At 66.0% G+C, this 48619-nt stretch carries 41 protein-coding genes (1 of these 41 cut by a window edge); 26 read left to right on the top strand and 15 right to left on the bottom strand.

Annotation, left to right across the window (positions count from 1 at the left end; translation table 11 throughout):
* The first annotated feature begins 120 nt into the window (after nt 1-120).
* Nucleotides 121-1314, top strand: coding sequence for a DNA polymerase IV (dinB, locus tag AAHS21_RS19065; protein WP_342929138.1), 1194 nt, complete (start codon nt 121-123; stop codon nt 1312-1314).
* 138 nt (nt 1315-1452) lie between these two features.
* On the top strand, nt 1453-2220 hold the full coding sequence (locus AAHS21_RS19060) for a YoaK family protein (protein WP_342929137.1): 768 nt from the start codon (nt 1453-1455) through the stop codon (nt 2218-2220).
* Between the two features lie 4 nt (nt 2221-2224).
* On the opposite strand, the gene AAHS21_RS19055 is transcribed toward AAHS21_RS19060, so the two are convergent.
* Both AAHS21_RS19055 and AAHS21_RS19050 read right to left on the bottom strand, forming a co-directional pair.
* The gene (locus AAHS21_RS19055; RefSeq protein WP_342929136.1) at nt 2225-3232 is read right to left on the bottom strand and encodes a PHP domain-containing protein; all 1008 of its coding nucleotides are present in this window, start codon (nt 3230-3232) and stop codon (nt 2225-2227) included.
* Nucleotides 3233-3242: 10 nt separating this feature from the next.
* On the bottom strand, nt 3243-3674 hold the full coding sequence (locus AAHS21_RS19050) for a hypothetical protein (RefSeq protein ID WP_342929135.1): 432 nt from the start codon (nt 3672-3674) through the stop codon (nt 3243-3245).
* Nucleotides 3675-3725: 51 nt separating this feature from the next.
* Here AAHS21_RS19050 and AAHS21_RS19045 point away from each other — a divergent pair, with 51 nt between their 5' ends.
* Entirely contained in the window at nt 3726-4580 is an 855-nt protein-coding gene (locus AAHS21_RS19045) for an LLM class F420-dependent oxidoreductase (protein ID WP_342929134.1), read from the top strand.
* A 341-nt stretch (nt 4581-4921) separates the two neighbouring features.
* Here the strand turns inward: AAHS21_RS19045 and AAHS21_RS19040 are convergent, their stop codons facing one another.
* The gene (locus tag AAHS21_RS19040) at nt 4922-6388 is read right to left on the bottom strand and encodes a glutamate synthase subunit beta (protein ID WP_342929133.1); all 1467 of its coding nucleotides are present in this window, start codon (nt 6386-6388) and stop codon (nt 4922-4924) included.
* Nucleotides 6381-10964 carry a glutamate synthase large subunit gene (gltB, locus tag AAHS21_RS19035; protein ID WP_342929132.1) on the bottom strand — a complete coding sequence of 1528 codons (4584 nt, stop codon included), beginning with the start codon at nt 10962-10964 and terminating at the stop codon, nt 6381-6383. The genes AAHS21_RS19040 and gltB overlap by 8 nt, the downstream gene beginning before the upstream one ends.
* A gap of 659 nt (nt 10965-11623) precedes the next feature.
* Between gltB and AAHS21_RS19030 the strand changes: the two genes are divergently transcribed.
* The gene (locus AAHS21_RS19030; RefSeq protein WP_342929131.1) at nt 11624-12853 is read left to right on the top strand and encodes a MinD/ParA family protein; all 1230 of its coding nucleotides are present in this window, start codon (nt 11624-11626) and stop codon (nt 12851-12853) included.
* Between the two features lie 11 nt (nt 12854-12864).
* On the opposite strand, the gene sigI is transcribed toward AAHS21_RS19030, so the two are convergent.
* Nucleotides 12865-13749 (bottom strand): RNA polymerase sigma factor SigI, encoded by an 885-nt coding sequence (gene sigI, locus AAHS21_RS19025; RefSeq protein ID WP_342929130.1) that lies wholly within the window; start codon nt 13747-13749, stop codon nt 12865-12867.
* Between the two features lie 105 nt (nt 13750-13854).
* Here sigI and AAHS21_RS19020 point away from each other — a divergent pair, with 105 nt between their 5' ends.
* On the top strand, nt 13855-14691 hold the full coding sequence (locus AAHS21_RS19020) for an NAD(P)H-binding protein (RefSeq protein ID WP_342929129.1): 837 nt from the start codon (nt 13855-13857) through the stop codon (nt 14689-14691).
* Between the two features lie 23 nt (nt 14692-14714).
* Nucleotides 14715-15164 carry a nitroreductase family deazaflavin-dependent oxidoreductase gene (locus AAHS21_RS19015; protein WP_342929128.1) on the top strand — a complete coding sequence of 150 codons (450 nt, stop codon included), beginning with the start codon at nt 14715-14717 and terminating at the stop codon, nt 15162-15164.
* A gap of 162 nt (nt 15165-15326) precedes the next feature.
* Here the strand turns inward: AAHS21_RS19015 and AAHS21_RS19010 are convergent, their stop codons facing one another.
* On the bottom strand, nt 15327-15608 hold the full coding sequence (locus tag AAHS21_RS19010; RefSeq protein ID WP_342929127.1) for a WhiB family transcriptional regulator: 282 nt from the start codon (nt 15606-15608) through the stop codon (nt 15327-15329).
* Between the two features lie 441 nt (nt 15609-16049).
* On the opposite strand from AAHS21_RS19010, the gene AAHS21_RS19005 reads away from it, so the two are divergent.
* The 15 genes from AAHS21_RS19005 to AAHS21_RS18935 all read left to right on the top strand — a co-directional run bounded on the left by AAHS21_RS19005 (nt 16050) and on the right by AAHS21_RS18935 (nt 34478).
* Nucleotides 16050-17171 carry an FHA domain-containing protein gene (locus AAHS21_RS19005; RefSeq protein ID WP_342929126.1) on the top strand — a complete coding sequence of 374 codons (1122 nt, stop codon included), beginning with the start codon at nt 16050-16052 and terminating at the stop codon, nt 17169-17171.
* A 340-nt stretch (nt 17172-17511) separates the two neighbouring features.
* Nucleotides 17512-18744 (top strand): EspA/EspE family type VII secretion system effector, encoded by a 1233-nt coding sequence (locus tag AAHS21_RS19000; protein WP_342929125.1) that lies wholly within the window; start codon nt 17512-17514, stop codon nt 18742-18744.
* A gap of 71 nt (nt 18745-18815) precedes the next feature.
* Nucleotides 18816-19130, top strand: coding sequence for an ESX-1 secretion-associated protein (locus AAHS21_RS18995; RefSeq protein WP_342929124.1), 315 nt, complete (start codon nt 18816-18818; stop codon nt 19128-19130).
* Nucleotides 19130-20008: an ESX secretion-associated protein EspG gene (locus tag AAHS21_RS18990; RefSeq protein WP_342929123.1), complete on the top strand. Its 879-nt coding sequence runs from the start codon at nt 19130-19132 to the stop codon at nt 20006-20008. Before AAHS21_RS18995 ends, AAHS21_RS18990 begins: the two co-directional genes overlap by 1 nt.
* 31 nt (nt 20009-20039) lie before the next feature.
* Entirely contained in the window at nt 20040-20648 is a 609-nt protein-coding gene (locus AAHS21_RS18985; RefSeq protein ID WP_342929122.1) for a hypothetical protein, read from the top strand.
* Entirely contained in the window at nt 20645-22366 is a 1722-nt protein-coding gene (gene eccA / locus AAHS21_RS18980) for a type VII secretion AAA-ATPase EccA (RefSeq protein WP_342929121.1), read from the top strand. The genes AAHS21_RS18985 and eccA overlap by 4 nt, the downstream gene beginning before the upstream one ends.
* Before the next feature lie 3 nt (nt 22367-22369).
* Entirely contained in the window at nt 22370-23812 is a 1443-nt protein-coding gene (gene eccB, locus AAHS21_RS18975) for a type VII secretion protein EccB (protein WP_342929120.1), read from the top strand.
* On the top strand, nt 23812-26097 hold the full coding sequence (gene eccCa, locus AAHS21_RS18970) for a type VII secretion protein EccCa (protein WP_342929119.1): 2286 nt from the start codon (nt 23812-23814) through the stop codon (nt 26095-26097). Before eccB ends, eccCa begins: the two co-directional genes overlap by 1 nt.
* Nucleotides 26094-27848: a type VII secretion protein EccCb gene (gene eccCb / locus AAHS21_RS18965; RefSeq protein ID WP_342929118.1), complete on the top strand. Its 1755-nt coding sequence runs from the start codon at nt 26094-26096 to the stop codon at nt 27846-27848. Before eccCa ends, eccCb begins: the two co-directional genes overlap by 4 nt.
* Nucleotides 27849-28126: 278 nt before the next feature.
* On the top strand, nt 28127-29371 hold the full coding sequence (locus AAHS21_RS18960; protein WP_342929117.1) for a PPE family protein: 1245 nt from the start codon (nt 28127-28129) through the stop codon (nt 29369-29371).
* Nucleotides 29372-29468: 97 nt separating this feature from the next.
* Nucleotides 29469-29771: a WXG100 family type VII secretion target gene (locus AAHS21_RS18955; protein WP_342929116.1), complete on the top strand. Its 303-nt coding sequence runs from the start codon at nt 29469-29471 to the stop codon at nt 29769-29771.
* 43 nt (nt 29772-29814) lie between these two features.
* A complete protein-coding gene (locus AAHS21_RS18950; protein ID WP_090597907.1) occupies nt 29815-30108 on the top strand; it encodes a WXG100 family type VII secretion target in 294 nt (97 codons plus the stop codon).
* A 106-nt stretch (nt 30109-30214) separates the two neighbouring features.
* Entirely contained in the window at nt 30215-32077 is a 1863-nt protein-coding gene (locus tag AAHS21_RS18945) for an AAA family ATPase (RefSeq protein WP_342929115.1), read from the top strand.
* Nucleotides 32074-33642, top strand: coding sequence for a type VII secretion integral membrane protein EccD (eccD, locus tag AAHS21_RS18940; protein WP_342929114.1), 1569 nt, complete (start codon nt 32074-32076; stop codon nt 33640-33642). The genes AAHS21_RS18945 and eccD overlap by 4 nt, the downstream gene beginning before the upstream one ends.
* A gap of 101 nt (nt 33643-33743) precedes the next feature.
* Nucleotides 33744-34478, top strand: coding sequence for a hypothetical protein (locus AAHS21_RS18935; RefSeq protein ID WP_342929113.1), 735 nt, complete (start codon nt 33744-33746; stop codon nt 34476-34478).
* Between the two features lie 74 nt (nt 34479-34552).
* Here the strand turns inward: AAHS21_RS18935 and AAHS21_RS18930 are convergent, their stop codons facing one another.
* The 3 genes from AAHS21_RS18930 to AAHS21_RS18920 all read right to left on the bottom strand — a co-directional run bounded on the left by AAHS21_RS18930 (nt 34553) and on the right by AAHS21_RS18920 (nt 39670).
* Nucleotides 34553-36805, bottom strand: coding sequence for a secretion protein EspK (locus AAHS21_RS18930; RefSeq protein WP_342929112.1), 2253 nt, complete (start codon nt 36803-36805; stop codon nt 34553-34555).
* 191 nt (nt 36806-36996) lie between these two features.
* Complete coding sequence (locus tag AAHS21_RS18925; protein ID WP_342929111.1) at nt 36997-38478, bottom strand: hypothetical protein; 1482 nt, start codon at nt 38476-38478, stop codon at nt 36997-36999.
* Nucleotides 38479-38956: 478 nt separating this feature from the next.
* Complete coding sequence (locus tag AAHS21_RS18920) at nt 38957-39670, bottom strand: FkbM family methyltransferase (RefSeq protein ID WP_342929110.1); 714 nt, start codon at nt 39668-39670, stop codon at nt 38957-38959.
* Nucleotides 39671-39839: 169 nt separating this feature from the next.
* Between AAHS21_RS18920 and AAHS21_RS18915 the strand changes: the two genes are divergently transcribed.
* Genes AAHS21_RS18915 through AAHS21_RS18895 form a run of 5 tightly spaced genes read left to right on the top strand, consistent with a single transcriptional unit; the run spans nt 39840 to nt 44099 of the window.
* Nucleotides 39840-40808 (top strand): TauD/TfdA family dioxygenase, encoded by a 969-nt coding sequence (locus tag AAHS21_RS18915; RefSeq protein ID WP_342929109.1) that lies wholly within the window; start codon nt 39840-39842, stop codon nt 40806-40808.
* A 13-nt stretch (nt 40809-40821) separates the two neighbouring features.
* On the top strand, nt 40822-41664 hold the full coding sequence (locus AAHS21_RS18910) for a DUF6065 family protein (RefSeq protein ID WP_342929108.1): 843 nt from the start codon (nt 40822-40824) through the stop codon (nt 41662-41664).
* Nucleotides 41665-41678: 14 nt separating this feature from the next.
* Nucleotides 41679-42665 carry a hypothetical protein gene (locus AAHS21_RS18905; protein ID WP_342929107.1) on the top strand — a complete coding sequence of 329 codons (987 nt, stop codon included), beginning with the start codon at nt 41679-41681 and terminating at the stop codon, nt 42663-42665.
* Between the two features lie 4 nt (nt 42666-42669).
* Complete coding sequence (locus tag AAHS21_RS18900) at nt 42670-43326, top strand: hypothetical protein (protein WP_342929106.1); 657 nt, start codon at nt 42670-42672, stop codon at nt 43324-43326.
* Nucleotides 43323-44099 (top strand): hypothetical protein, encoded by a 777-nt coding sequence (locus AAHS21_RS18895; protein ID WP_342929105.1) that lies wholly within the window; start codon nt 43323-43325, stop codon nt 44097-44099. Before AAHS21_RS18900 ends, AAHS21_RS18895 begins: the two co-directional genes overlap by 4 nt.
* Before the next feature lie 4 nt (nt 44100-44103).
* Here AAHS21_RS18895 and AAHS21_RS18890 read toward each other — a convergent pair whose 3' ends face one another.
* The 6 genes from AAHS21_RS18890 to eccE all read right to left on the bottom strand — a co-directional run.
* Entirely contained in the window at nt 44104-44694 is a 591-nt protein-coding gene (locus AAHS21_RS18890; protein ID WP_342929104.1) for a DUF4254 domain-containing protein, read from the bottom strand.
* Complete coding sequence (locus AAHS21_RS18885) at nt 44687-45730, bottom strand: glycosyltransferase family 9 protein (protein WP_342929103.1); 1044 nt, start codon at nt 45728-45730, stop codon at nt 44687-44689. The genes AAHS21_RS18890 and AAHS21_RS18885 overlap by 8 nt, the downstream gene beginning before the upstream one ends.
* 22 nt (nt 45731-45752) lie before the next feature.
* Complete coding sequence (locus tag AAHS21_RS18880) at nt 45753-46772, bottom strand: glycosyltransferase family 9 protein (RefSeq protein WP_342929102.1); 1020 nt, start codon at nt 46770-46772, stop codon at nt 45753-45755.
* 12 nt (nt 46773-46784) lie between these two features.
* Entirely contained in the window at nt 46785-47570 is a 786-nt protein-coding gene (locus AAHS21_RS18875; RefSeq protein ID WP_342929101.1) for a sulfotransferase, read from the bottom strand.
* 53 nt (nt 47571-47623) lie between these two features.
* Nucleotides 47624-47971: a YbaB/EbfC family nucleoid-associated protein gene (locus AAHS21_RS18870; RefSeq protein WP_342929100.1), complete on the bottom strand. Its 348-nt coding sequence runs from the start codon at nt 47969-47971 to the stop codon at nt 47624-47626.
* 148 nt (nt 47972-48119) lie between these two features.
* On the bottom strand, nt 48120-48619 hold the 3' portion of the coding sequence (eccE, locus tag AAHS21_RS18865) for a type VII secretion protein EccE (RefSeq protein WP_342929099.1). Its footprint extends 901 nt past the window's final position; only the last 500 of its 1401 coding nucleotides appear in the window; its start codon lies beyond the right edge, outside the window; it ends in the stop codon at nt 48120-48122.

Below are 48619 nucleotides of genomic sequence, written 5' to 3'. Positions count from 1 at the left end.
TGTTAACGACGCTCACCGGCCGGCGGCTCAGGAACAGCGTCCCTCCGATCAGAACTCGATTCCCGGAGGCTCGCGGTTCGAGACCCATTAGCTGTCACCGCCGCGTGCGAACATACGTTCGTGCGGTGTGATGCGTCCATCCTGCACGCCGACCTGGACTCGTTCTACGCGTCGGTGGAACAGCGTGACGACCCGACGCTGCGCGGTCGCCCGGTGATCGTAGGTGGCGGCGTCGTGCTGGCCGCCAGCTACGAGGCCAAGGCTTACGGCGTGCGCACCGCGATGGGCGGCCAGCAGGCCCGACGGCTGTGTCCCGACGCCGTCGTGGTGCCGCCGCGCATGTCGGCCTACTCGCGGGCCAGTGACGCCGTCTTCGAGGTGTTTCGCGATGCCACACCCATCGTCGAGCCGTTGTCGGTGGACGAGGCATTCCTCGACGTCGGCGGCCTACGCCGGGTCTCGGGCACGCCGGTCGAGATCGCCGAACGGCTGCGGTGCGACGTGCGGGAGCGGGTCGGCCTGCCGATCACCGTCGGTATCGCCCGCACCAAATTCCTGGCCAAGGTCGCCAGCCAGGAAGCCAAGCCCGATGGGCTGCTGCTGGTGCAGCCCGATCGTGAGCTGGCGTTCCTGCGGCCGTTGCCGGTGCGCCGATTGTGGGGCGTGGGCGCGGTGACCGCGGACAAGTTGCATGGTTACGGCATCACGACGGTCGCCGATGTCGCCGAGCTCAGCGAGTCGACGCTGGCCGCACTGCTGGGTGCGGGGATGGGCCGTCAGCTGTATGCGCTGTCGCGCAATATCGACCGGCGCCGGGTCAACACCAGGGTGCGACGGCGGTCCGTCGGTGCCCAGCGAGCGTTGGGCCGCGCCGGAAATCGCATGTCGCCCGACGAGATCGATGCGGTCGTGGTCAACCTGATCGACCGCATCACCGCCCGGATGCGCGCCGCCGGTCGCACGGGCCGCACCGTGGTGCTGCGCCTGCGGTTCGACGACTTCACGCGGGCGACCCGGTCCCACACGATGCCGTGGGCGACGGCGTCCACGCAGCCGATCCTGGCCGCCGCCCGGCGGCTGGTCGCCTCCGCCGCACCCGCGATCGCCCAGCGCGGCTTGACGCTAGTCGGTTTCGCGGTGTCGGGTATCGATCGCAGTGGGGCCCAGCAGCTGATGCTGCCGTTTCACGAAGACTCGCTCGCGGTCGACGCCGCGGTTGACCAGGTCCGTGCGCGCTTCGGCAGATCCGCTCTCACCCGCGGGGTGTTGATTGGACGAGATTCGGGTATAGAGATGCCGCTACTACCCGACTGACTGAGTTCCCCCCACTTCACCAATGTGGTTCCAGCCCAAGCTGTTTCGATGATAAGAACTTTGTTTGAGATGTCGCGCGCGCCGGGCGGGCCCCGACGGCTCGCTTGTACGCTGGCCGAAACCCAACCTGGAAAGTGAGTGCCTGAACACATGCCGCCGGACAACACCCGCGACAGTGGCCTGCCTCGCGAAGGTCTCCTGCTCGGCTACAGCGCGGTACTCGCGTTGTCGGCGGGCTTCGTCAACGCGGTAGCCCTGCTGATACTGGCGTTGCCGGTCGGCAACCTCACCGCGATCACCACCCAGCTGGGCATGAACACCGCCAATCCGTGGCTCTACGAGGGACATGTGCTGGCCGCGATCCTGTTCGGCTTCCTGGCGGGCGCGACGATGGCCGGCGCGGTTCTCGCACCCACCCAAGCGCTGGCGGGCCCGCGCCATGCCGTGGTGCTGTTCACCGAGGCGGCGCTGCTCGTCCTGGCCGCCGCGGGCGTGGAGGAAACCTTCGTCAAGGCGCAGATCGAATCGCTCGGCGTCGAGCTGACCGCGGTCCAGGCGATGTTCGCCGCCGCAGCGCTCGGCCTGCAGAACGGGATGACCTCGAGCTTCCGCGGGATGTCGATCCGCACCACCCACTTCACCGGGACCGTGACCGACCTCGGGCTGATGCTCGGGCGTGCCCGGCAAGACGGAATCAAGAAGTGGAAGGCCGCGATCCTGGTGACGACACTGTTGCTGTTTCTCGGCGGCGGCATCGCAGGGATCCTGTTCGGTGCTCGGCTCGGCGGATACTCGCTGCTGATACCGGCCGCCACGTGTGCCATCGTGGCCGGGGCCAACGTGCTGCACAGCCGCGGCAACAGTGGCGAATCCATTGCCGAGGCGGCCGAAGCGGTGCGGGCCTGACCGCTCAGCTCGATCCTGTCCACGCCAGCAGCTTGTCGGCCGGCCAGGTGTTCACGATCCGGTCGACCGGAACGCCGGAGTCCAGGGCACGTTGCGCGCCGTACCCCAGGAAGTCCAGCTGGCCGGGGGCGTGCGCATCGGTGTCGATGCTGAACACGCAGCCGATTTCCAGCGCCAGGTTGAGCAGCCGGGTCGGCGGGTCGCGGCGTTCGGGGCGAGAGTTGATCTCCACCGCGGTGCCGTGGTCGCGACAGGCGGTGAAGACCTTCTCGGCGTCGAACTTCGATTCCGGCCGGATGCCTCGGTTGCCGGAAACCAGCCGGCCCGTGCAATGGCCCAGCACATCGGCGTGGCCGTCGGAGACCGCGCGCACCATCCGGCGCGTCATGGCCGCCGCATCCATCGACAGCTTGGAGTGCACGCTGGCCACGACGACGTCGAGGCGTTCCAACAGCTCGGGCTCCTGATCCAGGCTACCGTCCTCGAGGATGTCGACCTCGATACCGGTGAGGATGCGCATCGGCGCGAAGGTGTCCCGCAGCCCGTCGATCACGTCGAGCTGTTTGCGCAACCGCTCCGGCGACAGGCCGTTGGCGATCGTCAGCCGCGGCGAGTGATCGGTCAATGCGCAGTATTCATGCCCCAGCGCCGCCGCGGTTGCCATCATCTCCTCGATCGGCGCCGAGCCGTCCGACCAGTTCGAGTGCAGGTGCAGATCCCCGCGCAGCGCGCTGCGCACCTCGCCGCCACCGAGATCTGTTGCCTCGGCTCGCAATTCGACAAGTGCGTCGGGCTCACGGCCGGCCCAGGCCTGGGCGATGACCTTCGCGGTCTTGGGTCCGATGCCCGGCAGCGTCTGCCAGCTGTTGGCCTGCCCGTGCCGCTCCCGCTCGGAGTCGTCCAAACCCTCGACGATGTCGGCGGCATTGCGGTAGGCCATCACGCGTTTGGGGTCCTGCCGGCTCCGGTCCTTGTAGTAGGCGATCTGACGCAGCGCGGCTACCGGGTCCATCGCTCCAGTGTTACAGCAGCTGCCCGTAGACGAACCCGGCCAGGATTACGCCGAAGCCACCGATCTCGCCGACGATCAGCATGGCCATCGCCACCCCGGTCCCCCGCACCGGCTTCTCGAATTGGTTGACCGTGTCTCGCCGCGCACCATGGACGACGTAGGCGGCGATCGCCGCGACGAAGAAGAACACGACCACCATCGCCGCGGTCAGGTTGACCCAGGCGGCCCAGGCGCTGAGTTCGACGAAGACCGCGAGCAGCAGCGTCGCGAAGGAGTAGAGCAACGCCGCGCGGTGAGCGATGTCGACGTAGACGTGCGCCTGGTGGTTCTCCGACGTCATGATCTGGCGGTACTTCCAGACGCCGAGAACGAGTGCGAGCAGAAAGATCAGGCCGGCGAACAGCAGGGTGATCTTGGCGTCGATCCCGAGGGCAGTACTCATGACCCGCATGAGTTTAGTTGCGCTTCATAAATATCGACTAGCGTCGACGTCATGCGATTCGCGTTCAAAACCTCACCGCAAAACACCACCTGGGCCGGCATGCTCGCGGTCTGGCAGGCCGCCGACGATATCGACGTCTTCGAGTCCGGGTGGACGTTCGACCACTTCTACCCGATCTTTTCCGACAGCACCGGCCCGTGCCTGGAGGGCTGGACCACGCTGACCGCGCTGGCGCAGGCGACCAAGCGGCTGCGGTTGGGCACCCTGGTCACCGGCATCCACTACCGTCACCCCGCGGTCCTGGCGAACATGGCGGCTGCCCTCGACGTCATCTCCGACGGACGGCTCGAACTCGGGATTGGGGCGGGCTGGAACGAGGAGGAGTCCGGCGCCTACGGCATCGAACTCGGCAGCATCAGGGAACGGTTCGACCGGTTCGAGGAAGCCTGTCAGGTGCTGATCAGTCTGCTCAGCGAGGAGACCACCAACTTCGACGGCAAGTACTACCAGCTCAAGGACGCGCGCAACGAACCCAAGGGTCCGCAGCGCCCGCATCCGCCGATCTGCATCGGCGGCAGCGGCGAGAAGCGCACGCTGCCGCTGACCGCGCGCTACGCCCAGCACTGGAATTTCGCCGGCGGGACGCCCGAGGAGTTCGCCCGCAAGCGCGACGTGCTGGCGGCGCGCTGCGCGGACATCGGGCGCGACCCCAAGGAGATCACCATGTCGGCCCATGTCCGCCTCGGTGAGGACCTCAACTACGCACAGGTCATCGAGACCGCCGCCGGGCTGGGGGCCGAGGGACTCGACCTGGGAATCGTCTACCTGCCCCCACCGCATGACCCGGCCGTCCTGGTGCCGTTGGCTGAGGCGATCCGGGATTCGGGGCTGCTGTCGACGAAATGACGATTCCGTGCCGTCGAGCAAACTGGCGATGAAATCGCGGGTAGATAGCTTGGGCTGTTATGTCCCGAACAGCAACAGCTCCTGGGCAGTTACCAGGCGCTCTTGCTTAGCGGGAAACTCGCGACTTTTCACCGGGTGACGAAACCATGACCAGGCCATTCGCCCCACCCGCGAACTAGGTACTGGGTTCACATGCACAGTGACCACTCCTGCGATCGATCTGTTTAGCCGTGCCCCCGTTGTGACGAAGCGCACAAGTCGTTATTAGACACCCGCGTGCTGGCAAACTACGGGAGACTCGCCGAACAAATACCGGCGTGTTTCTGGTGTGGCTGGTGTGACTACTGAAGCGGTGCAGCCGTCGGCTTGATCGGCGCGGGAAGGGCGGTTGACCCCATCAAATACCGGTCCACACCCGCTGCGGCTGCCCTGCCCTCGGCGATCGCCCAGACGATCAGCGACTGGCCCCGGCCCATGTCTCCGGCAACGTAGACGCCAGGCACCGAGGTCTCGTAATCGGCGCCTCGCGCGACGTTGCCGCGCTCGGTGAGCTTGACGTCGAGGTCGGTGAGCAGACCCGCCTTCTCCGGGCCGACGAACCCCATCGCCAGGAACACCACGTCCGCTTCGAGCTCGAAATCGGAACCCTCGACCTTGACGAACTTGCCGTCCTGCATCTGCACTTCGTGGACTTTGAGCGCGCTCACGTGCCCGTCCTTGCCGACGAACTCCTCGGTGTTGACCGAGAACACCCGCTCGCCACCCTCTTCGTGGGCCGACGAGACCCGGTACATCAGCGGGTAGGTCGGCCACGGCGTCGACTCGGCGCGCGCCTCCGGCGGCCGCGGCATGATCTCGAACTGGTGCACGCTGGCCGCACCCTGCCGGTGCGCGGTACCCAGGCAGTCGGCTCCGGTATCGCCGCCGCCGATGATGACCACCTTCTTACCTTTGGCGGTGATCGGCGGCTGCCCGTCGGGTCCCAGCACGTCGTCGCCCTCCTGCACGCGGTTACCCCACGGCAGGTATTCCATCGCCTGGTGGATGCCGTCCAGTTCCCGCCCCGGGATCGGCAGGTCACGCCAGGCGGTGGCACCGCCGGCCAGCACCACCGCGTCGAAGTCGGCGAGCAGCTGCTGTGCGGTGATGTCGACTCCCACATTGACGCCAGCCCGGAATTCGGTTCCCTCGGCGCGCATTTGGTCCAACCGACGGTCGAGGACGCGCTTCTCCATCTTGAATTCCGGAATGCCGTAGCGCAGTAATCCGCCGATGCGGTCGGCCCGCTCGAAGACGGTGACGCTGTGTCCCGCGCGGGTCAGCTGCTGGGCGGCGGCCAAACCGGCCGGGCCCGAACCGATGACGGCAACCGTTTTTCCGGTCAGCTTGGTCGGCGGCTTCGGCTCGACGAAGCCCTCGTCGAAGGCGTGGTCGATGATCTCCAGCTCGATCTGCTTGATCGTGACCGGGTCTTGGTTGATGCCCAGCACACACGCCGGCTCGCACGGCGCCGGACACAGCCGGCCGGTGAAGTCGGGGAAGTTGTTGGTGGCGTGCAGCCGCTCGATCGCCTCGCGCCACCGGCCCCGGCGCACCAGGTCATTCCACTCCGGGATCAGGTTGCCCAGCGGACATCCGTTGTGGCAGAAGGGAATACCGCAATCCATGCAACGAGTCGCCTGCTCGCGCAGGGTGTCGTCGTTGAATTCCTGGTAGACCTCGTTCCAATCCTTCAACCGCAGCGGGACCGGCCGACGTTGCGGCAGTTCTCGATGGGTGTACTTGAGAAAGCCAGTGGGATCAGCCATGCGCCGCCGCCATAATCGCCTTGTCGACATCGACGCCGTCGCGCTCCGCTTGGGCGATCGCCTGCAACACCTTCTTGTAGTCCCGGGGCATCACCTTGGCGAAATGCCGTTGCTGGGAGTGCCAGTCGGCCAAAACCCGCTGGCCGACAGCGGAATCCGTCGCATCGACATGTGCCTGGATGATGCCGTGCAGGAACTCGACGTCATCGGAGTCCAGACTCTCCAGATCCACCATCTCGGTGTTTAGGTTCTGCGGCAGTTCCTCGCCGGGGTCGTAGACGTAGGCCACACCGCCGGACATACCGGCCGCGAAGTTACGCCCGGTGCGGCCGAGAATCACTACCCGGCCACCGGTCATGTACTCGCAACCGTGATCGCCTACGCCCTCGACCACGGCGTGGGCGCCGGAGTTGCGGACCGCGAACCGCTCCCCGACCACGCCGCGCAGGAAGGCCTCGCCGCTGGTGGCCCCGAACAGGATCACGTTGCCGCCGATGATGTTCTCCTCGGCGACGTAGTCCGCCGGCGCTTTGTCGGACGGCCGCACCACGATCCGGCCGCCGGACAGACCCTTGCCCACGTAGTCGTTGGCGTCGCCGTACACCCGCAGGGTGATGCCCTTGGGCACAAAGGCGCCGAAGCTGTTGCCCGCGGAGCCGTCGAAGGTGATGTCGATCGTGCCATCCGGCAAGCCTTGACCGCCATAGGCTTTCGTCAGCTCGTGACCGAGCATGGTGCCCACCGTGCGGTTGACGTTGCTGATGGTGGTGGAGAACCGGACCGGTTTACCCGAATCCAGCGCCTCGCGGCTCATCACGATCAACTGCTGGTCCAGCGCCTTGTCCAGGCCGTGGTCCTGACGCGAGCTGCAGTACAGGTCCTGGTTCATGAACGCGGACTCCGGCTCATGCAGCACCGGGGCCAGATCCAGCTTGTGCGCCTTCCAGTGCGCCCGCGCCAGCGTGGTGTCCAGCGACCCCACTTGGCCGACGGCCTCGTTGAAGGTGCGGAAGCCCAACTGCGCCATGTACTCCCGGACTTCCTCGGCGATGAACATGAAGAAGTTCTCGACGAACTCCGGCTTGCCGGTGAAGCGATCCCGCAGCACCGGATTCTGGGTCGCCACACCGACCGGGCAGGTGTCGAGGTGGCAGACCCGCATCATGATGCAGCCCGCGACGACCAGCGGGGCGGTGGCGAAGCCGAACTCCTCGGCGCCCAGCAGCGCGCCGATCATCACGTCGCGGCCGGTCTTGAGCTGTCCGTCCACCTGGACGACGATCCGGTCACGTAACCCGTTGAGCAGCAAGGTCTGCTGCGTCTCGGCCAACCCCAGCTCCCACGGGGCACCCGCGTGCTTCTGCGAGGTGAGCGGCGTGGCACCGGTGCCGCCGTCGTGGCCGGAGATCAGCACCACGTCGGCGTGCGCCTTGGACACACCCGCGGCGACCGTGCCGACGCCGTTCTCGGAGACCAGCTTGACGTGAACGCGCGCCGCCGGGTTGGAGTTCTTCAGGTCGTGGATCAGCTGCGCAAGATCCTCGATCGAGTAGATGTCGTGGTGCGGCGGGGGTGAGATCAGGCCCACGCCGGGCGTGGAGTGCCGGACCTCTGCCACCCACGGGTACACCTTGTGCCCTGGAAGTTGGCCGCCCTCACCGGGTTTGGCGCCCTGGGCCATCTTGATCTGGATGTCGGTGCAGTTGGTCAGGTAGTGCGACGTGACGCCGAACCGCGCCGAGGCGACCTGCTTGATCGCGCTGCGGCGCCAGTCCCCGTTGGGATCGGGATCGAAACGATTGACGTCCTCGCCACCCTCACCGCTGTTGGATCGCCCACCCAGGCGGTTCATCGCGATGGCGAGCGTCTCGTGCGCCTCGGCGGAGATCGAGCCGTAACTCATTGCTCCGGTCGAGAACCGTTTAACGATCTCGCTGGCGGGCTCGACCTCGTCCAGCGGTACCGGGGGTCGCACGTCGCCGCGGAACTTCAGCAGTCCGCGCAACGACGCCATCCGCTCGCTCTGGTCGTCGACCAGGCGGGTGTAGTCCTTGAAGATCTTGTACTGGCCGGTGCGGGTGGCGTGCTGCAGCTTGAACACGGTCTCCGGGTTGAACAGGTGATACTCGCCCTCGCGGCGCCACTGGTAGTCCCCACCCACCTCGAGCTCGCGGTGCGCGCGCTCGTCGGGCCGGTCCAGATAGGCCAGGTCGTGGCGCACGGCGACGTCGGTGGCGATGTCGTCCAGCGTGATGCCGCCGGTCGGGCAGACCAGCCCGGTGAAGTACTCGTCGAGCACGTCCTCGGAGATCCCGATGGCCTGGAACAGCTGAGCGCCGGTGTAGGAGGCCAGCGTCGAAATGCCCATCTTGGACATGACTTTCAGCACGCCCTTGCCGGCGGCCTTCACGTAGTTGTTCAGCGCCTTGTCACGGTCGATCCCGTCGATCACGCCGCGGTCGAGCATGTCCTCGATCGATTCGAACGCGAGGTAGGGGTTGACCGCGGCCGCGCCGCAGCCGATCAGCATCGCCATGTGGTGCACCTCGCGGGCATCACCGGATTCGACGACCAGTCCCACATGGGTGCGGGTACGGTCGCGGACCAGGTGGTGGTGCACCCCCGCGACGGCGAGCAGCGACGGTATCGGGGCCATCTGCTCATTGGAATCGCGGTCGGACAGGATGATCACCCGGGCGCCATCGGCGATCGCGGCCGACGCCTGCGTACGCACCTCTTCGAGCGCGGCAGCCAGCCCGGCGCCACCATCGGCGACCGGGTACAGACAGCGAATCACCTTCGAGCGCATGCCATGTGGGCGCCCGTTGACCGGGTCATCGGGATTCAGGTTGATCAGCTTGGCCAGCTCGTGGTTACGCAGAATCGGCTGTCGCAGCATGATCTGGTGACACGAGTATTCGTCCGGGCTGAGCAGGTCGCGCTCCCCGCCGGTGGTGCCCTGCAAACTGGTCACCACCTCTTCGCGGATGGCGTCCAGCGGCGGGTTGGTCACCTGAGCGAACAGTTGGTGGAAATAGTCGTAGAGCATCCGGGGACGCTGCGAGAGCACCGCGACCGGGGTATCGGTGCCCATCGACCCGATCGGCTCGGCGCCGGTGCGCACCATTGGCGCCACCAGCAGGTTGAGCTCCTCATAGGTGTAACCAAAGGCCAACTGCCGCATGACAAGTCGATCGTGTGCCATCCGCACGTACTTGCCCTGCGGCAACGACTCGAGGGGCACCAGGTTCTTGTCGAGCCACTCCTGATACGGGTGTTCGGCGGCCAGCTCGGCCTTGATCTCCTCGTCGGAGACGATGCGGCCCTGGGTGGTGTCCACCAGGAACATCCGGCCCGGCTGCAGGCGCATCCGCTGCACCACCGTCGACGGGTCCAGGTCCAGGACACCCGCCTCGGAGGCCATCACCACCAAACCATCTTCGGTGACCCAAATACGGGACGGGCGAAGGCCATTGCGGTCCAGCACCGCGCCCACGATGGTGCCGTCGGTAAACGTCATCGACGCCGGGCCGTCCCACGGTTCCATCAGCGATGCGTGGTACTCGTAGAAGGCGCGGCGCGCCGGGTCCATCGTCTCGTTGCGCTCCCAGGCCTCCGGAATCATCATCAGCACCGCGTGCGGCAGGCTGCGCCCACCCAGGTGCAACAATTCCAGCGCCTCGTCGAAGCGTGCGGTGTCGGAAGCGCCCGGAGTGCAGATCGGGAACAACTTCTCCAGGTCGTCGACCGAACCGAAGATGTCGGTCTTGATCAGCGCCTCACGGGCGCGCATCCAGTTCTCGTTGCCGGTGACGGTGTTGATCTCACCGTTGTGGGCGATCCGCCGGAAGGGATGGGCCAGTGGCCAGGACGGGAAGGTGTTGGTCGAGAAACGGGAGTGCACGATGCCCAGCGCGCTGGTCATCCGATCGTCTTGCAGGTCAAGGTAAAACGCCTTGAGCTGCGGGGTGGTCAGCATGCCCTTGTAGACCATTGTCTGGCCGGAAAGGCTTGGGAAGTATACGGTTTCGCGGCCGGGCCCGTCTTGGCCCGGGCCCTTGGTACCGAGTTCGTGCTCGGCACGCTTGCGCACGACGTAGCAACGGCGTTCCAGCGTCATGTCGGAAGCGCCGGTCATGAACACCTGCCGGAAGGTGGGCATGGCATCGCGGGACAGCGCACCCAGCGACGAATCGTCGGTGGGCACGTTGCGCCAGCCCAGGACCGTCAGGCCCTCGGATTCGGCGATCTTCTCGACGGCGGCGCATGCTGCCGCGGCATCCTTGGACGATTGCGGCAGGAACGCGATACCGGTGGCATAACTGCCGGCGGCGGGGAGCTCGAAGTCCACGACTTCGCGCAGAAACGCGTCGGGGACCTGAATCAGGATGCCCGCGCCGTCACCGCTGCGCGGCTCGGCGCCCTGGGCGCCACGATGCTCGAGGTTGACCAGTGCGGTGATCGCCTTGTCGACGATGTCGCGGCTCCGTCGGCCGTGCATGTCGACGACCATGGCTACCCCGCACGAATCGTGCTCGAACGCGGGGTTATACAACCCAACGCGCGTGGGCGTCATATGCACCTGCCTCTTCACCAGAACCTGCTGCGCGACCGTTTTCAGTGGCTCCGACGGGGCTGCACCCGGAGGTTGCGAGCCGACCCCTTCGGTCTTGTCGATAGGCTGTCTCCCAGGCGGAAAATGATCCGATGGGGGAATCGTCCGTGCGGCGCTGAACGGTGGCGTGTACCCGGTCTCGACAAGTCGTAAAACGATATGACAAAAACCGCCTGACATGCCAACTTGGCCGAGTCTACCCGGCAGGTAGCGGCAACGTAAATTCGCTGCGGGCGGCGATCGATGACCCGGGGAAATACGCTTCGACCGCCGACAATCCGCGCGCGACAGCGCAGACCCGAAACGCGCAGCTGCCGGACCGATCGCCTCATCGGGTTTGCTGTGACGCCGGCCTCCGGACGGCATCACAGATGGCCATGGTCACAGTGCGCCCGCGCGTTCGCGCGACCGATCTCGATAAGACGTGGCAGCCGTGCCGCCGATACCACGCGCCGGGATGACGGTGGGCACCCCAGCCGTCACACCGGCACCGCATTAGGGCGGGTGCGAGTTTGCGCGATACAAATAAAGCCGCATGGGGCGATACTGGGCCGAACGGGCCCGGTCGCCCCTGCGTCCGGCCAGCGCGCCATGATCGATCGCCCGGCACCGAGGAGCCCATGAACGAGCGCGACGAATTCCTGCGGGACCGTCTGCAGCCCGCCCGGCCCAGCACCCCCTCCGGTCCCCCTCCGAACGCTCAGCGAGGCGCACCGTCCGCAGCAGTTCCCCCGCCGCCGCGACGACCCGCCCCGCCGCCGTCGTATCCGCCACCGCCACCGCCGTCGCGGCCACCCGCCCCGCCGCCACCTCCCCGTCAGCCGCCGGTGGTGCAGCCGCGCCAGCAGCTCGCTCCCCCGCCCCCGGCGCGTCCCGCCGCTCCACCCGCGCAGCAGGCTTCCCCTCCCACGCCGGTCATCCCGGCACCCGACGCCGCGCTGGTGCCGGCCGGCGGGCCCGAACTGCCTGTCACCGGCTGGCGACGCATCCTGCGGCTGCTCACCTTTGGCCTCGTCAAGCTGGGTCCGTCGCCAGCACAACTCGAAGAATTCCAATTCGAGGCCACCATTCGCACCGCCTTTCGCGGCAAGCACAAGGTCGGGGTCGTGGGTAAGGGCGGTGTCGGAAAGACTTCCGTCGCCGCCAGTGTCGGGTCGCTGTTCGCCGAACTTCGTCGCGGGCAAGACCACGTGGTGGCGATCGACGCCGATACCGCTTTCGGCCGGTTGAGCAGCCGGATCGATCCGCAGTCGACGAGTTCGTTCTGGGAATTGACCGCGGACAAGAACCTCGAGACCTTCGCCGATGTCGCCGGGCGAGTGGGCCGTAACGCGGTGGGCCTGCATGTGCTCGCCGGCGAACCGGCGTCCGGTCCCCGCCGGGTCCTCGATCCCGCGATCTACCGAGAGGCCGCGTCGCGGCTGGATCGCCATTTCACGATCTCGGTCATCGACTGCGGCTCGACGATGGATTCACCCGTCACCCAGGAAGTGCTGCGCGACCTGGATGCGCTGATCGTGGTGTCCTCGCCGTGGGCCGACGGGGCATCCGCGGCTGCCCGGACCATGGAATGGCTGTCGGATCAGGGCATGACGGAGTTGCTGCACAACACGATCGTGGTGCTCAACGACTCCGACGGGCACGCCGACAAACGCACCCGGGCCCTGCTGGCACGGGAGTTCGTCGACCACGGACAGCCGGTGGTCGAGGTCCCCTACGACCCTCACCTGCGCCCCGGCGGCGTCATCGACGTGATGCACGAGATGGGCCGCCCCACCCGGCGCAAGTTGCTACAAGCCACCGCGCTGATCGCCGGGTTCTTCGGGACGAGCCCCGACCGTGCGAGCTGACCCGTCACGCCTCAGCCGGCCGCGACACGCGCCGACGGGTCGGCAATCGCCTCGATCTTGCTGACGAGCGGGCCGCGAATGGTCAGCACGACGGCGGCGAAAAGCCGGCGCTCGGCGAACGCGAGCACCACCGGTTGCCCGGCGGGACCACTGACCAGGGTGACGCCCGGACCCAGATAGCGCATCAGGTTGGTGGCCACGGCATGCGGGCCATGGTTGATCTGCGGCGGCGGCGCCGGGTCGGCCAGGACGGTGCCCACACCCCAGACCGTTGGGTCCAGCACAGCGGTCAGCGCGGCGATGTCGCCGTTGGCGCAGGCGGTGATGAATTTCTCGGTGACCAGCTGGTGCTCGGCGGGTGCTACCTCACTCGACTTAGGCTGTGCCGCAGTGAATTTCGAGCGTGCACGCCGCGCCAGTTGACGGCAGGTGCCGACCGGGCGTCCCACTGTTTCGGCGATCGTCTCGAACGGGACACCGAACACGTCGTGCAGCACGAACGCGACCCGTTCACCCGGGCTGAGCCGTTGCAGGACCTCCATCAACGCGGTACGGACCTCGTCGTCGAGGGTGACCCGATCCGCCGGATCCAGGCTCCGCGACTCGACGACCTCGGCGCCGGGGTCGCCATGGCCGGGATCGCTCAACCGCTCGTAGCGCGTGCGCGCCGAGCGGACCTGGTCGAGGCAGAGCCGGCTCGTGACGACGGTGAGCCAGCCGCGGACGTCGTCGACCTCCTCGGGCCCGGTCCGCGACAACCGCAGAAAGGCTTCTTGCGCAACATCTTCGGCGTCTCCGACGTCACCGAGTATTTGATACCCCAGATTGACCAAATAGGGGCGGTGACGACGCCAAGCATCGGCAAGCTGGTCCGTTGGCGGTTGCGACTGGTTCATGAAACATCGACGATCTGGTACCGGAAAAAGTTACGTGTACCGACTGTAACTTTCCCGCCTCCGCGCCCGTCGTTGATGAAGATCTTCGACTTCAGGAGGAACACCATGACCATCGTCGTAACCGGAGCGACCGGCAATGTCGGACGACCCCTCGTTGCCGAGCTCGTCGCCGCGGGCGCACGGGTGCGCGCCATCACCCGCACCCCGAATCGCGCCGCGTTTCCCGCCCCCGTCGAGGTGCTCGACTCGGTGGGCGACGCGCTGCCGGGAGCATCGGCGGTTTTCTTGAACTCGCGCGCACTCGGCGAAAGTCTCGCCGGCGTCGTGGCCCAATGCCGTCGCGCCGGAGTCACCAAACTGGTTGCGCTGTCGGCGATCAACGCCGATGACGACTTCTCGCGGCAGCCATCGCGCTTTCGCGGCGACCGCAACCTCGAGGTCGAGCAGCTGGCCGTCGACTCGGGCCTGGCATGGGTGAGCCTGCGGCCCACGGTCTTCGCGACGAACTTCGCCGGGATGTGGGCCGCACAGATTCGCGCCGGCGATGTGGTGGCCGGTCCGTATGCCGCGGCCTCGACCGCTCCGATCGTCGAGAGCGACATCGCGGCGGTCGCGGCGCGGGCACTCCTGGGCGAAGAGCTGGTCGGTCAACGGGTTCCGTTGACCGGTCCTCACGCGCTGACCAACGTGGAGCTGGTGGGGATCATCGGCACGGTGCTGGGGCGCCAGCTGCAGTACCGCGAAATTCCGGTGGAGGCGGTGCGGCAACGCTTCATCGATTTGGGTTTCGGAGCCGAGTTCGGCGACGCGTATACGGCCATGTTGGCCGAAACGCTGGACCGTCCGGCACTCGTCACGCACGACGCGGAGAAGATCCTCGGCCGGGCACCACAGTCCTTCGCGCAGTGGGTGTCCGAGCACCAAGACCTGTACACGAGCTAGCTCCCAAACAAGGAGATTCCGACATGTCCGAACCACAGCCGCCGCGCTACCTCAAGCCGATGAACAAGGTGATGATGGCGGTGCAGAAACTGGGGATACCGACCGGCCCGGCCATGGTGCTGACCGTGCCGGGCCGCAAGTCCGGCCAACCGCGCAGTACCCCGATGACACCGTTTGAATTCCAGGGCGGCCTCTACGTTGTCGCGGGCTACCCGGGCGCGGACTGGGCGGCGAACGCCCGCGCCGCGGGCACCGGCACCCTGTCCCGGGGCCGACGATCGCGGCAGGTCCGGATCGTCGAACTGACGGCCGAACAGGCGCGTCCGGTGCTCCGCGAGTTTCCGAAGAGGGTGCCGGTCGGGGTGTCGTTCGCCAAACGTTCGGGAATGGTGCGCGACGGGACGTCCGACGAATTCGAAGCGTTGGCGGGGCGGCTCTGCGTCTTTCGCTTCGACCCGGCCGTTTCGCCGTAGCGTCCCGAAACGCAAGACAGCGCGAGAACCGTGGCTGGTTCTCGCGCTGTCTGTTCGCCGGCCCGGACTATCCGAGTGGGGCGCTCCAAAGATGGAGCCGCTCAAGTGTTTCCACTTCGGTCCCGGACGTTGTTCAACTGCGGACGCCTCAGGAAGCCGGAGTTAGGCCGATTTGGCCGTCTCGCGCACCGGGTATCCGTTGCGCTCGGCCAGCGACCGCAATTGGTTCAGGGCAAAGGCGCGCGGGCGGCCCGACTCGGGAATCACGACACCGGCCCACAGGCCCTCGGCGCCCGATGACTCGACAGCATCGCGGGCACACAGCCACCGGCGGGGGCAAGCCCGGCACAGGGCCTTGGCCTCGGCATCGGGAGCGGTCGTCCAGCGGTCCGGGTCCTGAGTGCAGGCGCCCAACGGGATGTTGTACAGAGTTGTTGCGGTCATCGCTACGTTCCTCCAGAAAGCGTTGCAGTTCTGCGTCCTATGACTCGAAAGGGTATAGCACTAACCGTCGCGATGCAACAGTTTGGCGCTGTGGTTTCGTTTCGGGCCGGTGTGCAGGCGCTACGGCCATATCTCACGCGCCGCATGCTGCGCCTCGCTGAACTGGTGGGAAACGACGGCAAAACGGTGCCCCAATGGTGGAGCCGAGCAGGTCATACGCTAAAAAGCTGCGCCATCGCGGGCGTCGTCGGGCGGGCCCGGCCCCGAACTGTAGCGGTGATGCGGTTACCCGTGGTTACCCCGCGGCGCCGTATGCACGCCTGTTTCGTAACAACTTGACGCTGAACTGTAGCGGCGCGATAGAATTTGACGGGTGCAGCAGTTAGACTCCTGTGGCGGACACCCGCCGCCAGGCAAATAGTGAGCGAGGAATCACCGACGATGTCCAGCGCCGCCTCAACCACCCAACCAGCTCTGCTGGTGGTGCACAGCGGCGACACATCGCACGCGATCGAGCCCGACCGCGGTGTGGTGACCATCGGCCGCGAACCTCAGGCCGGCGTACAGATCGATGATCCACAGATCTCCCAGGAACACCTGCGGGCCGAAGCCGCCAATGGCGAGTGGCGCATCGTCGACAGCAGCCCGAGCGGCATGTTCGTCGACGGACTGCGACAGACCTCCGTGACGATCACCGACAAGACGATCGTCCGGTTCGGGGACCCCACCGCGGGGAAAGTCCTGACGTTTGAAGTCGTCAGGCCGCCGAGATCCGTTGACCAACAAGGGGTTAACGATTCCGATGAGCAGGGGGACAACATCGCGCCAATCGATCTGGATCCGGGCGTGGTTCGCGCCGGAGCCGCCGCTGCCGCCCGCCGTCGCGAACTCGACATCAGCCAGCGCAGCCTCGCGTCGGACGGGATCATCAACGCCGGCGCGCTGATTGCTTTCGAAAAGGGCCGCAGTTGGCCGCGCGAACGGACCCGAGCGAAGCTCGAGGAAGTCCTGCAGTGGCCTGCCGGAACCATCGATCGGATCCGCCATGGAGAACCGGTCGCGGCGGATGACACCGCCTCGCAAGCCACGCCGGCCGACGGTCCGGCGACGGTCGACCAGCCCGAGGCTCACGGCGCGGCGTCGCTGATCGCTCAGGCGGTCGTCGCCGCCGTGGACGGGTGCAGTCTGGCCATCTCGGCGCTGCCACCGGCCGAGGACCCCGAGTTCACCGAGCGCTCGGCGCCCATCCTCGCCGATCTGCGGCAGCTCGAGGCGATCGCCGTGCGAGCCACCAGGATCAGCCAAATAACCCCGGAATTGATAAAGGCGCTGAGTGCGGTTCGCCGGCACCGCGACGAATTGATGACGCTCGGAGCGAACGCTCCGGATGCCCCGCTGGCGCAGCGCTTGTACGCGGCCCGGCGCCGGGCTAACCTCTCGACGCTGGAAATTGCGCAAGCCGCCGGCGTCGACGAAGAAATGATTGTGCGCGCCGAGGACGAGGAGCCTTTGCCCGCGCATGTAACGGCCGCGATCGAGACTTTGATCGGCCACATCGACTGATTTCCGTGGGTCGCCGGCGGCGCCAATTCTAATTGTTCGCTTTTCGGCAACCTTGCCGCAATGTTTACCGTGGCGGCCGATCGCCGGGTGGTGGAAGCTGTTGCCTAGCCGAAAAATTCGTGCACTGGACCCGCTCTGAGCGCTGTTAGGCTCGTTCTACCGTGCACAGGATCGGTGCACAGGATCTGCGAGCTTGAAGGGAAACACCGACGTGGCTTGGCTTAACGGTGCAACGGATTTAGCGACGTGTGTGAAAAGTTTTGGATCTGGCGTTACCGCTGCCTCGGCTGGGGACTGGGCCAACCTTGGTGCGAGCGCCGCCACGATCCTCGGTAAAGGGATGATCTACGCCGGCAAGCAGAATGCGGTTCTGGCAAAGGCATTGAAAGAAAGCGGAACAAAAGTCCTGCCGACACCGACGGCCATTGTCGATGCCGCTGCGCTGGCCGTGACAATCGTGGACTTGCTCAACGGATTCGGATCCCCCAACTCGGGTTCGGCCGTATCGACTGCCGCGGACAAACTCAACCTGTTCCTCAAAGACTTGGACCCCGGCGCCATTCCGGATCCGCGGGACTGGAGTGGCGCCGCGGCGACGGCCTACATCAACCAGGTCAACACGCTCAAGGGTTTCGTCGACACGTTCAAGACGTACGACCAGACGCTGAAGGGCTACCTGAGCAAGCAGGCCGGCGAGGTCAAGCAGGCCCACCTGTGCTGCACGGTGAACGTAGCCGTGCTGACCGCCGCCGCCGGTATCGCCCTGGCCCTCTACCTGATCCCGGTCGCGGGGCCGGGTATATCGCAGGCGTGGCAGATCGTCGCCGCCTTCGCGTGCTGTGCGGCAGTCTTCGTCGTCGAGATGCTGACCCTGTCCAGCTCGATGAGCATCTCCAACCAGTGCGCGAGCTTGGGTCAGCAATACGTGCAGCTCGGCAAGGATGTGGGCACGCAGCTGGCGGGCACCTTCGACAAGATCGACGGCAAGGTTGCGGCGGTCAGCTCGTCGCAGTTGTCCGGCTTCCGCGCCGTCTCCGACGGCCTGACGGACTACACCTTCGCGTCCGCCGGGAAGTCGGTCAACAAGCTGGCCGCCGAAGCGGGCGACAAGGTGGCGCCGGAGCAGAAGGCGCTGCTGCAGTCCTCGAGCGACAAGGCCGCCGCCGCGAAGACGTCGGACACCAAGACGGACACCCCGGCCAAGGGCGACAAGACGACTCCGGCACCCGCGGCGTTCACGCCGCCCAGCCTGGCGCAGATCGGGCAGGCGTCGCAGGGGCTCAGCACGGTCGGCCAGACGTTCGGCCAGGGCATGCAACAAATCCAGTCGCTGGCCCAGTCCGCGAAGGGCGCCGCTCCGGCGGCAGCCGCCGCCCCGGCCGCGGCTCAGGACGTCAGCGACGTCAAGGACGACGAGGACAAGAAGAAGGAAGACGACGCCAAGCGGGACGCAGAAGCCGGTGCCGCCGCCGGTAAAGACGGTGGCACCGAGCGTGCACCCGTCGATGCCGCGGCACCTGCTGCGGCACCGGCCGCCGCACCGGCAGCAGCCGGCCGCGAACGCGTCCTTTGATAGCACTCGCGCGTCAAAAGCGCAGCGGGCCAACGCCATAGCGCGAAATCGAACGTTAAGGAGACCAACCAATGGCAAATCTACTCGTCTCACCAGCGATCCTCGAGACGCTGGCGACCAAACAGGAAGCCGCGCAGAAGGATGCCCAGGCGGGGGCGGATGCCCTGAACGGCACCGGAAGCAACTGCTGGCTTAACCACGGCGTGATCAGCGGGTGCTCCAACGGTGCCTTCGACACCATCGAGGGCATTCGCAGGACCGCGGGCAAGGCCCTGGGAGACGCCAGCCTCTTGATGGCCGCGAAGCTGCGCACGGCCAAGTCAGCGTATGAGGGTGTCGACAGCGAGCTGGCCGGCAACCTCAACAAGCAACTGCTCGACAAATAATGACATCCGGTCCCCTCGCCGCCGGCCGCGCCGGTCTGGTTGACGACGTAGTCGGCGTCGAGGTGACTATCGACGGCATGCTGGTGCTCGCCGACCGGTTACACCTGATCGAATTCCCTGCGGCCCTGGGGATCCGGCAGAACATCCCGCAAGACGACCTACGCAAGCTTGTCTGGGACCAGGTGGAGAAGGACCTGACCCAGCAAGGGGTGCTGAACGAATTGGGCCAGCCCCACCCGACCGTGGCGGCCATCATCGACACGCTCAGCAGGCCCGACCGGACCCTGGAAGGCCGGTGGTGGCGCCGCGATATCGGCGACGGCGTGATGGTGCGTTTTGCGGTGTGCCGCAAGGGCGATCGTCATGTCATCGCCGCTCGGCACGGCGAGCTGATCGCTCTGCAACTGGTGGCGGCGCAGGTGGGTCTGGCGGGCATGGTGACCGCCGTGCTGGGCCCGGCAACGCCGGCCAACGTCGAACCGCTGACCGGTGTAGCAAGCGAACTGGCCGAATGCACTACGGCGGCACACCTGGCCAACCTCGGTATCGCGCCGGCCACCGCCCGCGTCTACGCCGAGATCGTCGGCAACCCGGATAGCTGGGTGGAGATCATCGCCAGCGAGCGTCACTCCGGCGGCACCTGCACCCACACCGACGTCGCTGCGGGCGTCCTCGACTCACCGCTGGGCCGACTGGTGTCGCTGCCCCGCCGCGTGCACGGCGAGCTGTACGGAAGTTTTCTGCCTGGTTCCCAAGAAAATCTGCAACGGACACTAGACGGACTGCTGGAATTCCTCCCCGCGCGCACCTGGCTCGATCACACTTCAGATGACGAGTCCGCGCACACCGACCACACTCATGCCTCGTACCGAGGCTGATCTCTGCCGCTACCAATGAAAGATGGATCCCATGTCCCAGCATGATGAGCACGACGATCTCTCCGCCTTGGACTTCTCCTCGTATCAGTCCGGATCCGACGACGGCCACGATGACGGGGATGCCCTGGACTTCTCCGCCGCCCACGACAGCAGCGAGGAGGCGGGCGCCGACGCCTTGGACGCGTACGCGCCGACCGAGCCCGAAGAGGCCGACACCGAGCTGGAGGCCATCGCCGCGACGACCGAGCCCTCCGACGACGACGAGGACGAAGAGGACGGCGTCCAGCAGTTCACCGTGACCAACCCTCCCGAGACGGTGTCGGTGTCGGCACTCATCGACGGCCGCACCCAGCGGGTCACGCTGTCGCCGAACGCGACGAACCTGACCGAGGACGAGCTCGCCGACGAGATCGTCGTGCTGGCCGAGTTGGCCCGGCAAAAGGGGCTGGCCGGGCAGCGCACCTACGTCATGGACAGTGCCGCCGACAACGCAGGGCTGCAACAACTCGCCGACATGGGCTTGGACAGCACCCAGTTGCTGCGTGACTTCGTGGATACCGGCATGCGGTTGCCGACGGAGGAACAGGCTGAGACGGCACAGGCCGAAGTCTTCGCCGTGCGCTACACCGCCGATAAATGAGCGAGCACCTGGCCGGCCTGTTCGAAAGCGCGGTCGGCATGCTGCCGGTCTCGGAGTCGCGGGCGCTTGACCTGTTCACCGAGATCACGAACTACGACGAGACCGCATGCGACGCATGGGTCGGCCGTATCCGGTGCGGCGACAACGACCGGGTGACATTGTTCCGGGCCTGGTACTCGCGCAAGAACTTCGGGCAGCTGTCGGGGTCTGCCCAGGTCTCGATGAACGCCCTGGGTGCCCGGGTTCCGATCGGCGGCCTGTACGGCGACATCACGTATCCGGTCAATTCGCCGCTGGCGATCACGATCGGTTTCGCGGTGAACGAAGCATCGGCGGGTAACTACGCGGATGCGCTCGAAGCGGTCGAAGCCAGCCCGACCTCCGGTGCCGAGCACCTGTTGTCGTGGACCAAGGCGGTGGTCTACGGGGAAGGGCAGCGCTGGACCGAGGTCATCGACGAAGTCCGAGCCGCCGGCAAGTGGCCCGACGCGTTTCTGGCTGCTGCCGCCGGCGTCGCACATGGGGTCGCGGCCGCCAATCTCGGTTTGTTCACCGAAGCCGAGCGCCGCCTGACCGAGGCGAACTCGTCCCCCGCGGGCGAGGCCTGCGCGCAGGCCATTGCCTGGTATCTGGCGATGACCCGCCGCGGCCAGGGCAACGAAGAGGCCGCGGTGGCTCTGCTGGAATGGCTGCAGACGACCCACCCGAGCCCCAAAGTTACTGCGGCACTGAAAGATCCGTCTTACCGCCTGGCGACCACCAGCGCCGAGCAGATCGCGGCCCGAACAGATCCCTGGGATGCGGGAAGTGTCGTGGCCGACACCTCGGGGCGGGAAAAGCTACTCGCTGAGGCGGAGACGGAGCTACGCCGGCAGATCGGGCTGACTCGCGTCAAGGATCAGGTCGAGCGCTACCGCGCCGCGACCCAGATGGCCAAAGTTCGTGCCGCGCGCGGCATGAAGGTCGCGCAGGCGAGCAAGCACATGATCTTCACCGGGCCCCCCGGTACCGGTAAGACGACCATCGCTCGCGTGGTGGCCAACATCCTGGCGGGTTTGGGCGTCATCCAGGAGCCCAAACTCATCGAGACGGCACGCAAGGATTTCGTCGCCGAATACGAAGGACAGTCCGCAGTCAAGTCCGCGAAGACGATCGACCGCGCCCTGGGCGGTGTGCTGTTCATCGACGAGGCCTACACGCTCGTTCAGGAACGCGAGGGTCGGTCGGACCCCTTCGGTCAAGAGGCGCTGGACACGCTGCTGGCCCGGATGGAAAACGACCGGGACCGTCTTGTGGTGATTATTGCCGGTTACAGCAACGACATCGATAGACTTCTGGAGACCAACGAAGGACTGCGGTCACGGTTCGCCACCCGTATCGAATTCGACTCCTACTCCCCCGAGGAGATTCTCGAAATCGCGAAAGTCATTGCGAAGAACAACGACTCGGAGCTCAGCGTGGAGGCGGCCGAGAACCTGCTGGAAGCGGCGAAGCTACTGAGCCAGCGGACGGTACGCGGCAAAGCCGCCCTCGACATCGCCGGCAACGGACGCTATGCGCGCCAGATGGTGGAGGCCGCGGAGCAATACCGTGACATGCGCCTGACTCAAGCGGTCGACTTCGAGGAACTCGACGCGGACTTCCTGCGTGAGATCAACGGCGAAGACATGGCCGAAGCGGTGGCGTCGGTGCACGCCCGGCTGGCCATCACCGAGTAGCGCATGGCGGGGTTTCGGCTCACCACCAAGGTCCAGGTCAGTGGCTGGCGCTTCCTGCTGCGGCGGTTGGAGCATGCCATTGTTCGCCGGGACACCCGGATGTTCGACGACCCGCTGTCCTTCTACGGGCGGGCGGCGGCGCTGGGCATTGTCATCTCGGTGCTGATCCTGGTGGGCGCCCTGGCGATGGCGTACTTCAAGCCGCAGGGCAAGCTCGGCGGCGGCAACTTGTTCGTCGACCGCTCCACCAACCAGCTGTACCTGATGGTGTCCGGGCAGTTGCACCCCGTCTACAACCTGACATCGGCACGCCTGGTACTGGGCAATCCCGCCGAGCCCACCGTCGTGAAAGCCACTGAGCTGGGCAAGTTCCCCAGGGGTCAGACGGTCGGCATCCCCGGCGCTCCTTACGCCACGCCGGTGTCGTCGGACTCGGCCTCGGTGTGGGCACTGTGCGACACCGTCACCAAGGCCGAGACCATCAATCCGACCGTCCAGACGTCGGTGATCGCGATGCCGCTGTCGCTGGACTCTTCGGTGGATGCCCTGCAGCCCAACGAGGCGCTGCTGGCCTACTACCAGGGCAAGGACTGGATCATCACCTCGACCGGCCGGCACGCCACCGACCTGGCGGACCGCACTCTCACCTCGGCGGTGGGCATACCCGTGAACGCCAAACCCAGCCCACTGTCCACCGCCGTGTTCAATGCGCTGCCCGACGGTGGATCCTGGCAGCTGACCCCGATCCCGGACGACGGCGCGCCCAATACCCTTGGGCTGCCTGACTTTCTGGTGATCGGTTCGGTGTTCCAGATCCATGCGCAGTCGGGGCCGCAATATTTCGTGGTGTTGCCCGACGGCGTCGCGCCCATCAACGCCAACACCGCGGTGGCGCTGCGCGCCGCCCAGTCGCACGGGCTGGTCGAGCCCCCGTCGGTGGTTTCGAGCCTGGTGGTCAGAATCCCCGAACGTGTGTACAACTCACCGCTGCCCGACCAGTCGATCAAGATCGTCAACCGGCCGAACGAACCGGTGCTGTGCTGGACGTGGGAACGCAAGCCCGGCGAGCAGAATCCCCGGACGGCGGTGGTGACCGGTCGGCATCTGCCGGTGCCGACATCGGTGATGGGCCAGGGCATCAAGCAGATCCAGGGCCCGGCAACGGTTTACATCGACGGCGGCAAGTATTTGCAGCTGCAGTCCCCGGATCCCCGGTACGGCGAATCGTTGTATTACGTCGACCCGCAGGGCGTGCGGTACGGGATATCCGACCCGAAGGCGGCCGCCTCGCTGGGCCTGCAGTCGCCAAAGCCCGCGCCATGGGAGATCATTCGTTTACTGGTCGACGGTCCGGTGCTGTCCAAAGAAGCTGCGCTGCTGGAGCACGACACGCTGCCCGCCGACCCGAGCCCGCGAAAGTTACCTGCAGCGCCCGGAGCTGGTTGATGTCGACACGGAAGTTCACCCCATCGGTAACCCGCGGCCCCCGCTTGACGCCGGGCGAGATCGCCGTCGTCCCGCCTGAGGACCTCGGTGTCGACGTCCCGCCCAGCTTTGTCCAGCGGGTCATGCCCTATGTGATGGGTGTGTGCATGCTCGGCATGATCAGCATCATGGTGTTCACCGGCACCAAGGCGCTGTCTCCGTACATGATGATGACGCCGCTGATGATGATCATGATGTCGTTGAGCATGGTGGGCGCCGGCGGAGGCGGCGGTGGCAAGAAGGTGCCCGAGATCAACGCCGACCGTAAGGAGTACCTGCGGTATCTGGCGGGACTTCGCCCCCGGGTGACGTCGTCTGCCACCGCGCAGGTCGCCTTCTTCAGCTATCACGCACCCCACCCCGACGATCTGCTGTCGATCATCGGCACACCCCGGCAGTGGTCGCGCCCGGCCAGCGCCGACTTCTACGCGGCCACCCGCATCGGAATCGGTGACCAGCCGGCGGTCGACCGGCTGATGAAACCCTCGGTCGGCGGCGAGCTGGCGGGCCCGACCGCGGCACCGCAGCCATACCTGGAGCCGGTCGCCAACATGTGGGCGGTCAAGTTCTTGCGCACCCACGGCCTGATCCATGATTGCCCAAAACTGCTGCAGCTCAGGACATTTCCGACCATCGCCATCGGTGGCGACCCGGCCGGTGCGGCCGGATTGCTCACCGCCATGATTTGTCACCTGGCGGTGTTCCATCCGCCGGACCTGCTGGCCATCCGGGTGCTCACCGAAACGCCGGACGATCCGGAATGGTCCTGGCTGAAATGGCTTCCGCACGTGCAGCATCCGACCGACACCGATGCGGCCGGACCGGTCCGGATGATCTCCGCCCACCCGGAAAGCCTCTCCGATCTCGCGGCCCGCGGCCCACACTCACCGGACTCGACGCCGGGCGGACCTTACGTCGTCGTCGTGGATCTCACCGGCGGCAAGGCGGGAGTCCCGCCGGACGGCAGGGCCGGCGTCACGGTCTTCACGCTGGGCAACCATCGCGGCTCGAATTATCGGATCAGGGTGGCCGCGGACGGGACTGCCGACGACCGCCTGCCCGGCCAGCAGTTCCGCCAGGTGACGGCCAGCACCGACCATATGTCGGCGCCGCAGGCGTCGCGCATCGCCAGAAAGCTGGCCGGGTGGTCGATCACCGGGACCATCATCGACAAGAAGGCCAGCACCGGGGGCACCAAGAAGAAGGTGGCGACCGAGTTCTACCAGCTGGTGGGCGCGAAGAGCGTCGAGGACATCACACCGGCGCGTTGGAAGATGTTCGCGGACAAGGATCTTGATCGCCTCAAGATCCCATTCGGTCACCAGCTCAAGACCGGCGAAATCATGACGCTGGACATCAAGGAGGGTGCCGAATTCGGGGGCGGGCCGCACGGCATGCTGATCGGAACCACCGGGTCGGGAAAGTCCGAGTTCCTGCGCACCCTCATCCTGTCGCTGGTATCGATAACTCACCCCGACCAGGTGAACCTGTTGCTCACCGACTTCAAGGGTGGCTCGACATTCCTGGGCATGGAAAACCTTCCGCATACGGCGGCGGTGATCACCAACATGGCCGAGGAAGCCGAGCTCGTCGGCCGGATGGGTGAGGTGTTGACCGGCGAGCTGGACCGGCGCCAGAATTTGCTGCGCCAGGCCGGGATCCAGGTCGGTGCGACCGGGGCGCTGTCCGGTGTGGCCGAATACGAGAAGTACCGGGAGCGCGGCGCCGACCTGAAGCCGCTGCCAACGCTTTTCGTCGTCGTTGACGAGTTCGCCGAGTTGCTGCAAAGTCACCCGGACTTTGTCGGGCTGTTCGACCGGATCTGCCGAGTGGGCCGTTCACTGCGGGTGCATCTGCTGCTCGCCACCCAGTCGCTACAGACCGGTGGGGCGCGCATCGACAAATTGGAGCCCAACCTCACCTACCGGATCGCGCTGCGCACAACCAGCTCTCATGAATCCAAGTCGGTGATCGGCACGCCCGAGGCGCAGTACATCACCAACAAGGAAAGCGGCGTCGGGTTCTTGCGGGTCGGCATGGAAGACCCGGTCAAGTTCAGCACGCTGTACACCGGTGCCACCTACGTTCCGCCGGTGCACACCGAGACCAACGGCGAGGCCGAAAAAGTCGACGGCGCCCGACCCGGGCCCCGGGGTATGCAAATTCGGCAATTCACCGCGGCTCCGATTCTCGAAGACCTCGAAGATGCGAAACCACCGGCCGCTCACGAGGGAGTGCCGGCATGAGCACTGAGGCGAAAGGGAAACCGCTGAGCGAGGTGATCCTGGACCAACTCAGCACCGTCGAGTCGCGGGCATACAAGATGTGGTTGCCGCCGTTGACCCATCCCACCGCTGTCGATGAACTCGTCAAGCGCGCCGAGCTACGGCCGTTGTACTTCCCGCTGGGAATCATGGACGAGCCGCGTCGGCACCTCCAAGAGCCTTGGGGCGTCGACGTTTCCGGCGGTGGCGGCAACATCGGCATCGGCGGTGCGCCGCAGACCGGGAAGTCCACGCTGTTGCTGACCCTGATTCTGTCGGCCGCCGTCACCCATACACCGCGACAGGTCCAGTTTTACTGCATCGACCTCGGTGGTGGCGGGTTGATGTATCTGGACAATCTGCCGCATGTCGGTGGGGTGGCCACTCGGTCGGAACCCGATCGCGTGATGCGCGTGATCGCCGAGGTGCAAGCTGTTCTGCGGCAACGAGAAGCCACCTTCAAGGAGCACCGGGTGGGCTCGATCGCGAGCTACCGCGAATTGCGCGCGGATCCCAGCCAACCCGTGGCCGCCGATCCGTTCGGCGATGTGTTTCTGGTCATCGACGGATGGCCGGCGTTCGTCGCTGAATTCCCCGACCTCGAGGCGAACGTCCAGACCCTGGCCGCGCAGGGCCTGTCGTTCGGCATCCACACCATCATCACCACGCCGCGGTGGACGGAATTGAAGTCACGGGTGCGCGACTACCTCGGCACCAAGATCGAGTTCCGGCTCGGTGATGTCAACGACACCCAGCTGGACCGCGCCACCCGGGATATTCCGGCGAACCGCCCTGGCCGGGGCATGTCGGTCGAGAAGCATCACCTGATGATGGGTGCGCCCCGACTCGACGGCGTCAACAGCACTGACGGCCTGGTCGAGGCACTCACGGTCGCGGTAAACCACATCGCGTCCCACACCACCGAGGAAGCACCCCGGGTCAGGGTGCTGCCCGAGCGCATCCATCTTTACGAACTGGATCCGGAACCACCCGGGCCGGAGTCCGACTACCGCACTCGCTGGACGATTCCGGTCGGCATCCGTGAGACGGACCTGACGCCGGCCTACGCGCACCTATACGCGGCGAACCACATCTTGATCTTCGGTGCGGCCAAGTCGGGCAAGACAACCATTGCTCACGCCATTGCCCGTGCCATCTGTGCCCGCAACAGTCCAGACCAAGTGCGCTTCATGTTGGCCGACTACCGGTCCGGACTACTGGACGCGGTGCCCGAAAGCCACCTACTCGCCGCGGGCGCCATCAACCGCAACGCTCAGTCGCTGGACGAGTCGATCAAAGCGCTCGCGATTAACCTACAAAAGCGGTTACCGCCGGCCGACCTGACCGCATCGCAGTTGCGGTCACGGTCGTGGTGGACAGGATTCGATCTTGTGCTTTTGGTCGACGATTGGCACATGATCGTCGGCGCTTCCGGAGGGATGCCTCCAATGATGCCGTTGGCTCCATTGTTACCGGCCGCTTCGGATATCGGATTGCACATCATCGTTACCTGCCAAATGAGCCATGCGTATAAGTCGACCATGGACAAGTTCGTTGGCGCCGCCTATGGTGCGGGGTCTCCGACGCTGCTGCTGTCCGGCGACAAGGCAGACTTCCCCTCAAGGGAGTTTCAGGTCAAGCGCCGGCCCCCTGGCCAGGGAATTCTCGTGACGCCCGACGGCAAGGACGTCATCCAGGCCGCCTACATCGACCCTCCAGAAGAAGTGCACTGACCACCTGGAGCAGGCGGTTAGGATTATCCCAACGCTCATTACAGGAGCCGGAACCGAAACGCGATAAACCGCGCCGGGGACTGCATTGTGCGATTAAGATTTTCACTGCGACAGAATGGTTTGCGTTTACTCGGAATTTGATATTCGTTCACGTGAAATTCGAGGAGGGCCGACCAAAATGCGCCCGACCCCGCATTGTTCGAACGAGCGAAACTTTCGCGTAACGGCAGACCCCGAGAACTAACGCACCACATACCTCGTACCAAGGGAGACCGAGCATGCTGTGGCACGCTATGCCACCGGAGCTGAACACCGCACGGCTGATGGCCGGCGCGGGTCCTTCGCCGATGCTCCAGGCCGCCGCGGGTTGGGAGGCGCTGGCCTCCAGCCTGGAGGCCGAGGCCGCCGAATTGGCCGCGAGCATGACCGCTCTGTCGGGAGCGTGGACCGGAACCGGCAGCGAGCGCGCGACGGCCGCGGCCGCGCGGATGGTCACGTGGTTGCAGACCGCCGCGGCGGCCGCGCAGAAGCGCGGCATGCAGGCCGCGGCACAGGCCGCCGCCTACGTGAAGGCGTTGGGAATAACGCCGTCGCTGCCGGAGATCGCGACGAACCACATCACCCACACCGTCCTGACCGCGACCAACTTTTTCGGCATCAACACGATGCCGATTGGATTCAACGAGGCGGACTATTTCGTCCGGATGTGGAACCAGGCCGGCGGCGCGATGGATGTCTATGCCGCCGAAACCGCCGCCAACACCGTCTTCGAGCCGCTTCCCGAGATGTCACCGATCCTCGCACCGGGCATGGACGCGGCTGCCGAAGCTGAGGCCCAGGCCGGGGCAGCGGGGCTGCTGAGCACGCTGTCCGACGAAGCCTCCGACCCCGGTAGCTTGGGTTCCTCGACCCTGCTCCAGGCGGCCAAGGACGCCGCCGGCGACGACGACCTGACCCCCACACCCTCTGGGGTGAACCAGGTTTCGCAGTTGATGAATGGGCTGGGGCAGCTGAGCGGACCGATGCAGCAGCTCATGCAACCGCTGCAGCAACTGACATCGATGGCCGGTCAATCCGGCGGCATGGGCAGTTCAACCTTGGGCGACCTGACCATGGGTGGCGGCAAAGTAGGCGGCGAGCTCGGTAAGGGTGGCGCGCAGATGGGTCTGATCGGGGCACCGCCGTTGTCGTCGCATCCGCTGCTGGGCGGCTCGGGCCCGAGCGTCGGCATGGGGCTGATGCACGCGGAGCAGCTTCCGGGCTCCGGCCTGAGCGGTCCCCGCACGTCAATGATGAGCCAGTTGCTGGACAAGCCCGGTGCAGTCGTCGCGCCTGCCGGCGCGGGCACCGGCTCGTCGGCGGGTACCGGCGCCGCGCCGCTCGGTGCGGGTGCCGGCGCGCAATCCGGCGCTGGTTCCAAGGCCGGAATGGCGGCCCCGGTGGCGCTTGCGCGCGAAGAGGAAGAAGGCACCAACCTCCACTACGACGAGCTGCATGGCATCGACGACGGAGACGACTGGTGAGCATCCAACACAACAGACTTCCCGGCCGCCCGGGCCGGAAGACTTGCCATCACTTGGCGAGGACAGAGCACACAGAAAGTAGTTCAACATGGCAGAAATGAAAACTGATGCCAGTACCCTCAGCGCCGAGGCCGGGAACTTCGACCGGATCGGTGGCGAGCTTCAGGGTGTCATCAAGGGCGTAGAGCACACCGGCAGCGAACTCGCCGGCCACTGGACCGGCCAGGCCGGCTCGGCGGCCCAGGCCGCGCTGCAGCGCTTCCAGGAAGCCGGCAACGCGCAGATCAAGGCGCTCACCGACATTCACGAGAAGATCAGCCAGGCCGGCGTCCACTACCAGCGCGCCAACGAAGAGCAGGCCTCCAACCTGCACTCGACCGCCGGCAACATGGGCTTCTGAGCCCACCTAACCCCTCAGCTTTAGAAAGAAACGGAGACAAATCATGTCGGAAGCTCAGTCATGGAATTTCAGCGGCATCGAGGCCGGTGCCAGCTCCATCGCGTCGTCGGTGCAGACCGTTCAGGGTCTTCTCGACGAAGGAAAGCAGTCCCTCGCCAAGCTTGCCGAGGCCTGGGGCGGTTCCGGTTCGGAGGCCTACCAGGCCGTGCAGAACGACTGGCAGACTAAGTCTGACGAACTCAACAACTCGCTGCAGTCGCTGTCGCACACCATCACCGAAGCCAGTGCGGCAATGGCCAGCACTGAGCACGGCGTCAGCGGCATGTTCGGCGGTTAGAACAGCAAACGACGTCGAAACACGGGATCGGGCGAGTTCAACCGCGTGGGAGAACTCGCCTCTTCTCGTGTTTTCGGCGTCTGAATTGAATTTTTGAGGGGTTCTCATGGGGGCCGACTACGACCGGCTCTTTCAGCCGCCCGCGGGGGGCGAAATCCCGGATGACGCGGCGGATTCGGGTTTCGATATCGACGCCGGTTTCGACGTCGATTCCCCTGCTGCTGCGGCGCCTAAACCGGCGGGTGCCAAGCCCGACGCCCCGGCTCCGCCGCCGATGCCGGTCGATTGGGACCAGCCGGCACCGTCGGCCCGGCCCGAACCGCAGCGCCCGCCCATGCCGGTGGACTTCAACGAGCACCCGGCAGCAGCCGAGCCCGAAACCCGCCGCCCGCCCATGCCGGTCGACGAGGTCCAGCCACCCCCACCGGCGCGACACCGCCCCCAGCAACCCCCGATGCCGGTCAGCTACGACGACCTCTTCGCCCACCCCGAGGGAACTGAAATCGCGGAGTCGGGAACCGACTTCGATCTGAATTCAGGCTTCGACGTGAGCGCTGCGCCCAAGCCGGCCGGTCCACCACCGCCCAATGGCCACGCGCCGCCGCCGATGCCCGTCGACTGGGAGGACCAACCAGCACCCGCGCGGCCCGAAAGCCCGCGTCCCCCCGCCGACTGGGAGGACCGGCCACCGCCGGCGCGGCCCGAAACCCCCCGCCCCCCAACGCCGGTCGACCGCAGCGACCAGCGCCCGCCGGCCAGGCCCAAGCCGCCACCGACCCATTCGCCGGTGGGGCCTCCCCCACCGCCACGCCGCGCACGCCACGCTCCTCGCGATCCCGCCGAGACCCAACGCGGCCCCACCACCGGCCCTGCCCACCGCCCAGCGCCGGATGCCGGGCAGCGCCGCGGAAAGTCTGGTACGCCGCCACGCCCGCGCCCCAACCCGGGCCCGCATCGCGCCCCGCCGCAGATGCCGCCGACGCAACGCGTTGCGGTGCAACCAGATTCGGCCTCAGCGCACCCGGTCACCGAACAGCCGGGAGCGACTTCGAAGATCGGCGTCAAGCCCGCGAAGAAGTCGAAGACCCGGATGGTTTCGCGGCGAGGCTGGCGTCGGTGGGTCCACAAGCTGACGCGCATCAACGTGGGCCTGTCACGCGACGAGAAGTACGACCTGGACCTACGGAATCGTGTTCGCCGCAGTCCCCGGGGTTCGTATCAGATCGCGGTATTGGGCTTGAAGGGCGGGGTCGGCAAGACGACCGTGACGGTCGCCCTCGGTTCGGTTTACGCCCAGGTCCGCCGTGATCGCATTCTGGCTTTCGATGCCGATGCCAGTTGCGGAAACCTCGCCGACCGGGCCGGGCGTCAGTCCGACGCCACCATCGCAGACTTGTTGGCCGACAAAGACTTAACTCACTACAACGATATCCGCGCGCATACCAGTGCCAATGCGGTGAATCTGGAAGTACTGCCGGGCGAGGACTACAGCACGGCACGGCGCGCATTCAGCGAGGCGGACTGGCACTACGCGGCTGAGGCGGTGTCGCGGTTCTACAACCTGGTGCTCGCCGACTGCGGGGCCGGCTTATTCGACCCGGTCACCCGTGGTGTGCTCTCGACGGCGTCGGCCGCGGTGATCGTGACCAGCGCGTCGATCGACGCCGCCCGGCAAGCCGCGGTCGCGATCGACTGGTTGCGAAATCACGGCCACCAGGATCTGTTGGCCCGCGCGTGTGTGGTGATCAACCATGTGTCACCGGGAGATACCAACATCGCGGTCACCGAGCTGGCGCGCCAATTCGAGCAGTACGTCCAGCCGGGCCGGGTCATCGTGTTGCCGTGGGACAAGCACATCGCGGCCGGCACCGAGATTCAGTTCGGCCTTCTCGACCCTGTGTACAAGCGTAGGATCCTGGAACTAGCCGCCGCACTGTCCGATGATTTCGACAGGAGTGAACGTCGTTGAGCGCGCCCACCGCTACTGATTCTGCTGCCGGTGCGGGAGCCGCAGCCGCCCCGGCTACCGCGGGCGCGGCCCCGGCCAAGCCCACGACAACACGGGTCACGATCCTGACGGGCCGACGGCTGACGGATGTGGTGCTGCCCTCTTCGGCGGCGATAGAGACCTATATCGACGACACCGTCGCGGTGTTGGCGGAAATCCTGGGCGAGACGCCCGCGGATGTACTCGCCGGTTTCGACTTCGCCGCGCAGGGCGCGTGGACGTTCGCGCGCCCGGGCGCCCCGCCGCTGCCGGCCGATCAATCGCTGGATGATGCCGTCGTCGTCGACGGGTCGTTGCTGACGCTGGTGGCTGTCAGTCGGACCGAGCGGTACCGCCCCCTCGTCGAGGATGTCATCGATGCCATCGCGGTACTCGACGAGTCGCCGGAGTTCGATCGCAAGGCATTGAATCGCTTTGTCGGGGTGGCAATTCCGATCGTGACGATGGCGATGACCGGAATCGGCGCCGTGGCGTGGGTGGCCAACGGACACCATTTATGGTGGCCGGTCGGGATGGGCATTGCGGGGTTGCTTGTGCTGCTGGGCAGCTGGGCGGCCAACAGGTTCTACAAGAATCCGAACCTGTCGGAGAGCCTGCTCGCGACGGCGTTCCCGCTGGTCGTGGTGGCCGTAGCGATGGCCATCCCGCGGCCGCGCGGGATGACCAGTTCGTTCGGGCCGCCACAGCTCGCCGCCGGTGCCGCGGCGGTGCTGTTCTTGACGCTGATCACCCGCGGCGGGCCCCGTCACCGTACCGAGCTGGCGTCGTTCGCCGCGGTCACCTCGATCACGCTGACCGCGGCCGCCTTCGCCTACGGGTACGGCTGGCAGCAATGGGTTCCGGCCCTGGCGATCGTGTTCGGTTTGTTCACCGTAACGAATGCGGCCAAATTGACCGTCGTCTTCGCACGGATCGCGCTGCCGCCCATCCCGGCACCCGGCGAGACCGTGGAACACGAGGAATTGCTCGATCCCATTGCGGGCGAAGAGGTACCCGACGACAAAGAAACCCGGACCTGGCAGGCCATCATCGCGTCCGTACCCCATTCGGCCGCCCGGCTGACCGAACGCAGCCAGGTGGCCAAGCAGCTGCTGACCGGTTTCATCACGGCCGGCACCCTGGTTCTCGTTGCCGGTGTCATCGGGGTTCTGGTGCGGGGACACTTCTTCGTGCACAGCTTGGTGGTGGCCGGCCTGGTCACGATCATGTGCGCATTCAGGTCTCGCCTCTACGCCCAGCCCTGGTGCGCATGGTCGTTGCTGGCAGCCACGGTCGCGATTCCCATCGGAGTGACCATTCGGTTGAGCATCTGGTATCCGACGAGCGCCCGCTGGTTCGTCCTCATCCTGTTGGTCACGGCCCTGGTCGCGTTGACGGTAGTCGGCGCGGCAACCGGGATTCGCCGTATTACCCCGGTGATGAAGCGGACGCTGGAATTGTTCGATGGGGCCGTAGTCGCGGCGATCCTTCCGTTGCTGCTGTGGATAACCGGCGTCTACGACACCGTCCGCAATATCCAGTTCTGAGAAGGATGCGGCTGCCGTGTGCCGGGAAATATTGCTGCACTTGGCCGGCGGCTGCTTCGGTAAAATTTGTCTGATAACCGGCACGTAAAGGGAGCCGAACGATGACTGAACCACTGGTGGTTGATCCCGCTCGTCTCAAGGCCGCGGGCGTTGCCGTTCGCGACCAGCAGCTGCCCGCGGCCCCGCCCCCGATGACCGCACCCGGGACCGATTCCGTGTCGGCCGCGATCAACGAGACGTTGCCGATCATCGAATCGCCCGTGGTGAAGGGGCTGCCGGAAGCCCAAGCGGCCCTTACCAATACGGGTTCGAAGATTGTCACGGCAGCCGACATGTACGCCCAGACCGACCAGCGGCTTGGCGAGAACGTCAGCAAGCTGCAGTTTTTGGCTGCTTCTGAACCCGGTGGGACGGACCAATCGGCAAGTGCGTCGAAACTGCTGGGCGCCCAGACAAACGACAAGAAGGCCGACGACAAAGACGGCAAGAAAGACGACAAGAAGCCGCGCCCGGCAACGCCGACCGACCTCAGTCAATTCGCTGCGATGGGTCAGGCGGTACAACCGCTTTCCCAGGGCCTGCAGACCGTCATGTCGACCACCCAGCAGGCAGGCAGCGGCATGGGAAGCGCGGCGCCGGCGAAGCTGGCCGACGACACCAAAAAAGACGACACCGCCAAGCCCGACGACGTGCCGGCCGGCGAATCGCGATTGGTCGACGCGACAACAAAGGACACCGACGGCGCCGCGTCGGGCACGACGGGATCCGGTAGCGCTCCCGTCGAGGCACCAGCCGCCGGTCGCCCGGGGACGACGCAATCCGAGATCGGGATCTAAAGCGACTGCCGGCCTTAAGCTTTCGGGCCCGAGCCCTTTGGTTCGGGCCCGCTTGGTTTTCGTAGCTGGTCCGGCTACGCCGGCGCCAGCACAGGCGCCTCCGCCAAGGCGGCATTGACCAGCTCGCCGATGTACTTCCAGTACATCCAGTCGGCGACCGCGGTGCGTTGTTCGTCCGGGTCGATCGTGGTGTGGGCTTCCTTCAGGAGAACCTCTTCGGCGTGTGCGGCGTAGGCCTGGAACGCCTGCAGGTGCGCGGCCCGGCGGCCGCTCGCATCGCTGGCCATCGGCTTCATCACCTCGAACCACAGCATGAAACGATCGTCCGACGGTGCACTGGGCGCTGGTGCACCGGCGTCGGCCGACGGCAGCGGCATCTGGGCGAGCAAGTCGCCCATCCGCACCCGCCCCGGACCCGGGGAGACGAGCACCTCCGCGGCCTCAGGCTCGACCACTTCAGCGGATTCCGGTTCCGGTTGCGGCTCGGGCGCCGGCTCCGCCGCCGGCTCGGCCGCCTCCGGGGGCGGCGGCATCAGGTCGGCCAAACGAGTGTCGGGCGTCGCGGCCAGCCGTTCTGCCGCTTCGGAATCCACGACCGCCAGCCGCGGCCGGCCGATCATGTCGCCGGTGTCCGGGATGTCGTCGGGTTGCAGAACAATCGTCGCCACGCCGGCATCGGAGTTGGCCAACTGCTCTGCGGTGCCGATGACCGCCCGCAACTCCATCTCGTGGTGGGCCGCCCAGCCCTGCACGGCCATCACCGGATAGGTTGCCCAGCGCGCCCGCTCGCCGGCGGGGATGGTCTCGTCGGCGCTGGCTAGGTACACCTTCTCCGGCAACTCCACCCCGTCGGGGATGTACGCCAGCCCGTAGCTGTTGGCGACCACAATCGCGCCTTCGGCGGTCACCCCGGTCACCCAGAAGAACCCGAGGTCGGTACCGCCCATGTCTGGCGCGTTGAGCGCGGCGGCAATACGGCGGGCCAACTGCAGCGGATCGGGCCCGGCCCGGCGGGCCGCGTCGGCAGTCGCGGCCGCGGCGAGTGCGTCGCGTTCGATGCGTGCCGCCGAAACCGGAATGGCCGCGGCCGTCGTCACGATGGCCTCGCCGACCTCGGCGCGGTCGGGATGCATCGGTTGCGCTCGAGGCTTGCTCTTGCCCGAACCCCGGGCGGTAGCCGCCGGTCGCGAACTGGCCGATTTGTCGGCGGCCGCCTTCTGCGCAGCTGGGGCGCCCGGCCTGCCGCCGGACCCACCGCTGCCACCGGATCCGCCCGCTCCACCGGCACCGCCGGCGCCCATCGGGCCGGCCGGCACACCACCCGCGCCGGCATGCGCGCCGGCCACTTCCTCGCCAGGCGTCACCGATGCCGGCATCACGCCGGCCCCCGATGCCGCCGCGGGCGTCACGCCCTTGGGTCCGCCGGCCGCCGGGCCCGCACCCGGCTGTGGCAATCCGGCCGCCGGACTCAACGGCACCGCGGGAGCGGCCGGCCCGAGCGGGGCCGCCGGGGCGACGGGCCCGGCTGGACCGGGCGGGGCAGGCGTCGGTCCCGGTCCGACCGGAGACGGCCCCGGGGTGGGCTGCAGACCGCCGCCATCCAGCGGGGGCGTCAGCGGTCCGAGCCCGCCGCCCCCCGGAGTCCCAGGTGTAGGTCCGCCACCACCCGGGGTGGCCGGATTGAGCCCACCACCCCCCGGGGTGACAGGGGCCGGCGGTGGCATAGGCCGCGGGGACGGGAACGGCGACGGGGTGGGACCATCCGGGATGTTGACCGGCGGTGGTGTTTTCTGGTCGAGCAGATCCTGCAGCGCGTTGGCCGGCGGCTTCCACGACTTGCTCACCATGATCTGCGCGGCGGTGCCGTCGACGATGCTGACATTGGCTGCGAGCGTGGTGGTGACCACCGTGTTGATCTGCTGGGTGCGCTCGGCTTCGTCCAGGCTGGAATCCTTCTCCAGGCTCTCGATCGTCCGATGCGCCTCGACCACGTTGTCGATGACGTCCGACTTTGCCTGCACGACCGTCTGGGCAACGTATTTGTGCCAGGTGATCACGGTCGCAAGACCGTTTTGCAGCGTCACCAATCCATCGATCAGCGTGCCGAGTTGACTGTTGGCGGCAGCGGCTGCGCTACCCGACCAGGACTCGGCGTCGAAGAGCGCGGTCCGCTGCGACTGGCAGGCCTCCAACACGTCGGTGACCTGCCGCAGCACCTGGAGGTACTCCTGGGCGCGGTCGTAGTAGGCCTGCTCATCGACGTCGGGCCACCCGCCCGGGACGAGCATCTGCTCGGCATATCCCCCCGTTGGCTTCGCGAGGCCCATCAGCTACTCCTCCGCAAGGCGGGGCGCGCTGCATCGATGCCGCCCATCGCGTGGGTGATAGCGGCTAGCAGGTTGCCGGACATCATGAGTAATAAGCGTAATCGAGGTGGGGACAGGCTAACTGCGCCAAAATTCCGGCTCGCCGACGACGAAAAAGGGAGCGCCGCACGTGGTCGGACCGTCGCTTCGAGTCATTGTTTTTCGGACGGGCCCTTGCGCGGACGATTACCGATCACGCCCTCGGTCCACGACCGCTCCTCGGTGTAGAGGGCGTCCTCGTCGGCTCCGGGTATGCGCTTGCCTTTGCCGCCACCCTTATCGCCTTGCCCGCCCATCGGCATGCCGCCCATTCCGCCGCCCGCACCGCCTGCGCCCGGGAGTCCCTTACCCAGGCCCGCGGTGGCCGGACCTGGGGCCGCCGCCGCGGCCGGGCGCGACGACGCTTCTCCGGCGCCCGCGGCATCTTGCAGCGGCATCTTCGGCATACCGCCCATCCCGCCGACGGACGCCGGTTTGATGCCTCCCGCACCGCCCTTCGGGGCGCCTTGCTTCTGCATCGCCTTGTCCACCAGCGCCTGGGCGTCCGGGGTTGGCGGTGTTTGCGGCGTGCCGCCGCCCAGCCCCGACGGCAACGTCGGCATGGCCGGCATCATCGGCATGTTGGCCGACGGGTCGGTGGGAACGTTGACGTCAGGGACATCCGGAACGTCTGGAAGGTCGGCAGGATCGGGTATCACAAACGCGCCGAATGGTGCGGTGGGGTTCGCCGGAGCCAGCGGAATTCCGCCGGTCGACATGTAGGTTTGTAACGCGGTCTCGGACCTTTTCTGCAAGTTCTTGTACCAGTCAATAGCCATGTACATGTATGGGCTTTTGTTCTGGACGTAGTACCGATACCAATAGTCACACTGCGACACTTCGTATGACGAAGGATGCTCGCCCTCCAGGCCGTAGGGTTCCCTCCCACCCCATTCGCTGCCACCTGAAGCCCTGACCCTTTTGTGCGCGTCAGCGACCATTTGAGCTTGCTTGGCAAGCGTCGTGAACTGCGTCACCATGCCGAATATCCACTGCTTCTGCTGCGTGAAATTCGACTCGACGGACGCCCTCGCGTCACCCTCCCAGTTGACGAATGGCCGGAAGCGGTAGGCGAGCTGCTGGAATTTCAGCTGGTAGCTGTTCCAATCCGTGGCGAACGCCCGGAATGCCGTCCCCTGGTCGGGCGACTCGATGTCCGTCGCTGCCTGTCTCACCTCGTAATAGGGGTATTGGAACGGCGGTGGTGGCGGCGGCGGGGGCGGCGGCGGCGGGATGTAGTCCGGGTCGCACATCAGCGACACCTTGTCGTTCGCCGCCACCTTCGACGACGAGCCGCCGGATGTCCCGTCCATGTTGATCGCGTTGAGGTCGTCGGCCGCTCCCTCGTCAGCCTCCTCGTACGCCTTGGCCGCGTTGCGCAAGGACTTCGCCAGCGAACTCCATTCCCGCTGGCAAGCTTGGACGTACAACCGCAACGAGTCCGCGTTGATCGCGATTTGCACAGCAGCATCGCGGACAAAGGAGAGAGCGCATGGCGCCTGCGGGTTGCCCACGGGCATCTTCGGCAGCGCCGCCTCGATTTCGTCAGCCCTCGCCATGAGTTCTTGGTATTCGACGTTTACCGTCTGCGTCATATCGACTCATTCTCCTCGTGCCCAAGCCACTGTGCTCGGTAGCTCACTTCCCTGGCAGCACCGGCTCGATCGGCGAGGTGCGAGACCAAAGGATGCCAATTCTGTTGTGCCACTATCTTGTTCGTTCGACGCACCTGGCGCGGCGAGGCTGCCGTCTGAAGCGGGCGACCCGCATTGCCGTCTCGCCTGGCAGCAAGATGCGGTGCAATCACCGGCCACCTCTTTCGTCTTGCGAGGGCATGCGGCGGCGCGGCGGCGCTCCGACCACGACCGAATGCAATCGTAATGCACCAAACAGGGCCCACGTGCACCGATTTCGCACCCGAACATTGCGGCTCTTGCGGTTTCGCAGGGCTATTTTTCGAGACGGCAACCGTTGCTGGCTCGACGGCGTTCGGATTCAGGTCGCCGACATCGCCCGTTAAGCTCGAGTCCCCTGTCATTCACCCGCAGTCCATTTCTGTCGGCCGGCCGGCGGTCAATCATCGCCGCGGAAAAACACACCATCGGCTTGCAGCACTTGGCCCGTGCGGATGTCGATGAAACCGGGCACCAATCCCTTCAGCATGAAACCCAGCGAATCCATGAGTTCGAACGCCTGTTGCGTCAGCATTCCCCCGTCATACAAGGGTTCGAACGACAGCTCTAATTCGATGCCGACACAACGGTCGTTGACGGTGGCGATGCCGCCATCGATCACCTGTTTCTCAAACCCCTGGACATCGATTTTGAGGAACACCACCTCGTTTGGCTCCAGGACTTCCGATGCGATCGAGTCCAGCCTGCGCACGGTCACGTCCTCGGTGCCGATGTAATTTGCCCTGGGAAACACGTCACGATGTCGTTGCAGCATCGGCAGGATGGAGCTGCTTTCGCCCGCGTTGCCCGCGACATTCATCGAAATCGCTCCGTCGAAATCGCCCAGCGCACAGTGCCGGCAATCCCACCGCAGGGCCTTCGAGGCGCTGCGGTGCAAGCGGGTAAACGGCCCGCAGAGAGGTTCGAACGAAACGATGCGGCCGCCGAAACCCGCCTCACGCAGGCGGCCGGCATACTGGCCCGAATTGGCACCGACATCAAGGACTACGTCGACACCTCGGATTTTGAGTTCGTCCCCGAATCTGCGCCGCCACTCGAATTCGGAATGGTAATTGATCACCTCCTTCTCGGCCCGATTCGCGATCCAGTACAAACCCATTGCGTAACACTAACATTGGTCTATTCAGGTGACTGTGTGCCCGCGACGAGCGGTACCCGCGGTCGGTTTCGTTGGCCCCGAATCGCGATATGCCCCCGCAGCGGCCATTGATGGGTATATTTCGCATCGCCACGCCCATCCGCAATCAGGAGGAACCACCGCGATGGTAAGGCCGGCGGAAATCGCGCTCACCGTCACCAAATTGGGCACCCACATTGGCGCGCGCATCGATGGGGTGCGGCTCGGCGGTGATCTCGATCCGGGTGTGGTGGATCAACTGCACGCGGCGCTGCTACGGCACAAGGTGATCTTCTTCCGGGATCAGCACCACCTCGACGACGAGCTGCATTTCGCCTTCGCCAAGCGGTTAGGCGCGCCCATCCGGGTGTTCGGCGCCAATGCGATTCCCGATGGCCCACCCGGGGTATCTGTGGTCGACTCGCAACGGGGCAAGGCAACGCGCTGGCACACCGACCACACGTTTACCCTCAATATCCCGAGGGCCGCGATACTGCGTGCGGTGACCCTGCCCAGCTACGGCGGATCGACGTTGTGGGCATCCACCGCGGCGGCCTACGCGTCGCTGCCCGCGCCGCTCAAACAGCTCACCGAGAATCTCTGGGCAATGCACAGCAGTAACCGCTACGACCAGCTCGGCTACGTCGAGGGGGTGGGCGTCGTGTTGACTCCGGGCGGGACCCCCACCTCGTACCACGCGCTGGAAGACACCAACATGCTCAGCAACCAGCTGCAAGCCGCGCGCGACGAGGAATCCACCTTCCGGGTCGAACATCCGGTAGTGCGGGTGCACCCCGGGACCGGCGAGCCCGCGCTGCTGCTCGGGCAGTGGGCGCGCGGATTCGTCGGCCTCGAGAATTACGAGTCGCAGACGCTGTTCGAGTTGCTGCAACGTCGTATCACGTTGCCGGAGAACACTATCCGGTGGGATTGGCAGCCGGGTGATGTAGCGATATGGGACAACTACGCCACCCAGCACCGTGCGGTCGACGACTATGCCAACGAGTACCGGCTGATGCACCGTGTCGCGTTGATCGGCGAGGTCCCGGTCGATATTCACGGGCGCCGCAGCCGGCAGCTCAGCGGTGGAACACCCGAAGCGATAACGGACTAGGAAACGGAATCTCATGTCAGCGCAGGCGTCCGGCGGTAGCGAGGTCACCGCGAGCGACCGCGAACTCGTCGCCTACGAGCTGCACAGCGGCCACGGAATCGAGTTGGTCCCGGCTGCGCGCGATCGCCGCTGGATGGACTCGACGCACCAGCGATTCGCTAATCGTTGCCTGCCCCTGCTGATGGCCAACCAGGCCGGTTGGCTTGTGATGAATACCGCGCGCGTGCGGGCGCGGTGGAACGGCGGTGCGGGGCAGGACTCCATCGAGTTCGACTACGGCGACAGTGCGGCGACGTTTCGGCCGGCCAGTCACTTCGGGCACGGCATCATCACCTGGAGCCTGCCGTTCCTGTTCCGCACCCCACCCGGTTTCAATCTGCTGGTTCGGGGCCCGGCAAACTGTCCAAAGCACGGTATTGCGGCTCTGGAAGGACTGGTCGAAACCGACTGGTCGCCTGCGACTTTCACACTCAACTGGAAGTTCACCCGGCCCCGGGTCTGGGCGACCTTCGAAGCGGACGAGCCGGTCGGCATGCTGGTACCGCAACGGCGCGGCGAACTCGAGGAATTCGTGCCGAAGACCGTGTCGATCGCGGCGGCGCCGGACGAATTGCGCACGGCCTATCACACCTGGTGGCAGAATCGCCGCGCGTTCAATACGGATCTGCAGTATCCCGGGTCGTTCGCTCGCCAGGCGGGTTGGCAGAAGGACTACTTCCGCGGCAAGCTCCCCGACGGCTCGGCGGCAGCCGATCACGAAACCCGAATGCGCTTAAGGCCTTTCACGCACGTCGAGGCGGAGATCAGCGGATGGCCGATTCCGACCCTGGTCACGCGCCCCGACCGTGCCCGCTGACGTTTGGATCATCCATGGGCCGCAACGAACTTGCCGACTGGACGCCGGTCCGATTGGATTTCTCCGGCCCAGCCCCGGCGGTCTGGTGGGCCGATCTGTCGGCCGAGCGGTTCACCGATCCCTTCTTTGACCAAACCGTCGCCCGCTGGGAATCCGGCCCGACTGCGCGGCCGTTGGTACGCACCGGGCTCGACGAGCTCGAGAGTCTCGACGGCGCACCGTCGCTCGATCCGGCGGGCCTGATCTTTCATCTCTCGCGGTGCGGATCGACCCTGGTGTCACGGCTGCTCGGCACCCAACCCGGCCTCGTCGTGGCGGCCGAGCCCGCACCGCTGAACTCGCTGCTCGGCCTCGATCCCGCCCACGTCGACCCGGCCTTCCTGGTCAAGACGGTGCGGCTACTGGTGCGGGCGCTGGGCCGCCGCCGCCATGGCGACGAACGCCAATTCGTGCTCAAATGCACCAGCTGGAACATTGTCCGTCGGGAGGTCCTTGCCAAGGCGTTCCCCGAAACCCCGTGGATCTGGGTCCAGCGAGACCCGGCTCACGTCCTGGCCTCGCTGCTCGCCGAACCGCCGGGTTGGCTGCGACCACCGGCCGATCTCGTTAAGGTCGCGCAGGTCTTCGGGATTGATCCGACGTTGGTGCCGACGATGGAGCGTGCGGAGTTCGCCGCCCGCGTCCTGGCCGCGATGCTCGAGGCGGCGGCAGCCCAACCGGCCGGGCGGCTTGTCCTTGACTATGCCGATCTGCCCGACGCCGTATGGACGTGCGCGGCATCGCATTTCGGGCTCGAGACCAGCTCGGGCGCGATCGAGCGGATGGCCGAGCAATCCCGGTTCTACTCGAAGGACCCCACACCTCGGCCCTTTACCGGCGCCGAAGACCGGCCGATGTCCGGCACGACGCGAGAGATTGCCGAGCGATTCGCCGGACCCGGCTACCGCGGGCTGAACAGCGTCGCCTTGACCCGAGCCGCACTCCCACGAGACGGAGGCTGACGACATGGCGTTGTTGAGTGCCGACGTCGCTTTGGTGAGCCTGGGCATGTCGTGCCAAGGAGCAATCCAACTGCAGGTGCACCGCGCACTTGTGGCCGATATCGTCGGATCCGCTGCCGTCATCAAACGCACGCCGTTCGACTGGCTGATCTGCCCGCCGGCGACCGCGGCGACCATGATCGCCGGCGATCGGTACTACCCGGAACACGTCGCCGAGTTGGAATGCTGCCCCGAAGCGCCGCCGCGCTGGCCTGCCATGGGTGACTGTTATTTCTGGCATGAGCCGAAAAACCTTGCCTCCTGCCCCGGTTCATTCTCGGCCAAGTTTGCCCACACGTCGCAGACGCTGCGGGGCATCCGCGAATTCGCGCGCCGGATATTCTTCGTCGCCAACACCCAGGACAACCTCGCCGATGAAGTTCAGGCCGTCGCCGCCATCCCTTACATCTTCACCGACGACGCGATCGACCGGCTCGCCGCAACTGTTTCGCAACGCTTCGACGCGGCGCTCTATGTGGTGTCGACACCGACTCGCCACGAACTTACGACGTCGGCCAACCTGGATCGGTTGCTGCTGATGGACATCACCCCGGGGATTCGCGGCTCGGATTCGGATTGGGCCACGGCCTTTCGCACCATGCTGGGGCGGTCGGCGACATGAAGCTCGACATTCACCTGCAGACCCATTCCGACATCAGCGTGCATGGTGCACACCGCTACGTCGATGCGCCCAAAAGTGAGATCCTGCTCCGCTGTACACAATCGCTTGTCACGTCGATCAATCAGGCCGAGGGCGACATCGTCTTGCGGGTCTTCGACGACCACTCGTCGCGCGAAGTCCTGCCGGCGCTGCACCGGATACTCGAAACATGCTGCCATCCGGTCGAATTCATCGCGCTCGACGATCGCGGTTACAACGCATCCTGTCTCTCCTCGTTCTCCAGGGCACGCGACGACGGCCGCGAACTGGTGTATCTCGTCGAAGACGACTACCTGCACACCCCCTCCGCCATCCAGGAGATGCTCGACGTCCACGTGTTGCTCCGGGAGGAGCTCGGCGGCGGTGAGGTCGCGCTGCATCCGTATGACGATCCGAAGAATTACTGGAGCCCGATATTCAGCCGGGAGAATTGTCGCGTCGTATACGGCACCAAGAGACACTGGCGTACCAACACGCACACCACGAATACCTGCTGGGTAGAGATCGAGACGCTGCGGCGAAACTGGGAGCTGTTCGAACTGCTCGCCCGCTATTCGAGCACGCCCTATGGCCAGCGACACCACATCTTCGAAGCGTCCACGATCAACAAGATCTGGCGAGAGCAAGTCACCCTGTATACCCCGATCCCCTCACTGGCACTTCATCTTCAGTACGAGGAACACAAAGACCCCTACCTGGACTGGGGCCAATGGTGGGCCGCCGCGGCGTATTGACGCTCTAGGCTTCGCCGTCGTCGAACAGGTCGCAATAGCTGCGTTGGGCCGCCGACTTGAATTGCCGGTACACCTTGAAGCGCACCTGTCCGGCCCGCATCCGCGCCAGAAGCTGTTCGAGCCCACCGAACAGGTCGTCGTACTGCTCGTCGAGCACGGCCCGACGTGCGCCCGACTGGTCGTCACGATTCGTGTGCACGATCCGCAGGGCAAGGACGGATAGCCGGTCGACGATGGTGCCGGGAGTTTCGGTGTGCAGCGGCGCGTTTGGGTTCAGGTCGCCGCGCTCAAGCACGTCCGCGTCGATGTCTTCGATCGCGCCATTGCGCCGGGCATTGACGTCGTCGATGCACCGTTTCCGGCGTGCCACCTCCTGGTCGTCGGTGCCGGGCCGGCGAACGGCGTCTTCGTGATGCCACAGCGCAAAATTCAGCGCGTGCAGGCGCAAGGCCTTCGCGGCGATGCCGTCGCGACCGGGAGCCTCGGTGGACTCCTTGGTGTGCCACAGCCGCGCGATGTCGGGGAACCGGCGCACGGCGGAGAGCAAGTCCGCACCCGTCGAATCACGCAGTGCGCCGTCGCGAATCTCAGACATGCTCTGCCACAATCTCTTCCAACGCCTCGAGCACTTCCTGCACGGTGATTTCCGTCATCGTGTTGCGGTCGATGTGACGGTGCGGCCCGAATCGGAACCCCCATAGCTGCGGCCGGGTTGGCCCGAAAAGACCGACGCCGGGCACCCGTGCCAGATCGGCGGCGTGCAGCATCGCGGAGTCGACGCCGAGGAACAGGTCCGCGTTCGCGACCATGCCCATGGCAAGGTCCAGCGGTAGCCCGAGATAGGGAAAGACGCGATCGCGCTCGCGCCCGACGTTGAGTTCCTCGTCGCCCATCCCGACCACCCACGCCACGAAATCGCGGTGCCGCGCCAGGAAACGGTCCAGCACATCGATGAACCTGGTTGCGGGCCAACGCTTGTCCGTCCAGCCGGCGTCGGCGTGCACCACCATTACCTTGATACCGGCGGGTACGGCGGCGCGCATGGACCGTGCTTCGTCCTGCACGGATTGCGCGAGAGGAACCGGCTGGGCGTAGTTTTCGACGCGCAGCGACGGATCGAACAGCCGGGCCAGCTTGAACGTCAGGTCGGCCGAGTGTGGAAGATCTCGCGGGACGATGATGTCGTAGTCGTCGTCGGTAGGGAACCCGATACTCATGGCAGGAGCCAGGCGCCGCCACAGGGAACGGGCGAAGATGTTCGACGGGATGTCCCACGGGATGGCGTTGATGAAGACGTCGACGGCGCCGATGTCGGACACCAATTTGTCGTAGTCGAGGGTCCGGCTTGCCTGCCGCCCGATCGGGGGTCCCCCCGGAGCCGTGCCGGTGATGTCGATCAAGCGCGGGCTGACCGCATGGAAGCAGAGGTCGAACGCGTCCTTGGGGCAGATCAACGTGATTGGGGCGGTGAACATCTCGGCCAGCGCCCGCAAGGTGGGCAGGGTCAGGATGGAATCCCCGAGCAGGGTGGAGAAGTACACCACCGGGGTACGTGCCCGCAGCAGGTTGGCGAGCACGTCGGGCTCGACGTTTGACGTGCGGCCGCCCCGCAGCACTGTGATCTCGTTCAACCGACCAACCTCCAGCGAGAGCTTAAACGGCCGGGCCGTCGCGTCGCACCACAATGTCGTGGTCGACGAGGTCCTCCAGCGCGGCCAGCACCGGTTCCACGGTGATATCGGCCATCCTGGTCATATCGATATGCCGGTGTGGCGCGAACCTGAAACCCCATTGCCTGGCGCGCGTCGCGCCGAAAAGCCCGACGCCGGGCACTCGCGCGAGATCGGCCGCGTGCAGCATGCTGGAATCAATCCCGACGAAAAGATCTGCGGTAGCGACCAAACCCATGGTGAGGTCGAGTGGCAGCCCGAGATGTGGGAACACGCGATCGCGGTGCCGGCCGACATTGAGAGCCTCGTGTCCCATCCCGACCACCCAGGCTACGAAATCGGGGTGGCGCGCCAAGAACTGATCCAACAGATCGATGAATCTGGTTACGGGCCAGTGCTTCTGCGTCCAACGGCTGTCCGCATGCACGACAAGCACCTTGGCCCCGGCGGGAACGGCGGCCCGCATCGACCGGGCTTGCTCCTGCACAACCGCGGGGATGGGCAGCGGCCAGGCGTAGCTTTCGATGCGCAGCGACGGATCAAACAGCTGAGCCAGCCTGAATGTCGAGTCCGCGGCGTGACAGTCCCCGGTGCGGATCACAATGTCGTGGCCGGCGGTGGTAAAGCCGATGCTCGTCGTGGGCGCGAGACGCTGCAGGAGCGGGTGAATGATGATTTCGGACAGCGAGCTCCACGGCAGCGTGTCGATGAAGACATCGACCGGACCGATCTCGGCTGCCAGTTCGGCGTAATCGGGGGGACGTTCCGGACCTCCCGGCAATGGCGGCGGACCCATCAGGGGCAGGCCCGTGACGTCGACCAGTCGCGGGCTCACCTCCCGAAAGCACAGGTCGAAGGCGACCTTGGGGCAGATCAATGTGATTGGTGCACTGAACAATTCGCCCAATGCGCGCAGGGTGGGCAACGTCAGCACGGCATCGCCGACGTTGGTGACGAAACAAAACGCGGGCCGTTCCGCCTGCAGTAGTTCACTTAAAGCCATTTGACGCCCTGCTCAGTTGTAACCGAAGCGCTGCGCCAGGGCGTCGACCCGCGACCAGGCCGGGTCGCCGGCGTCGATGCGGGCCCGACCCGATGGCGCCTGCCGAAGTGGCGCGAGGTTGCCGGCCTTCCACGGTAGCGGGGCGCCACTACGGTAGAACTGGTTGTCGCCGACCGTCTCCGGGGCATCATGAGCCAATCCGGTCGCGGTGTCGGAAAAACCCAGACCCCAGCGGTGCAGGGCGGTGTCGAGCGTCTGCCTGGGCCGAGCCGCAAAGGCCTCGTAGCGCATCATCACCAATTCCGCGTCGTCAGCCGTTAGCGGGTCCAGGGAACCTTCCACCAGCGCGAGAGCTTCGGCAACCGTGTCCTTGATCCAGAAGTCCAAATCGGTGCGCTGGTCCGAATCCCGATGCAGCAGATACGAATTCACCACCTCGCGCGGATCGCGCAGCACGAACAGGACGACAGCTTCGGGAAAGCATCGCCGCAGGCTCTCCAGCCGCATCGCATACCTCGGGTTCTTCTCGCCCCAGACCGAGCAGGGCTCGGCGATTTCGCTCATGATCGCCCGAAGGGCCCGGACCGGGTCCGCCGTTTCCTGCAAGAGCCGGCGATAATCCTGGTAGCGGCCGCGCTCGAGGAGGAAGGCCGCCAACGTACCCACGACCGGCCCCCCGGGCCGGTCGACGTCGATCAGATCGATCTCATCGAAAATCTTGACGTCTTCGTGGTCGTTGAGGAACTGGGTGACGATGGTCAACCCGGACCTCGGCGGCCCAACGACAAACAGCTGCACGGCCTGACCGTATCCCCTGAACGGTCGCCCGCTGCAGCCAAATGTCGGTTCGCCTAGTCCTCCCCGGCGATCTTCTGCAGCGAATCGACGATCTTGGACAGCTTTTCGAAGGTCGCCGCCTGCCCCGCCTCGATGCTTGCCGCCGCTTCGGCGGTGGCCTTCGCGAGTGCCTCGTTGATGCGCTCCTGCACCGTATCGGCGCCCAGCCGCAGCAGGCCATCCTCGATGTGAACCTGGGTCACACACATGTCGCCGTTGATGACCACCTCGACGGTCTCCGATTCGTCCTTGGCCGTGAAGGAGCCGGTGCCCCTCTGCTTCAAGGCGCCCTCGAGGACGTCGCTGAACTTCTTGAACTCGTCCATGACCGCAGTGGCCTGCGGGTGCTCGTGTGGTTGCACGTCAGATCTTCCTTCACGTCGGGGATAGCCGGCCTGCCTGGGCGAGTGCCTCGGCCACGCAGACTCTTAGTGTAAGGCGGCGCGCAGTACCCTGAAGACAGTTAAATACCTGTTCATCTGGGCCAACCAAGTGCCCAGAGCCAAAGCGTCAGGAGCCTTCCCGCCGGCCGGGCAGCGCGGTCAGGTATCGACTTTCGTCGGGCTGGGAAACCGGCTGGATCGGCAGTTGGCGGTGCCGCGGGGTGCTGATCACGTTGTTGCGCAGGATCACCCGGTCCACCCCGGAATGCCGCCCCAGATACGTTGTCGCGTGCGGCCACGACACCTTGGACTCCGGCCCGACTTCCGCGCCGATCAGGTCGGCGAATTCTTGGAAATGCGCTGCGAGCGTGACGGTTCCGCCAGCGGCGGCCGCACGGACGGCGAATTGCATGAATGCCCTGGCATCACCCAGGTTGATGCTCGCGTCGACATCGTCGAACGGCATGTAGACCGGGTACTTGCTCGCCGTCTCGCCGACCAGTACTCCCGCAGACCCGATCGGCAATTGCCAGTGGCGGCCGGAGACGACGGTCTGGCCCTGCAGCGCGGCGCGCTGCCCACCCGATACGCGCGAAAAGCCGCGCGGCCTTTTCGCCTTCTTCGGTG

This window comes from Mycobacterium sp. 050272 (genome assembly GCF_039023525.1).
Taxonomy (GTDB): Bacteria; Actinomycetota; Actinomycetes; order Mycobacteriales; family Mycobacteriaceae; genus Mycobacterium.
The sequence above is the reverse complement of the archived record's forward strand: the minus strand, read 5'-3'. Positions and strand labels throughout refer to the sequence as shown.

Coding starts and splice junctions, on each gene's coding strand:
- AAHS21_RS18935 (WP_342929113.1), top strand. CDS start 33,744: ATGACTGAACCACTGGTGGTTGATCCCGCTCGTCTCAAGGCCGCGGGC.
- AAHS21_RS19015 (WP_342929128.1), top strand. CDS start 14,715: ATGTCCGAACCACAGCCGCCGCGCTACCTCAAGCCGATGAACAAGGTG.
- AAHS21_RS18945 (WP_342929115.1), top strand. CDS start 30,215: ATGGGGGCCGACTACGACCGGCTCTTTCAGCCGCCCGCGGGGGGCGAA.
- AAHS21_RS19050 (WP_342929135.1), bottom strand. CDS start 3,674: ATGAGTACTGCCCTCGGGATCGACGCCAAGATCACCCTGCTGTTCGCC.
- eccB (WP_342929120.1), top strand. CDS start 22,370: ATGGCGGGGTTTCGGCTCACCACCAAGGTCCAGGTCAGTGGCTGGCGC.
- AAHS21_RS19020 (WP_342929129.1), top strand. CDS start 13,855: ATGACCATCGTCGTAACCGGAGCGACCGGCAATGTCGGACGACCCCTC.
- AAHS21_RS18925 (WP_342929111.1), bottom strand. CDS start 38,478: ATGACGCAGACGGTAAACGTCGAATACCAAGAACTCATGGCGAGGGCT.
- AAHS21_RS19055 (WP_342929136.1), bottom strand. CDS start 3,232: ATGGACCCGGTAGCCGCGCTGCGTCAGATCGCCTACTACAAGGACCGG.
- AAHS21_RS19005 (WP_342929126.1), top strand. CDS start 16,050: ATGTCCAGCGCCGCCTCAACCACCCAACCAGCTCTGCTGGTGGTGCAC.
- AAHS21_RS18880 (WP_342929102.1), bottom strand. CDS start 46,772: ATGGCTTTAAGTGAACTACTGCAGGCGGAACGGCCCGCGTTTTGTTTC.
- AAHS21_RS18990 (WP_342929123.1), top strand. CDS start 19,130: ATGACATCCGGTCCCCTCGCCGCCGGCCGCGCCGGTCTGGTTGACGAC.
- sigI (WP_342929130.1), bottom strand. CDS start 13,749: ATGAACCAGTCGCAACCGCCAACGGACCAGCTTGCCGATGCTTGGCGT.
- eccA (WP_342929121.1), top strand. CDS start 20,645: ATGAGCGAGCACCTGGCCGGCCTGTTCGAAAGCGCGGTCGGCATGCTG.
- AAHS21_RS18955 (WP_342929116.1), top strand. CDS start 29,469: ATGAAAACTGATGCCAGTACCCTCAGCGCCGAGGCCGGGAACTTCGAC.
- AAHS21_RS19000 (WP_342929125.1), top strand. CDS start 17,512: ATGATCTACGCCGGCAAGCAGAATGCGGTTCTGGCAAAGGCATTGAAA.
- AAHS21_RS19010 (WP_342929127.1), bottom strand. CDS start 15,608: ATGACCGCAACAACTCTGTACAACATCCCGTTGGGCGCCTGCACTCAG.
- AAHS21_RS18890 (WP_342929104.1), bottom strand. CDS start 44,694: ATGTCTGAGATTCGCGACGGCGCACTGCGTGATTCGACGGGTGCGGAC.
- AAHS21_RS18895 (WP_342929105.1), top strand. CDS start 43,323: ATGAAGCTCGACATTCACCTGCAGACCCATTCCGACATCAGCGTGCAT.
- AAHS21_RS18985 (WP_342929122.1), top strand. CDS start 20,040: ATGTCCCAGCATGATGAGCACGACGATCTCTCCGCCTTGGACTTCTCC.
- AAHS21_RS19030 (WP_342929131.1), top strand. CDS start 11,624: ATGAACGAGCGCGACGAATTCCTGCGGGACCGTCTGCAGCCCGCCCGG.
- AAHS21_RS19045 (WP_342929134.1), top strand. CDS start 3,726: ATGCGATTCGCGTTCAAAACCTCACCGCAAAACACCACCTGGGCCGGC.
- AAHS21_RS18950 (WP_090597907.1), top strand. CDS start 29,815: ATGTCGGAAGCTCAGTCATGGAATTTCAGCGGCATCGAGGCCGGTGCC.
- AAHS21_RS18915 (WP_342929109.1), top strand. CDS start 39,840: ATGGTAAGGCCGGCGGAAATCGCGCTCACCGTCACCAAATTGGGCACC.
- AAHS21_RS18905 (WP_342929107.1), top strand. CDS start 41,679: ATGGGCCGCAACGAACTTGCCGACTGGACGCCGGTCCGATTGGATTTC.
- AAHS21_RS18960 (WP_342929117.1), top strand. CDS start 28,127: ATGCTGTGGCACGCTATGCCACCGGAGCTGAACACCGCACGGCTGATG.
- AAHS21_RS18995 (WP_342929124.1), top strand. CDS start 18,816: ATGGCAAATCTACTCGTCTCACCAGCGATCCTCGAGACGCTGGCGACC.
- gltB (WP_342929132.1), bottom strand. CDS start 10,964: ATGACGCCCACGCGCGTTGGGTTGTATAACCCCGCGTTCGAGCACGAT.
- AAHS21_RS19040 (WP_342929133.1), bottom strand. CDS start 6,388: ATGGCTGATCCCACTGGCTTTCTCAAGTACACCCATCGAGAACTGCCG.
- eccCa (WP_342929119.1), top strand. CDS start 23,812: ATGTCGACACGGAAGTTCACCCCATCGGTAACCCGCGGCCCCCGCTTG.
- eccCb (WP_342929118.1), top strand. CDS start 26,094: ATGAGCACTGAGGCGAAAGGGAAACCGCTGAGCGAGGTGATCCTGGAC.
- AAHS21_RS18930 (WP_342929112.1), bottom strand. CDS start 36,805: ATGGGCCTCGCGAAGCCAACGGGGGGATATGCCGAGCAGATGCTCGTC.
- AAHS21_RS18910 (WP_342929108.1), top strand. CDS start 40,822: ATGTCAGCGCAGGCGTCCGGCGGTAGCGAGGTCACCGCGAGCGACCGC.
- AAHS21_RS18900 (WP_342929106.1), top strand. CDS start 42,670: ATGGCGTTGTTGAGTGCCGACGTCGCTTTGGTGAGCCTGGGCATGTCG.